Genomic DNA, 57,671 nt, shown 5'->3' on the forward strand with positions numbered 1-57,671 from the left:
TAATGCCAACGACCGGGCCGACAATGCCCGCAGTGCGGCAGTTGCGCTCTGGCTCTACGTCATCTGGCCACAGGCAGCGGTAGCAGCCTTGTTCCCACGGTGGGGTGAGAACCATTAACTGCCCACCAAAACCGACGGCACTGGCGGTAATCAGCGGTGTATTCAGCGCGACACATGCGGCGTTAATCTCCTGGCGCGTTGCCATGTTGTCGGTACAGTCCAGCACCACTTCGGCACGCGCTATCGCATGCCTGAGCGCGTCGCCCTTCAGACGCTGCTGTAACGCCACCAGTTCGATATCCGGGTTGAGTCGTGTCAGTCGTTGACGTGCAACCTGTGATTTGGACCGGGCGATATCGTCGGTAGTGAACAGGATCTGGCGCTGCAGGTTGCTCAGATGTACGTCATCATCATCCACCAGAACCAGCGTTCCAACGCCAGCCCCCGCCAGATACAGCGCAGCAGGAGAACCTAATCCGCCTAAACCAATAATCAGCACATGGCTTTCACTCAGCTTGTGCTGACCCTCGATGGCAATATCACCCAGCAGTATCTGACGGCTGTAGCGCATAAAATCGCGATCATTCATCACCCGCTCCTGCAATCGAAAGCAGCTGCTCCGTGGCGGCATGCCAGTCTGAGGCCTGAGTTATCGCACTGACTACAGCAATGCTGCCGACACCGGTAGCCAGCACTGCAGGTGCGCGTTCAAGGCTTATCCCGCCAATCGCGACGGTGGGGTAGTCGGCCAGCCGTTCGATATGGCTCGCCAACTGCGCCAGCCCTTGTGGGGAAGAGGGCATCTGTTTGGTTTGGGTCGGAAAGACGTGACCCAGCGCGATGTATGACGGACGAGCGGTCAGCGCGATGTCGATTTCCATATCATCATGTGTCGATACGCCAAGGCGTAAACCTGCCGCCTGAATCGCTTTCAGATCGGTGGTTTCGAGGTCTTCCTGACCGAGATGCACGCCGTAAGCGTTGTGTTTTATCGCCAGTCGCCAGTAGTCGTTGATAAATAAACGGGCATCGTAGCGCCTCCCCAGTGCAATGGCGGCCACCACGTCGTCTTCGACCTCTTCATCACGCTTATCTTTGATTCGTAGCTGAATGGTGCGCACGCCGGCCTCCAGCAGACGTTCAATCCACAACACGCTATCGACAACCGGATACAGCCCGAGGCGAAACGGGACGGAAGGAAAATCAGGCTGATACATCAGGCTTCCTCCTTTTTCAGATAAATTTCTCCGCCTTTGGCGCGGAAGCTCTCTGACATATCGGCCATCCCCACTTCGATAGTTTGTGCGGCGGCGTAGTCGCGTACTTCCTGGCTGATTTTCATCGAGCAGAATTTAGGTCCGCACATTGAGCAGAAGTGGGCGACTTTACCGGACTCCTGCGGCAGGGTTTCATCGTGATAGGCGCGAGCGGTGAACGGATCAAGCGCCAGGTTAAACTGGTCTTCCCAGCGGAATTCGAAGCGCGCTTTTGACATGGCGTTGTCGCGGATCTGTGCGCCAGGATGACCTTTCGCCAGATCTGCCGCGTGTGCGGCAATCTTGTAGGTAATCAGCCCCTGTTTGACGTCCTCTTTATTCGGCAGTCCGAGGTGTTCTTTCGGCGTCACGTAGCAGAGCATCGCACAGCCGAACCAGCCAATCATCGCGGCACCAATGCCAGAGGTGAAGTGGTCGTAGCCCGGCGCGATATCAGTGGTCAAGGGACCTAAGGTATAGAATGGCGCCTCGTGGCAGTGCTCCAACTCTTCGGTCATGTTGCGTTGGATCATCTGCATTGGCACGTGGCCGGGGCCTTCAATCATCACCTGCACATCATATTCCCAGGCGATTTTGGTTAATTCGCCCAATGTATGCAGCTCGGAGAATTGTGCCTCGTCATTAGCATCCTGAATGGAACCCGGGCGCAGGCCGTCACCCAATGAGAGCGAAACATCGTAGGCCGCGCAGATTTCACAAATTTCGCGGAAATGTTCGTAGAGGAAGTTTTCCTGGTGATGGGAGAGGCACCATTTCGCCATAATTGACCCCCCGCGCGAGACAATACCGGTCAGGCGTTTGGCGGTCATCGGCACATAACGCAGCAACACACCCGCGTGGATGGTGAAGTAGTCCACTCCCTGTTCTGCCTGCTCCAGCAGCGTATCGCGGAACGCTTCCCAGGTGAGATCTTCAGCGATCCCATTGACCTTCTCCAGCGCCTGGTAGATCGGTACGGTGCCGATCGGAACCGGACTGTTACGCAGGATCCACTCGCGGGTTTCGTGGATATAGCGACCGGTGGAGAGATCCATGACCGTGTCTGCGCCCCAGCGTGTAGACCACACCAGTTTTTCAACCTCTTCCTCGATGGAGGAGGTGACTGCTGAGTTGCCGATATTGGCGTTGACCTTCACCAGGAAGTTACGGCCAATAATCATCGGCTCCGATTCCGGGTGGTTAATGTTGGCAGGAATGATGGCACGCCCGGCAGCTACTTCATCACGTACAAATTCCGGCGTGATATTTTCCGGCAGGCGTGCGCCAAAGCTCATTCCTGGGTGCTGGTGGCGCAGCACTTCACTGCGGATGCGCTCGCGCCCCATGTTTTCACGAATCGCGATAAATTCCATCTCCGGGGTGACGATCCCCTGACGCGCATAGTGCAACTGAGTCACACGACGGCCAGCTTTAGCGCGTTTTGGCGTCAATAATCCCGTAAAGCGCAGTTCATCCAGGCCATCGTCGGCCAGGCGTTCTTTGGTGTACGCCGAACTGAGGTCGTTGAGTTCTTCGCTATCGTTACGCGCGGTAATCCATGGCTGGCGCAGCTTTGCCAGACCCTGCTGGACGTTAATGGCAACATCAGGATCGCCGTACGGACCAGATGTGTCATACACCGGCACCGCTTCGTTATCTTCAAACTGTGGATGGTCTTTTGACCCGCCAGTCAGCGTGGGGCTAAGCTGGATTTCACGCATCGGAATACGGATATCCGGCTGCGAACCTACAATGTAGATGCGTTTTGAGTTAGGAAAGGCAGTGCCTTCCAGCGTATCGATAAAGTGTTGGGCCTGGGCGCGCTGCTCGCGGCGTGATGGTTTAGTAGTGACAGACATAGCTCATTCCAAAAAAGTAAGGATATGGCTTGTCAGACGACGGATGAAGCAAGAGAAACGATCACCCAAGGGCGATGCAGTTGTAGATTGACTCTTGTTCCCTTCGCAGGTTTTAACCTGATCAGGTTCCGCGGATCCCGAATTAACGGTCTCAGCCTTTCCCACGTCATCCTTCGCGCTGCCTCTGTGTTGGCTTCGTCAGCTCATTCCAGTCACTTACTAATGTAAGCTTCTGGAGGTTCACTGACTTGCCGCTTTGATGCATCACGAATGCTATTGTGGAAAATAAGCACTCCGACAAGAAGTAACCTCAAAAAGAGGTAATGAATGTAAACTACGCGTTAATAGTCTGGAACTCAAGCAGGACGTTTGATCATGCTGCTGTCATGCATCGCATCCAGTACCAGCATAATCAGCTTATCTTCCAGCACAAACCGGGCTTCCAGCGCTTCGCCGAGATCTGATAAAACCGTTTGAAATTCAAGGAAATTATCATGATCGATAGCGGTTTCCAGGCTGGAATCATAATAGTCCATGATCAGCTGCGTATTGGCCTCCAGTAATGGCCAAATTTTCGTTGCTTTTAAAAGCTGCCCGTTCCCTTCCAATTTATGGAGAATGCGTTCATAAATACTGAAGTGGCCGGTGGAGAGGTAATCGACCAGGCTTTGACAAAAATCATCCAGCGCTTTTTCATTGAGTCGCATGTACGATTCTTTGCCAGGCTTAATGCCAACCAGATTGTAGTAAGCCACGAGCAGGTGCTTACGTACATGTAGCCAGCGATCAACCAGTTTATTACTTCCTCCGACGTGCTCCGTCAGGCTTTCCAGCTGGTTTAGCATGATTGACTCCGCAAGATGGTGTTTAAAAACTGCTCACGTACAAATGTAAAAATAATGTAAACAACATGCCTGTGAAGCAAAGGTAGCGCAAGAGATATGGATCGTATAATTGAAAAATTAGACAGCGGCTGGTGGATTGTCAGTCATGAACAAAAGATATGGCTACCACATGGAGAGTTGCCCCATGGTGAAGCGACTCGTTTTGATCTGGTAGGGCAGCGCGCACTCCCGATAGGTGAATGGGAAGGGGAAACGGTCTGGCTGGTGCAGCAGCAACGCCGGCATGAAATGGGATCAGTTCGCCAGGTTATCGATCAGGATGTGGGCCTGTTTCAACTGGCTGGTCGCGGTGTACAGCTGGCGGAGTTCTACCGTTCACACAAATACTGCGGCTACTGTGGCCACACGATGTACCCAAGTAAAACCGAATGGGCCATGCTGTGCAGCCACTGTCGCGAACGCTACTACCCGCAAATTGCGCCCTGCATTATCGTTGCCATTCGTCGTGATGACTCTCTTCTTCTTGCTCAACACGTTCGCCATCGCAATGGTGTTCATACCGTACTCGCGGGTTTTGTCGAAGTGGGAGAGACGTTAGAACAGGCGGTTGCACGTGAAGTGATGGAAGAGAGCGGTATCAAGGTGAAGAACCTGCGCTATGTGACCTCCCAGCCGTGGCCGTTCCCGCAGTCGCTGATGACCGCGTTTATGGCGGAGTATGATAGAGGTGAGATTGTTATCGACCCGAAAGAGCTACTGGAAGCGAACTGGTATCGCTATGATGATTTACCGCTTTTACCGCCGCCGGGTACCGTCGCGCGTAGGCTAATTGAAGATACCGTGGCGATGTGTCGGGCTGAGTACGAGTAAAGAACGAGTAGTGATACACTGACGGCCTGACGCTAAAAGGAATGTAAAAATGACCGAACTGAAGAACGATCGTTATCTGCGAGCGCTGCTGCGCCAGCCCGTTGATGTCACTCCGGTATGGATGATGCGCCAGGCAGGCCGCTATCTGCCGGAGTACAAAGCTACCCGCGCTGAAGCGGGCGATTTTATGGCGTTGTGCAAAAATGCTGAGCTGGCCTGTGAAGTGACGCTTCAACCGCTGCGCCGTTATCCGCTTGATGCGGCGATCCTCTTTTCGGACATTTTGACTATCCCGGATGCGATGGGGCTCGGGCTTTACTTTGAAGCCGGAGAAGGCCCACGTTTTTCCTCCCCGATTACCTGTAAAGCCGACGTCGATAAGCTGCCCATTCCCGATCCGGAAGGTGAGCTGGCTTACGTGATGAACGCGGTGCGCACTATTCGCCGCGAATTGAAAGGCGAAGTCCCGCTGATTGGTTTCTCTGGTAGCCCGTGGACGCTGGCGACCTATATGGTGGAAGGTGGTAGCAGTAAAGCCTTCACCGTCATTAAAAAGATGATGTACGCCGATCCTAAAGCGCTGCATCTGTTGCTCGACAAACTGGCGAAAAGCGTCACTTTGTACCTTAACGCGCAGATCAAAGCGGGCGCGCAGTCGGTGATGATCTTCGACACCTGGGGCGGCGTGCTGACCGGGCGTGATTATCAGCAGTTCTCTCTCTACTACATGCACAAGATTGTCGATGGTCTGCTGCGCGAAAACGACGGTCGCCGCGTGCCAGTGACGTTGTTTACCAAAGGGGGTGGACAGTGGCTGGAAGCGATGGCAGAAACCGGCTGCGATGCGCTGGGGCTCGACTGGACGACGGATATCGCAGATGCGCGTCGTCGTGTCGGTCATAAAGTTGCGCTGCAGGGGAATATGGACCCGTCTATGCTCTATGCGCCGCCGGCACGTATCGAAGAAGAAGTGGCGACGATCCTTGCTGGTTTTGGTCAGGGTGAAGGACATGTCTTTAACCTCGGACATGGCATCCATCAGGATGTACCGCCAGAACATGCGGGTGTCTTTGTGGAGGCGGTACATCGTCTGTCCGAGCAATACCACCGCTAAGGAGCCATTATGGATCTCGCGTCGCTGCGTACCCAACAGCGTGAACTGGCCTCTTCAGTGATCCTTGAGGATCGCCTAGATAACGATCCGCCGGATCTGATCGGCGGGGCGGATGTGGGGTTTGAGCAGGGCGGTGAAGTGACGCGAGCCGCGATGGTATTACTGAAGTATCCTACGCTTGAGCTGGTTGAATATCAGGTGGCGCGCATCGCCACCACGATGCCCTATATTCCCGGCTTTCTCTCATTTCGTGAAACCCCCGCGCTGATGGCGGCATGGCGGCAGCTCTCGCAAAAACCGGATTTGCTGTTCGTCGATGGTCACGGTATTTCTCATCCGCGTCGTCTGGGCGTGGCCAGCCATTTTGGCCTGCTGGTGGATGTACCCACTATCGGCGTTGCGAAAAAACGGCTGTGCGGTCAATTTGAGCCCCTGTCTGCGGAGCCTGGCGCATTAGCGCCGTTATTGGATAAAGGCGAGCAACTGGCGTGGGTCTGGCGTAGCAAAGCACGCTGTAATCCGCTATTTATCTCCACCGGCCATCGCGTGGGAATGGATAGCGCACTGGCGTGGGTACAGCGCTGTATGAACGGTTACCGTCTACCGGAACCGACCCGCTGGGCAGATGCGGTGGCATCGGAACGCCCGGCTTTTACGCGGCTTGCAGCAAAATCACCCCATATCGGGTAAACTGCCGCTAATTTCCGTATTTGAGAACTCATCATGTTACAAAACCCGATTCACTTGCGTCTGGAGAAGCTGGAAAGCTGGCAACACGTCACTTTTATGGCTTGTTTGTGTGAACGCATGTACCCGAACTACGCCATGTTCTGCAAGCAAACTGAATTTGGCGATGGGCAGATTTACCGCCGAATTCTGGATCTAGTCTGGGAAACATTGACGGTCAAAGATGCAAAGATCAATTTCGATAGCCAACTGGAAAAGTTTGAAGAGGCCATTCCTGCGGCAGACGATTACGATCTGTACGGCGTATATCCTGCGATTGATGCCTGCGTTGCATTAAGCGAATTGATGCATTCGCGCCTTAGCGGTGAAACACTGGAACATGCCATTGAAGTCAGTAAGGCTTCCATCACGACGGTCGCGATGCTGGAAATGACTCAGGCTGGTCGGGAAATGACCGATGAGGAGCTGAAAGAGAACCCTGCCGTTGAGCAAGAATGGGATATTCAGTGGGAAATATTCCGACTTTTGGCTGACTGCGAAGAACGCGATATTGAGCTGATAAAAGGGCTGCGCGCAGACCTGCGCGAGGCTGGCGAGAGCAATATTGGTATAAATTTTCAGCAATGACACCACAAAACGTGATTTAACGCCTGATTTGTCGTGCCTGAAGGCTTCCCATTCGCCCCCCGTCTGGTCTACATTTGGGGGGCGAAAAAAAGTGGCTATCGGTGCGTGTATGCAGGAGAGTGCTTTTTTGGCATTTCCGTCGCACTCGATGCTTAGCAAGCGATAAACACATTGTAAGGATAACTTATGAACAAGACTCAACTGATTGATGTAATTGCAGACAAAGCAGAACTGTCTAAAACCCAGGCTAAAGCTGCTCTGGAATCCACTCTGGCTGCAATTACTGAGTCTCTGAAAGAAGGTGATGCTGTACAACTGGTTGGTTTCGGTACCTTCAAAGTGAACCACCGCGCTGAGCGTACTGGCCGCAACCCGCAGACCGGTAAAGAAATCAAAATCGCCGCAGCCAACGTACCGGCATTTGTTTCTGGTAAAGCACTGAAAGACGCGGTTAAGTAATTCGCGTGGCAGTGAACAGTTTTAACGAAGGGGCGGTTTCGCCCCTTTTGTCCATCTGGCGTCATACGCTTTGGCTTTCAGGTGTTCTGTTGCTGTCAGCCTGCAGTCGTCATTCCGAACTTCCTCCGTTTACGGCCAGCGGTTATGTTGGCGATCAGGGGGCGGTGCGCGTCTGGCGTAAAGATTCTGGTGACGATGTTCACCTGCTCTCCGTATTCAGTCCGTGGCGTCATGGCACGACCACTACCAGTGAGTACCGCTGGCAGGGTGATTCACTTTCTCTGATAGAACTCAATGTTTACAGCCAGCCGCCGGAGCATATTCGCATACGCTTCGATGACCGGGGCGAACTGAGTTTTATGCAGCGCGACGTTGACGGGCAAAAGCAGCAGCTTTCCAGCGATCAAATTGCGCTTTACCGTTATCGTGCCGACCAAATCCGCCAGACCAGCGATGCGCTGCGTCAGGGGCGTGTTGTGTTGCGTCAGGGACGCTGGCATGGGAATAACACGATCACAACCTGCGAAGGCGAGACACTGAAGCCTGACCTGGAATCGTGGGCGATAAACCATATTGAGCGCCGCCAGAGCCATTCGTCAGTTGAGGTGAGCGTGGCATGGCTGGAAGCGCCCGAAGGATCTCAGCTATTGTTGGTCGCCAATGAGGATTTCTGTCACTGGCAGCCTACCGCGAAGACGTTCTGAAGCGCGGGCCTGTAAGTTGCCATCCGGCAAAAATGCTTACCAGTGGCCCATTCCCATATGACCTCCACCGCGATGGTTACCGCCACCACCGCAACCGCCATAGCCCATTCCTGCTCCACGTGGTACGCCCGCTTGCGCCATCGCGACATCGCGCTTAACACGCTGCTCGTCCAGTGACTGATTCAGCGATGCCATCTCTTTTGCGACTGCGTTAATTTTTGCACTGTCCGGCGAACTGGCCGTTAATAACGCGTTGTATTCATACCGTTTGGAGGTCAGCTGTTGGCGTAACGCGCTGGTCTGTGAATAGTAATCATCATAGATTTTCTGGGCCGCTGCCTGCTGCTCGGTGGTCATTGGCGTCCCGTTACGTTGTTGCATACCATCACCATATCCCCAGTGATGTTGTGCCAGCGCCGGGGTAGAGCCCAGGGCCATTAGCGAGAGTACAACCAGCGCCAGTTTATTATTCCGTTTCATCGTTCGTTCTCCTGTTGGTTAGCTTACTTTCTCTTTTGCATCTTCCGTGCCAAACAGGAAATCCGCATTCTACGGGCTTTGGATGAGCACAATCGTGGAGAAACCGGGTAAAAATGACTCGCCCAAAAAGGAGCGGTGGGTCATTTTTACTCGTTACCTTTAGCGGTTTGTGCCGGAGGGCAGGGTTCTCTGGGGTGAAAAATGGCATGATTCCTGCTGTGTCACTGAAACGATGAAAGGAAACCGTGGGTAAAGGGAAAGCGTATGCATCTGTATAAGGATACGGCGGCAAAGTGGCTCAGCAGACTATTGTTAGCGGCTGTCCTGATTTTGGTTGGCTGGTTTTCTATCATGACCCTTCGGGATTATGGTCGGGAAAGTGACGCCGCCCGGCAAACGTTGCTGGAAAAAGGCAGTGTGCTGATCCGTGCTCTGGAGTCCGGTACGCGGGTAGGCATGGGAATGCGGATGCATCATGCCCAGCAGCAAACACTGTTGGAGGAGATGGCTGTACAGCCGGGTGTTCTTTGGTTTGCCGTTGTGGACGCGCATGGCGTCATTATCACCCACAGCAATGCCGGGATGGTCGGCAAAACGCTCTATTCACCGGATGTGTTGCGACAGTTGCATCCTGGAGAGCAGGAGCGTTGGCGGCGTATGGATACCCCGACAAACGATGGCGAAAAAACGCCGACGCTGGAAATTTATCGCCAGTTTCAGCCAATGTTTGGTCCGGGAAGGCATGGGATGGCGCGTTGTAATAATAACGACGAGCACATGAACACGCCTGCGCAAACCATTTTTATTGCCTTTGATGCCAGCGATCTTGCAGCGACCCAGGCAAGAGAGTGGCGCAATACTCTGATTGTTCTTTTAGCGCTGGCGGCTGTGCTGCTGGCAACCGTGCTCACCTTCTTCTGGTATCAGCGCTATCAGCGTTCATACAGGGAGTTGCAGGAGGCCATGAAGCGCAAAGAAAAGCTGATGGCTCTTGGGCAACTGGCGGCAGGGGTGGCGCATGAAATCCGCAATCCGCTTTCTTCCATTAAAGGGTTAGCAAAGTATTTTGCCGAGCGCACACCGGCGGGCGGAGAAGCCCATGAGCTGGCTCAGGTGATGGCTAAAGAGGCCGATCGCTTAAATCGGGTCGTGAGTGAACTGTTGGAGCTGGTGAAGCCTGCGCATCTGACGTTACAAAAGGTGGATCTCAATGAGGTCATCACCCACTCGCTGCATCTGGTCAGTCAGGATGCTCAGAACCGGGAAATCCAGCTGCGGTTTACGGCAAATACGGCATTACCGGGGATTCAGGCCGATCCAGACCGCCTCACGCAGGTTCTGTTGAATCTCTATCTGAATGCTATCCATGCGATTGGTCGTCAGGGCACGATCACGGTTGAAGCGAGTGAAAGCAGTGCCGATCGGGTTAAAATTGTGGTGACAGATAGCGGAAAGGGGATTGCGCCTGAACAGCTGGAGGCGATTTTTACGCCTTATTTTACGACGAAAGCGGATGGTACGGGTCTGGGGCTGGCGGTAGTGCAAAACATTATCGAGCAGCACGGCGGAACCATTCAGGTGACAAGTGTTGAGGGTAAAGGCACTGTCTTTACGCTTTGGCTATCGGCCAAAGTGAAACAACGGGATTGGCAAGGATGACGCGCAGAAAGATCGATATTTTGGTTGTTGATGATGACATCAGCCACTGCACTATTTTACAGGCGCTGCTTCGTGGTTGGGGTTATGACGTCTCGCTGGCCTATAACGGTCGGGCGGCACTGGAGCGGGTGCGTGAGCATGTCTTTGATCTGGTGCTGTGTGACGTGCGTATGGCCGAGATGGACGGCATCGAAACGCTGAAAGAGATCAAAGCTCTGAATCCGGCGATCCCCATTTTGATTATGACGGCATTTTCCAGTGTTGAGACGGCGGTGGAGGTGCTTAAAGCCGGGGCGCAGGACTATTTAATTAAGCCGCTGGACTTTGATCAACTGCAAGAGACACTGGAAACGTCGCTGGCGCACACAAGGGACTGCACCGTTGATTCACCTTCTGCACCGGCGGTGCAATTTGGCATGATTGGCAAAAGCCCGGCGATGCAACAGTTGCTCAGTGAGATTGCGATGGTGGCGCCTTCGGATGCAACGGTGCTGATTCATGGTGACTCCGGTACCGGAAAAGAGCTGGTGGCGCGTGCGCTCCATGCCAGCAGCCCGCGTCGCGATAAACCACTGGTAACGCTGAATTGTGCAGCGCTCAACGAATCGTTACTGGAGTCAGAGTTGTTTGGCCATGAAAAAGGGGCGTTTACCGGGGCCGACAAACGCCGGGAAGGGCGCTTTGTTGAGGCTGATGGCGGTACGTTATTTCTCGATGAAATTGGTGATATTTCACCGTTGATGCAGGTGCGCCTGCTGCGGGCGATCCAGGAGCGGGAAGTTCAGCGAGTGGGCAGTAATCAGACCCTTGCCGTCGATGTTCGGTTGATAGCCGCAACGCATCGCGATTTGGCAGAGGAAGTTAGCGCCGGGCGTTTTCGCCAGGATCTCTACTACCGCCTGAATGTGGTGACCATTGAAATGCCCGCGCTTTGCCAGCGTCGGGAAGATATTCCGCTACTGGCCGACCACTTTCTACAGTGTTTTGCAAAGCGTAATCGCAAAATGGTGAAAGGCTTTACCCCGCAGGCAATGGATCTGCTCATCCACTACGATTGGCCAGGGAATATCCGCGAATTGGAAAACGCCATTGAGCGAGCCGTGGTTTTGCTGACGGGGGAGTACATTTCTGAACGGGAGTTGCCGATGGCGATTGCCGCGACGCCAGTAAAAGCCGAAAACGGTCTGGCGATCCAACCGCTGGTGGATGTCGAAAAAGAGGTGATTCTTGCGGCGCTGGAGAAAACGGGCGGCAACAAAACCGAAGCCGCCCGTCAATTAGGGATCACGCGTAAAACGCTGTTGGCGAAAATTTCGCGTTAGCGTTGCTCGCGCTCAATGGCGCGCCAGCCGATGTCGTTACGGCTGAAGCTGCCATCCCAGTGGATATCGGTCATTAAGGCGTAAGCGCGTTTCTGCGCTTCGGCCACGGTATCCCCCAGAGCGGTGGCGCACAGGACGCGGCCGCCGTTAGTGAGTACACGATCGTCATCGGCAAGCTTTGTTCCGGCATGGAATACCTTACCGTCAGCGACCTTTTCCAGCGGTAGGCCGTGAATCACATCGCCGGTACGGTAATCACCCGGATAGCCCCCTGCGGCGATAACCACGCCCAGTGAAGCACGTTCGTCCCACTCGGACGTTTGCTCATCCAGCTTACCTTCGCAGGCTGCGAGGCACAGCTCCACCAGATCCGATTTCATGCGCAGCATAATTGGCTGCGTTTCCGGGTCACCAAAACGGCAGTTGAACTCAATAACTTTCGGGTTACCTTGCTTGTCGATCATCAGACCTGCGTACAGGAAGCCGGTGTAAGTGTTACCTTCTGCCGCCATACCTTTTACGGTTGGCCAGATGATCCGTTCCATGGTGCGCTGGTGAACGTCGTCCGTCACCACCGGCGCAGGAGAGTAAGCGCCCATACCGCCGGTGTTCGGTCCCGTATCGCCATTGCCGACACGTTTGTGATCCTGGCTGGTGGCCATCGGCAGTACGTGTTCGCCGTCAACCATTACGATAAAGCTCGCCTCTTCACCATCGAGGAACTCTTCGATAACGATACGATGGCCTGCGTCGCCAAAGGCGTTGCCAGCCAGCATGTCGTGAACGGCGGCTTCGGCTTCTGCCAGCGTCATCGCCACGATAACGCCTTTTCCGGCAGCCAGACCGTCGGCCTTGATCACGATTGGCGCGCCTTTCTCACGCAGATACGCCAGCGCAGGTTCGATTTCGGTGAAGTTCTGGTATTCCGCCGTCGGGATGTTATGACGGGCGAGAAAATCTTTCGTGAAGGCTTTGGAGCCTTCGAGCTGTGCGGCACCTTCGGTTGGGCCAAAGATTGCCAGACCGGCGGCACGGAAAGCATCGACGACACCTATCACCAGCGGTGCTTCCGGTCCGACGATGGTCAGATCAATCTTCTCATTTTGGGCAAAGCTCAGCAGTGCCGGAATATCGGTAACCGCGATCGCCACGTTTTGTAGCGTGGGTTCCAGTGCCGTACCCGCGTTGCCCGGAGCAACAAAAACAGTCTCAACCCGCGGTGACTGTGCGGCTTTCCAGGCCAGCGCGTGTTCGCGCCCGCCGTTGCCAATAATTAATACTTTCATCGTCTGCTCCGTGGATTAATGGCGGAAGTGGCGCATATCGGTAAAGATCATCGCAATACCGTGTTCATCGGCGGCGGCAATCACCTCATCATCACGGATGGAACCGCCTGGCTGGATAACACAGCTCACACCCACAGCAGCAGCGGCATCAATACCATCGCGGAACGGGAAGAAGGCGTCAGAGGCCATGGCAGAACCTTTGACTTCCAGGCCTTCGTCCGCTGCTTTAATCCCGGCAATCTTCGCGGAGTAAACACGGCTCATCTGGCCTGCGCCTATCCCAATGGTCATGTTCTCTTTGGCGTAAACAATGGCGTTGGATTTTACGAACTTCGCGACTTTCCAGCAGAACAGCGCATCACGCAGCTCCTGTTCGGTCGGCTGACGTTTGGAAACCACGCGCAGTTCCCCTTCGGTCACCATACCCAGGTCACGATCCTGAACCAGCAGGCCACCGTTAACGCGTTTGAAATCCAGGCCCGGTACACGCTGTGCCCACTGGCCACAGGTCAGGACGCGAACATTCTGTTTGGCAGCAGTAATTTTCAGTGCGTCTTCAGTGGCGGAGGGGGCGATGATCACTTCAACAAACTGACGGGAGATGATGGCCTGCGCCGTTCCTGCATCCAGCTCGCGGTTGAACGCGATGATGCCGCCGAATGCGGAAGTTGGGTCGGTTTTGTACGCACGGTCATAGGCGTCGAGAATCGAGGTGCTTACTGCCACGCCGCACGGGTTGGCGTGTTTAACGATCACACACGCGGGCTCGTTGAACTCTTTCACGCATTCCAGCGCTGCATCGGTATCGGCGATATTGTTATAGGAGAGCGCTTTGCCCTGTACCTGCTGCGCGGTGGCGACAGAGGCTTCTTTTACATTCTCTTCTATATAGAAGGCAGCCTGCTGGTGGCTGTTCTCGCCGTAGCGCATATCCTGCTTCTTAATGAAGTTCAGGTTAAGCGTACGCGGGAAACGGCCAGCGGCTTCTTTGCTTTCGCCATGATAGGCCGGAACCATGCTGCCGAAGTAGTTGGCAATCATGCTGTCATAAGCGGCAGTATGTTCGAAGGCTTTGATCGCGAGGTCAAAACGGGTGTCGAGGGTCAGAGAACCGTCGTTGGCATCCATCTCTTTAATAATGGCGTCGTAGTCGCTGCTCTTCACCACGATGGCAACGTCTTTGTGATTCTTTGCAGCGGAGCGCACCATGGTCGGGCCGCCGATATCGATATTCTCGACGGCATCTTCCAGCGAGCAGCCTTCACGGGCTACGGTCTGGGCGAACGGGTACAGGTTAACAACCACCATATCGATTGGCGCGATACCGTGCTGTTCCATTATTCCGTCATCCTGGCCGCGACGACCAAGAATGCCGCCGTGTACTTTTGGATGCAGGGTCTTCACACGTCCATCCATCATTTCCGGGAAACCGGTGTAATCGGAAACTTCGGTCACTGGCAGGCCTTTCTCTGCTAACAGGCGAGCGGTACCACCTGTAGACAGCAGCTCCACACCACGTGCGGAAAGTGCCTGAGCGAATTCGATAATACCCGCTTTGTCAGAAACACTGAGCAGAGCGCGGCGGACTGGACGACGTTGTTGCATGGTAAATCCCCTGGATTTGACTATTACAGAGAGCGTTAGCTGAATTCTTGGATAAAAACTCAGCTAACGCCCCTTACGGGGTATCGTTGTTTTGCCGCAGCATTGTAACGAAAACGTTTGCGCAACGCTCGCGAATTTTTATTTTTCAATGTTGACCTTAATTGATGCTGTGGAAGATCGCATCTACAGGGCGAGAATTGCAGAAAGGATCGGGATGTTTGTGGATAACTCTGTGTGTAAATGGGTATAAGGCGGGGTTTTGCTGTGGAATGCAGCAGTCAGTCATTTTTCTGTCATTTAAGGGTTGCGGGCGCCGGAGAACTCCCTATAATGCGCCTCCATCGACACGGCGGATGTGAATCACTTCACACAAACAGCCGGTTCGGTTGAAGAGAAAAATCCTGAAATTCAGGGTTGACTCTGAAAGAGGAAAGCGTAATATACGCCACCTCGCGACAGAGCGCCAAAGCGCGTCGCACCTGCTCTTTAACAATTTATCAGACAATCTGTGTGGGCACTCAATGATACGGATTCTTAACGTCGCAAGACGAAAAATGAATACCAAGTCTCTGAGTGAACACGTAATTCATTACGAAGTTTAATTCACGAGCATCAAACTTAAATTGAAGAGTTTGATCATGGCTCAGATTGAACGCTGGCGGCAGGCCTAACACATGCAAGTCGAACGGTAGCACAGAGGAGCTTGCTCCTTGGGTGACGAGTGGCGGACGGGTGAGTAATGTCTGGGAAACTGCCCGATGGAGGGGGATAACTACTGGAAACGGTAGCTAATACCGCATAACGTCGCAAGACCAAAGAGGGGGACCTTCGGGCCTCTTGCCATCGGATGTGCCCAGATGGGATTAGCTAGTAGGTGGGGTAACGGCTCACCTAGGCGACGATCCCTAGCTGGTCTGAGAGGATGACCAGCCACACTGGAACTGAGACACGGTCCAGACTCCTACGGGAGGCAGCAGTGGGGAATATTGCACAATGGGCGCAAGCCTGATGCAGCCATGCCGCGTGTATGAAGAAGGCCTTCGGGTTGTAAAGTACTTTCAGCGAGGAGGAAGGCATTAAGGTTAATAACCTTAGTGATTGACGTTACTCGCAGAAGAAGCACCGGCTAACTCCGTGCCAGCAGCCGCGGTAATACGGAGGGTGCAAGCGTTAATCGGAATTACTGGGCGTAAAGCGCACGCAGGCGGTCTGTCAAGTCGGATGTGAAATCCCCGGGCTCAACCTGGGAACTGCATTCGAAACTGGCAGGCTAGAGTCTTGTAGAGGGGGGTAGAATTCCAGGTGTAGCGGTGAAATGCGTAGAGATCTGGAGGAATACCGGTGGCGAAGGCGGCCCCCTGGACAGAGACTGACGCTCAGGTGCGAAAGCGTGGGGAGCAAACAGGATTAGATACCCTGGTAGTCCACGCTGTAAACGATGTCTATTTGGAGGTTGTGCCCTTGAGGCGTGGCTTCCGGAGCTAACGCGTTAAATAGACCGCCTGGGGAGTACGGCCGCAAGGTTAAAACTCAAATGAATTGACGGGGGCCCGCACAAGCGGTGGAGCATGTGGTTTAATTCGATGCAACGCGAAGAACCTTACCTACTCTTGACATCCAGAGAACTTAGCAGAGATGCTTTGGTGCCTTCGGGAACTCTGAGACAGGTGCTGCATGGCTGTCGTCAGCTCGTGTTGTGAAATGTTGGGTTAAGTCCCGCAACGAGCGCAACCCTTATCCTTTGTTGCCAGCGATTCGGTCGGGAACTCAAAGGAGACTGCCAGTGATAAACTGGAGGAAGGTGGGGATGACGTCAAGTCATCATGGCCCTTACGAGTAGGGCTACACACGTGCTACAATGGCATATACAAAGAGAAGCGACCTCGCGAGAGCAAGCGGACCTCATAAAGTATGTCGTAGTCCGGATTGGAGTCTGCAACTCGACTCCATGAAGTCGGAATCGCTAGTAATCGTGGATCAGAATGCCACGGTGAATACGTTCCCGGGCCTTGTACACACCGCCCGTCACACCATGGGAGTGGGTTGCAAAAGAAGTAGGTAGCTTAACCTTCGGGAGGGCGCTTACCACTTTGTGATTCATGACTGGGGTGAAGTCGTAACAAGGTAACCGTAGGGGAACCTGCGGTTGGATCACCTCCTTACCTTAAAGAACCGTTCCTTGTAGTGTCCACACAGATTGTCTGATGAATGATGAACTTCTGAATGTACTTCCGAGTGCATTAAGAAGTTTTGCTCTTTAAAAATCTGGATCAAGCTGAAAATTGAAACGACACACTGTGTCTGTTCTCCGTAATAAGAACAGATAAATGGTGTGTTCGAGTCTCTCAAATTTTCGCAGCACGATGATGAATCGAAAGAAACATCTTCGGGTTGTGAGGTTAAGCGACTAAGCGTACACGGTGGATGCCCTGGCAGTCAGAGGCGATGAAGGACGTGCTAATCTGCGATAAGCGTCGGTAAGGTGATATGAACCGTTATAACCGGCGATTTCCGAATGGGGAAACCCAGTGTGATTCGTCACACTATCATTACGTGAATACATAGCGTAATGAAGCGAACCGGGGGAACTGAAACATCTAAGTACCCCGAGGAAAAGAAATCAACCGAGATTCCCCCAGTAGCGGCGAGCGAACGGGGAGCAGCCCAGAGTCTGAATCAGCATGTGTGTTAGTGGAAGCGTCTGGAAAGTCGCACGATACAGGGTGAAAGTCCCGTACACAAAAGTGCATGTGTTGTGAACTCGAAGAGTAGGGCGGGACACGTGGTATCCTGTCTGAATATGGGGGGACCATCCTCCAAGGCTAAATACTCCTGACTGACCGATAGTGAACCAGTACCGTGAGGGAAAGGCGAAAAGAACCCCGGCGAGGGGAGTGAAAAAGAACCTGAAACCGTGTACGTACAAGCAGTGGGAGCCTCTTTATGGGGTGACTGCGTACCTTTTGTATAATGGGTCAGCGACTTATATTCTGTAGCAAGGTTAACCGAATAGGGGAGCCGAAGGGAAACCGAGTCTTAACTGGGCGTTAAGTTGCAGGGTATAGACCCGAAACCCGGTGATCTAGCCATGGGCAGGTTGAAGGTTGGGTAACACTAACTGGAGGACCGAACCGACTAATGTTGAAAAATTAGCGGATGACTTGTGGCTGGGGGTGAAAGGCCAATCAAACCGGGAGATAGCTGGTTCTCCCCGAAAGCTATTTAGGTAGCGCCTCGTGAACTCATCTTCGGGGGTAGAGCACTGTTTCGGCTAGGGGGTCATCCCGACTTACCAACCCGATGCAAACTGCGAATACCGAAGAATGTTATCACGGGAGACACACGGCGGGTGCTAACGTCCGTCGTGAAGAGGGAAACAACCCAGACCGCCAGCTAAGGTCCCAAAGTCATGGTTAAGTGGGAAACGATGTGGGAAGGCACAGACAGCCAGGATGTTGGCTTAGAAGCAGCCATCATTTAAAGAAAGCGTAATAGCTCACTGGTCGAGTCGGCCTGCGCGGAAGATGTAACGGGGCTAAACCATGCACCGAAGCTGCGGCAGCGACACTATGTGTTGTTGGGTAGGGGAGCGTTCTGTAAGCCGTTGAAGGTGGCCTGTGAGGGTTGCTGGAGGTATCAGAAGTGCGAATGCTGACATAAGTAACGATAATGCGGGTGAAAAACCCGCACGCCGGAAGACCAAGGGTTCCTGTCCAACGTTAATCGGGGCAGGGTGAGTCGACCCCTAAGGCGAGGCCGAAAGGCGTAGTCGATGGGAAACAGGTTAATATTCCTGTACTTGGTGTTACTGCGAAGGGGGGACGGAGAAGGCTATGTCGGCCGGGCGACGGTTGTCCCGGTTTAAGCGTGTAGGTGTGTGTTCCAGGTAAATCCGGTTCACTCTAACACTGAGGCGTGATGACGAGGCACTACGGTGCTGAAGTGACAAATGCCCTGCTTCCAGGAAAAGCCTCTAAGCATCAGGTAACACGAAATCGTACCCCAAACCGACACAGGTGGTCAGGTAGAGAATACCAAGGCGCTTGAGAGAACTCGGGTGAAGGAACTAGGCAAAATGGTGCCGTAACTTCGGGAGAAGGCACGCTGATAGGTAGGTGAAGCGACTTGCTCGTGGAGCTGAAATCAGTCGAAGATACCAGCTGGCTGCAACTGTTTATTAAAAACACAGCACTGTGCAAACACGAAAGTGGACGTATACGGTGTGACGCCTGCCCGGTGCCGGAAGGTTAATTGATGGGGTTATCCGTAAGGAGAAGCTCTTGATCGAAGCCCCGGTAAACGGCGGCCGTAACTATAACGGTCCTAAGGTAGCGAAATTCCTTGTCGGGTAAGTTCCGACCTGCACGAATGGCGTAATGATGGCCAGGCTGTCTCCACCCGAGACTCAGTGAAATTGAACTCGCTGTGAAGATGCAGTGTACCCGCGGCAAGACGGAAAGACCCCGTGAACCTTTACTATAGCTTGACACTGAACACTGGTCCTTGATGTGTAGGATAGGTGGGAGGCTTTGAAGTGTGGACGCCAGTCTGCATGGAGCCGACCTTGAAATACCACCCTTTAATGGCTGGTGCTCTTACGAAGATCCGTGATCCGGGTTGCGGACAGTGTCTGGTGGGTAGTTTGACTGGGGCGGTCTCCTCCTAAAGAGTAACGGAGGAGCACGAAGGTTAGCTAATCCTGGTCGGACATCAGGAGGTTAGTGCAAAGGCATAAGCTAGCTTGACTGCGAGAGTGACGGCTCGAGCAGGTGCGAAAGCAGGTCTTAGTGATCCGGTGGTTCTGAATGGAAGGGCCATCGCTCAACGGATAAAAGGTACTCCGGGGATAACAGGCTGATACCGCCCAAGAGTTCATATCGACGGCGGTGTTTGGCACCTCGATGTCGGCTCATCACATCCTGGGGCTGAAGTAGGTCCCAAGGGTATGGCTGTTCGCCATTTAAAGTGGTACGCGAGCTGGGTTTAGAACGTCGTGAGACAGTTCGGTCCCTATCTGCCGTGGGCGCTGGAGAATTGAGGGGGGCTGCTCCTAGTACGAGAGGACCGGAGTGGACGCATCACTGGTGTTCGGGTTGTCATGCCAATGGCACTGCCCGGTAGCTAAATGCGGAAGAGATAAGTGCTGAAAGCATCTAAGCACGAAACTTGCCCCGAGATGAGTTCTCCCTGAGACTTTAAGTCTCCTGAAGGAACGTTGAAGACGACGACGTTGATAGGTCGGGTGTGTAAGTGTAGCGATACATTGAGCTAACCGATACTAATGAACCGTGAGGCTTAACCTTACAACGCCGAAGATGTTTTGGCGAAAGAGAAGACGATTTTCAGCCTGATACAGATAAAATTAACCGGCGGTAAGCGGGTTAATAAACAGAATTTGCCTGGCGGCTGTAGCGCGGTGGTCCCACCTGACCCCATGCCGAACTCAGAAGTGAAACGCCGTAGCGCCGATGGTAGTGTGGGGTCTCCCCATGCGAGAGTAGGGAACTGCCAGGCATCAAATCAAGCAAGAGGCCATCCGTAAGGATGGCCTTTTTGCGTTTGTGCGCATCTGAAAACCCCGGTTCGTGACTGCAGGTCCGGCAGCATGGCGCTACCGGACGGGGTTAACTGAATACTATTCGATTCCATACGCCAGTTTTAGTAACGGATACGGCTTCCCAAGATCGTCCACTTCGCTGCGTCCCGTCACCTGAAATCCCATCCTCTTATAAAACCCTACCGCTTGATCATTTTGCTCATTCACATTGGTCTTCAATTCTGGCGCCAGGGATAGCGCATGATTGACAAGCATTCGTCCAATCCCTGCACCACGCGCATCAGGATCGATAAACAGAGCATCCATATGCTGTTCGCTGAGCAACATAAAACCGACAGGCTTATCCTGTTGATTAACAGCCACCCATAGCGGTGCTTCCGGTAAAAAGGAACGTACCAGCTCTTCAAGCTCAACCCGATACGCTGCTGATAAAAAATGGTGCGTGGCATCGACAGAACGACACCAAATTGCAATCAGTTCGTCGCCTTCGTCCTGCCGTGAACGGCGAATATTAATAACCATAGTGACTCCTTTTATTCTTGCTTATAGTCTACTGTAATTACCTTTGTGAAACTTTCTCACCTTTCACATGCAGACTCGACATTTAACGCATTCCTGGTTATTGTCAGCTATCTGGATGTCTAAACGTTTATACGTATGTTGTGAGGTAACAAGGTTATGCCGATTCGGGTGCAGGACGAGCTACCAGCCGTCAATTTCTTGCGTGATGAAAATGTCTTTGTGATGACCGCATCACGCGCAACAGGCCAGGAAATTCGTCCACTGAAGGTCCTGATTCTTAACCTGATGCCGAAGAAAATCGAAACGGAAAACCAGTTTCTGCGTCTTCTGTCTAACTCGCCGTTGCAGGTGGATATTCAACTGTTGCGCATTGACGCACGTGAATCGCGTAATACACCTGCCGAGCATCTGAACAACTTCTACTGTAATTTTGATGAGATCCGCGATCAGAACTTTGATGGTCTGATTGTGACCGGTGCGCCGCTGGGGCTGGTTGAGTTTAATGATGTCGCTTACTGGCCGCAGATCAAACAGGTGCTGGAATGGGCAAAAGATCACGTCACCTCGACACTCTTTGTCTGTTGGGCGGTACAAGCGGCACTGAATATTTTGTATGGTATTCCAAAACAAACCCGCGCGGACAAACTCTCCGGCGTCTATGAACACCATATTCTGCATCCTCATGCTCTGCTGACGCGCGGCTTTGATGATGCGTTTCTTGCGCCGCATTCGCGCTATGCCGATTTCCCTGCGGCCCTGATCAGAGATTATACCGACCTTGAGATCTTTGCGGAGACAGAAGAGGGAGATGCCTACCTGTTTGCCAGCAAAGATAAGCGCATTGCATTTGTGACAGGTCATCCGGAATACGATGCACATACTCTGGCCAGTGAGTATTTTCGTGATGTTGAAGCGGGTTTAACCCCGGATGTTCCCTACAACTATTTTCCAAAAAATGATCCGCAGAACAAACCGCAGGCCACCTGGCGCAGCCATGGCAATTTGCTGTTTACCAACTGGCTCAACTATTACGTCTACCAGATAACACCATACGATCTGCGTCACATGAATCCCACGCTGGATTAATCTTCTGTAGCAAACGATCCTTAAGCGTTTCAGCATGTTGAAACAGGCACCTTCGGGTGCCTTTTTTATTTCCGAAATGCACCTCACAGTGTAAATAATTTTTATCCTTATTGTTATCAATAAGTTAATTCATAATTAAATTAAAAATGGAAATTGTTTTTGATTTTGAGATTTAATTGAGTAGTCTTAGTTGTGCTGAACGAAAACCACACAACGATCCTTCGTTCGCATTGGGGATGAGCTTGGATCAACGACGAGGAGCTACGCAATGAATCAACAGGCAACAACAACCGATGAACTGGTGTTTACCAGGCCGCATGGCGAGCAGGAACAACAGATTCTGACTGCAGAAGCAGTGGAGTTTCTGACTGAACTGGTGACACGATTTACACCAAAAAGGAATAAACTTCTCGCTGCACGCATTAAGCAGCAGCAGGATATTGACGACGGTAAGTTGCCTGGATTTATTTCGGAAACAGCTTCCATTCGTGAAGGTGACTGGAAAATTCGCGGTATTCCTGATGATTTACAGGATCGCCGTGTAGAGATCACCGGGCCGGTTGAGCGCAAAATGGTGATTAACGCCTTGAACGCAAACGTCAAAGTTTTTATGGCTGACTTTGAAGATTCTCTGGCGCCTGAGTGGAGCAAGGTGATTGATGGGCAAATCAACCTGCGCGATGCGGTAAATGGCACCATCAGCTACACCAACGAAGCGGGCAAGATTTACCAACTGAATCCCGATCCGGCCTTATTGATTTGTCGTGTGCGTGGCCTGCACCTGCCAGAGAAGCACGTGACATGGCGCGATGAAGCCATTCCCGGCAGTCTGTTCGACTTTGCCCTCTATTTCTTCCACAACTATAAGGCGTTGTTGGCAAAAGGCAGCGGTCCTTATTTTTACCTGCCGAAAACGCAGGCTTGGCAAGAGGCTGCCTGGTGGAGTGAAGTTTTCAGCTATGCCGAAGACAGATTTAACCTGCCGCGCGGCACGATCAAAGCCACGCTGTTGATTGAAACATTGCCGGCTGTCTTCCAGATGGACGAGATCCTGCACGCACTGCGTGACCATATTGTGGGCCTCAACTGCGGTCGCTGGGACTACATTTTCAGCTATATCAAAACGCTGAAGAACCACCCGGACCGCGTCCTGCCGGACCGTCAGGTGGTGACGATGGATAAACCTTTCCTCAGCGCCTACTCACGTCTGCTGATTAAAACCTGCCACAAGCGCGGTGCCTTTGCGATGGGCGGTATGGCGGCCTTTATCCCCAGCAAAGACGCTGAACGTAACAACCAGGTGCTGAATAAAGTAAAAGCGGATAAAGCGTTGGAAGCGAATAACGGTCATGACGGTACCTGGGTTGCCCATCCGGGGCTTGCGGATACCGCGATGGCGATTTTCAACGATGTGCTGGGTGAAAACAAAAACCAGCTCTTCGTCACCCGCGATACCGATGCGCCGATCACGGCAGAAGAACTGCTGGCGCCATGCGAGGGCGAGCGCACTGAGGAAGGCATGCGTGCCAATATCCGTGTTGCCGTGCAATACATTGAAGCCTGGATCTCTGGCAACGGCTGCGTACCGATTTACGGTCTGATGGAAGATGCGGCTACCGCCGAAATCTCCCGAACCTCCATCTGGCAGTGGATCCATCACCAGAAAACGCTCAGCAACGGTAAACCGGTTACCAAACCGTTGTTCCGCCAGATGCTGGCCGAAGAGATGTTGGTCATTCAGGACGAGCTCGGCGAACACCGCTACAGCAGCGGGCGTTTTGATGATGCCGCGCGCCTGATGGAGCAAATCACGACATCTGACGAACTGATCGATTTCTTAACCTTGCCTGGCTATCGCTTACTGGCTTGATTCACCCACCGTTTACCCTATGGAGCATCTGCACATGAAAACCCGTACCCAACAAATCGAAGAATTACAGAAAGAATGGACACAACCTCGCTGGGAAGGCATTACCCGCCCTTACAGCGCGGAGGAAGTGGTGAAATTGCGTGGCTCGGTCAACCCGGAATGTACTCTGGCGCAGCTTGGCGCGGCGAAGATGTGGCGTCTGCTGCACGGTGAATCGAAGAAAGGCTATATCAACAGCCTCGGTGCGCTGACCGGTGGTCAGGCGCTGCAGCAGGCGAAAGCCGGTATTGAAGCGGTCTATCTTTCAGGCTGGCAGGTGGCGGCGGATGCCAACCTGGCATCCAGCATGTACCCGGACCAATCGCTGTATCCGGCGAACTCTGTCCCTGCGGTGGTGGATCGGATCAACAACACCTTCCGTCGTGCGGATCAGATCCAATGGTCAACCGGTATTGAGCCGAACGATCCACGCTATGTGGATTACTTCCTGCCGATCGTCGCTGATGCTGAAGCCGGTTTTGGCGGTGTACTGAACGCGTTTGAACTGATGAAATCGATGATTGAGGCTGGTGCAGCGGCCGTTCACTTCGAAGATCAGCTGGCTTCGGTGAAAAAATGTGGTCACATGGGCGGCAAAGTACTGGTGCCGACTCAGGAAGCCATTCAGAAACTGGTAGCAGCCCGTCTGGCAGCAGACGTCATGGGTGTTCCGACGCTGGTGATTGCCCGTACCGATGCTGACGCGGCAGATTTGATCACCTCTGATTGCGATCCGTATGACAGCGAATTCATCACCGGTGAGCGCACCAGTGAAGGTTTCTACCGTACACATGCGGGTATCGAGCAGGCGATCAGCCGTGGTCTGGCCTACGCGCCGTATGCTGATCTGGTGTGGTGCGAAACCTCCACCCCGGACCTCGAACTGGCGAAGCGCTTTGCTGATGCAATTCACGCTAAATTCCCAGGGAAACTGCTGGCCTACAACTGTTCGCCATCGTTTAACTGGCAGAAAAATCTGGACGACAAAACCATCGCCAGCTTCCAGCAGCAACTGTCGGACATGGGCTACAAATACCAGTTCATTACCCTGGCAGGCATTCACAGCATGTGGTTCAACATGTTCGACCTCGCACATTCCTATGCGCAGGGCGAAGGCATGCGCCACTACGTCGAGAAAGTTCAGCAGCCAGAATTTGCGGCGGCCAAAGACGGTTATACCTTCGTGTCTCACCAGCAAGAAGTGGGCACCGGTTACTTCGATAAAGTGACCACCATCATTCAGGGTGGCACGTCATCCGTTACCGCACTGACGGGGTCAACGGAAGAATCCCAGTTCTGATTGTCCTGAGATGCCGGATAGCGCATTTGCCTGTCCGGCCTACTGAGCACTGTAGGTCGGATAAGGTGCTTGCACTGCCATCCGACAATTGTTGAGGGTAAACAATGTCGCGTGGCATGGAATTACTGATTGCTCAAACTATTCTGCAAGGCTTTGACGCGCAGTACGGTCGATTTCTGGAAGTGACGTCCGGCGCGCAGCAACGTTTTGAACAGGCCGACTGGCATGCGGTGCAGCAGGCGATGAAAAGTCGTATCCATCTCTATGATCATCATGTGGGTCTGGTGGTGGAACAGTTGCGCTGTATCACCGATGGCAAGAGCACCGATGCGGCGTTTCTGCTTCGGGTTAAAGAGCATTACACCCGGTTATTGCCGGATTACCCACGCTTCGAAATTGCGGAGAGCTTTTTTAACTCCGTCTACTGCCGGTTATTCGATCACCGCTCACTGACACCCGAACGTTTGTTTATTTTCAGCTCCCAACCGGAGCGCCGGTTTCGCACAATTCCTCGCCCGCTGGCGAAAGATTTTTTCCCGGATGCCGGCTGGGAACCGCTGCTGATGCGCGTACTCAGCGATCTGCCGCTGCGCCTGCCGTGGCAGAATAAAATTCGTGACATCCACTACATCATCGAACACCTGACGGAAACCTTCGGTGCAGCGGTGCTGCAGCGCTGTCATTTACAGGTAGCGAACGAACTGTTCTATCGCAACAAGGCCGCCTGGCTGGTTGGCAAGCTCATCACTCCGACGGGGACGCTGCCATTTTTACTGCCGATACACCGCACTGACGAAGGTGAATTGTTTGTTGATACGTGTCTGACGACCACGGCAGAAGCCAGTATCGTGTTTGGTTTTGCCCGCTCTTACTTCATGGTTTACGCACCATTGCCTGCGGCGCTGGTGGAGTGGCTGCGTGAGATCCTGCCCGGTAAAACTACCGCTGAGTTGTATATGGCGATTGGCTGCCAGAAACATGCGAAAACGGAAAGTTATCGCGAATATTTGCTCTATCTTGCCGGGAGTCACGAACAGTTTATCGAAGCGCCCGGAATACGCGGCATGGTCATGCTGGTATTTACGCTGCCGGGTTTCGATCGGGTATTCAAAATTATCAAAGATAAATTTGCTCCACAGAAAGAGATGTCGGCTGCTCACGTCCGTGCCTGTTATCAACTGGTGAAAGAGCACGATCGTGTTGGGCGCATGGCAGATACTCAGGAGTTCGAGAACTTCGTGCTGGATAAGCGGCAAATCGACCCGGCACTGATGGCGCTGTTGCAACAGGAAGTCCCTGAAAAGATAACCGATCTGGGCGAGCAGATTGTGATTCGCCATCTGTATATCGAACGTCGGATGGTCCCGTTAAATATCTGGCTGGAGCAGGTGGAGGGCCAACAACTGCGGGATGCGATTGAAGAGTATGGCAACGCCATTCGCCAGCTTGCCGCTGCGAATATTTTCCCCGGCGACATGCTGTTTAAAAACTTCGGTGTCACCCGTCACGGGCGCGTGGTGTTCTACGACTACGATGAGATTTGTTATATGACGGAAGTGAATTTCCGCCATATCCCGCCGCCGCGTTACCCGGAAGACGAGATGGCCAGCGAGCCGTGGTACAGCGTGTCGCCGGGGGACGTCTTCCCGGAAGAGTTTCGTCACTGGCTATGTGCTGACCCGCGTATTGGACCGCTGTTTGAAGAAATGCATGCGGATCTGTTCAGTGCCGATTACTGGCGGAGCCTGCAAACGCGCATCCGTGAAGGGCACGTGGAAGATGTTTATGCCTACCGCCGCAAGCAGCGCTTTAGCGTAAGGTTTGCATGAGTTTCTGTCGGCCGGGTAAGGCGTAACCGCCCCCCGGCAAAAAATACCTTAACGAATCCCGCCGTACGCCAGCGTCACCTCTTTCGCGGCTTTGATGGCCAGCGCACCAAACTCAGTAACACGGTCGTCAGTAATACGCGAAATCGGGCCGGAGATCGAGATGGCGGCAAAGGGCTCGCGGTGCTCATCGTAAATGCAGGATGCTATGCAGCGCAGACCAAGCGCGTGTTCTTCATCATCAAAGGAATAGCCGCGTTTACGCGTCTGGGCGAGATCTTCTTTCAGGTGTAGCGGAGAAACCAGCGTGGCGTGGGTATAGGCGTGCAGCCCTTTGCGGTGCAGCAGGCTGGTCACTTTCTCCTCGCTGAGCTGGGCTAAGAATGCTTTCCCTGCGCCGGAGGCGTGCATCGGCAGCTTGCCGCCTATAGGAGCAGACATGCGCATCAACTGCGTACACTGCACCTGGTCGATAATGATCGCCTGATGGTCGCTCTGATCCAGCACGGCCAGATTCACCGTTTCACCGGAGTCCTCCATCAGTTTACGCAGAATCGGGTGGACAATCGCCAGCAGATTACGGCTTTGCAAAAAACTGCTGCCGACGATGAATGCGTGAGCCCCCACAGCCCAGTGTCCCAGTTCGCCAACCTGGCGGACAAAACCCTGCTGCTGCATGGTGGTCAATAAGCGGTGCGTGGTGGAATTGGGTAAGCCAGCCTGTTGCGCCAGCTCGGTCAGCGCGACGCTGCCGTTGGATTCCGCAATCCATTCCAATAGTTTCAGGCCCCGGGTCAGAGACTGAACCTGCCCGGTTGCAGGCGTGGTCGTAGCGGCGGGTTTTCTACCGCGTTTTGCGGGAACAGTGGCAACCATGGCAGACTCCTTTTCTGTATCGTGGAAATCATTTTCGTTTTATTCGATTATAATGCAAGAATTCCTGTACTGATCGGATGAGTGAAGCTGAACATGTCTCATGTTGGCCGTTGTTCTCTTTTCCGCCTCTCAGGTTTGTGCCAGTATGACCTGTTGAGTTTTTTTCGGTCTGGTTGAGCGTTGTCGGGAGCGAGTGTGAGCAGCAAAGTTGAACAATTACGTCAGCAGTTAAAGGAACGTATTCTGGTGCTGGACGGCGGTATGGGGACCATGATCCAGGGATACCGTCTGAGTGAAGCAGATTTCCGCGGCGAACGCTTTGCCGACTGGCCATGCGATCTCAAAGGCAACAACGACTTGTTGGTGCTGAGCAAGCCGGAGGTGATTACCGCAATTCATAACGCCTACTTTGAAGCGGGCGCGGATATCATCGAAACCAACACCTTCAACTCCACGACCATCGCCATGGCGGATTACCAAATGGAATCCCTGTCGGCGGAAATTAACCTTGAAGCGGCAAAACTTGCGCGTGCCTGTGCCGATGAGTGGACGGCGCGTACGCCGCACAAACCGCGCTATGTTGCGGGTGTCCTCGGCCCAACCAACCGTACAGCATCTATTTCACCGGACGTAAATGATCCGGCTTACCGTAACATTACCTTTGATCAGCTGGTGGCCGCTTACCGTGAGTCCACCAAAGCGCTGGTGGAAGGTGGCAGTGACCTGATCCTGATTGAAACCGTTTTTGACACGCTGAATGCGAAAGCGGCTATCTTCGCGGTGAAAACGGAGTTTGAAGCGCTGGGGATTGAACTGCCGATTATGATTTCCGGCACCATCACCGATGCCTCAGGGCGTACGCTCTCCGGCCAGACCACCGAAGCATTCTATAACTCACTGCGCCACGCCGAAGCGCTGACCTTTGGTCTCAACTGCGCCCTTGGGCCGGATGAGCTGCGTCAGTACGTTCAGGAGCTCTCGCGTATTGCGGAATGCTACGTTACCGCACACCCCAACGCCGGCCTGCCGAACGCCTTTGGTGAGTACGACCTTGATGCGGAAACCATGGCGAAGCAGATTCGCGAATGGGCTGAAGCCGGCTTTCTGAACGTGGTTGGCGGCTGCTGCGGGACCACGCCAGAGCATATCGCGGCGATGAGTCGCGCGGTGGATGGCATCGCGCCGCGCCAGCTACCGGAAATTCCGGTTGCCTGCCGTCTTTCTGGCCTGGAGCCGCTGAATATTGGTGACGACAGCCTGTTCGTTAACGTCGGCGAACGTACCAACGTCACGGGTTCGGCCAAATTCAAGCGCCTGATTAAAGAAGAAAAATACAGCGAAGCGCTGGACGTTGCCCGCCAGCAGGTGGAAAGCGGCGCGCAGATTATCGACATCAACATGGATGAGGGGATGCTCGACGCCGAAGCGGCGATGGTGCGCTTCCTCAACCTGATCGCTGGTGAACCGGACATCGCCCGCGTACCGATTATGATCGACTCTTCCAAATGGGAAGTCATCGAAAAAGGGCTGAAGTGCATTCAGGGTAAAGGCATCGTTAACTCCATCTCGATGAAAGAGGGCGTGGAGATCTTCACCCATCATGCCAAATTGCTGCGTCGCTACGGTGCGGCGGTAGTGGTAATGGCCTTTGACGAGCAGGGGCAGGCCGATACCCGCGCGCGTAAAATCGAAATTTGCCGTCGCGCATACAAAATTCTCACCGAAGAGGTGGGCTTCCCGCCGGAAGATATTATCTTCGACCCAAACATTTTTGCGGTCGCGACCGGTATCGAAGAGCACAACAACTATGCGCAGGACTTTATCGGTGCCTGTGAAGACATTAAACGCGAGCTGCCGCATGCGCTGATCTCCGGCGGTGTTTCTAACGTTTCGTTCTCATTCCGTGGCAACGATCCGGTGCGCGAAGCCATTCACGCGGTGTTCCTCTACTACGCTATCCGTAACGGCATGGATATGGGGATCGTCAACGCCGGACAACTGGCGATTTACGACGATCTGCCTGCCGAGCTGCGCGATGCGGTTGAGGACGTGATCCTTAATCGTCGCGACGATGGCACCGAACGTCTGCTGGATTTGGCGGAAAAATACCGTGGCAGCAAAACCGACGACACCGCTAACGCGCAACAGGCGGAGTGGCGTAGTTGGGACGTGAAAAAACGCCTCGAATATTCGCTGGTGAAAGGGATTACCGAGTTTATCGAGCTGGATACCGAAGAAGCACGCCAGCAGGCAGCGCGTCCGATTGAAGTGATCGAAGGGCCGCTGATGGACGGCATGAACGTCGTTGGCGATCTGTTTGGCGAAGGTAAAATGTTCCTGCCGCAGGTGGTGAAATCGGCGCGCGTGATGAAGCAGGCGGTGGCCTACCTTGAACCCTACATTGAAGCCAGCAAAGAAAAAGGCTCCAGCAACGGCAAGATGGTCATCGCGACGGTGAAGGGTGATGTGCACGATATCGGTAAAAATATTGTCGGTGTGGTGCTGCAATGTAATAACTACGAAATCATCGACCTTGGCGTGATGGTGCCTGCAGAGAAAATCCTCCGCACGGCGCGTGAAGTCAATGCTGATCTGATTGGTCTTTCCGGGCTGATTACCCCGTCACTGGACGAAATGGTCAACGTGGCGAAAGAGATGGAACGTCAGGGCTTCACCATTCCGCTGCTGATTGGCGGTGCGACCACCTCGAAAGCGCACACGGCGGTGAAAATTGAGCAGAACTACAGCGGTCCGACGGTCTACGTACAGAACGCCTCGCGTACCGTTGGCGTCGTCGCTGCTTTGCTTTCTGATACGCAACGCGATGATTTTGTCGCGCGTACGCGTAAAGAGTATGAAACGGTACGCATACAACACGGGCGCAAGAAACCACGTACTCCACCGGTAACGCTGGAGGCCGCGCGTGATAACGATCTGGCCTTTGACTGGGAAAGCTACACGCCGCCGGTGGCTCATCGTCTGGGTGTGCAGGAAGTTGAGGCCAGCATTGAAACGCTGCGTAACTATATCGACTGGACGCCGTTCTTTATGACCTGGTCGCTGGCCGGTAAATACCCTCGCATCCTTGAAGATGAAGTGGTGGGGGAAGAGGCGAAACGTCTGTTTAAAGATGCGAACGACATGCTGGATAAACTCAGCGCTGAGAAAACCCTCAACCCGCGTGGCGTTGTTGGGTTATTCCCGGCCAACCGCGTCGGCGATGATATCGAGATTTACCGCGATGAAACGCGCACTCACGTCCTGAATGTGAGCCATCATCTGCGCCAGCAAACTGAGAAGGTGGGTTTTGCCAACTACTGCCTGTCTGACTTTGTGGCGCCGAAGCAGAGCGGTAAGGCCGATTATATTGGCGCCTTCGCGGTTACCGGCGGTCTGGAAGAGGATGCGCTGGCCGATGCTTTTGAAGCGCAGCACGATGACTACAACAAGATCATGGTGAAAGCGATTGCCGACCGCCTGGCAGAGGCCTTTGCGGAGTATCTGCACGAGCGCGTGCGCAAAGTTTACTGGGGTTACGCCGCGAACGAGAATCTCAGCAATGATGAGCTGATCCGTGAGAACTACCAGGGGATTCGCCCGGCACCGGGCTATCCGGCGTGCCCGGAGCATACCGAGAAGGCCACGATCTGGGCGTTGTTAGATGTGGAAACCCACACCGGTATGAAGCTCACGGAATCCTTCGCCATGTGGCCAGGTGCGTCGGTCTCCGGCTGGTACTTCAGCCACCCGGACAGTAAGTACTACGCCGTGGCGCAAATTCAGCGTGACCAGGTCGAAGATTACGCTTTCCGTAAAGGGATGAGCGTGGAAGAAGTTGAACGTTGGTTAGCGCCAAACCTGGGCTATGACGCCGACTGATTCACAAAACTGTCATCTTTCTTTACAACAAACAGGGCGCTCAATGAGTGCCCTGTCTCTTTATTACATTTAAACCCTTATACTGAAAGAACGCTCATGGCACAGATTGCCGGATGACGGCAGCCAACAGGGAATTTTTGTCGGCCTGATCAGCATCTGCCACCAGGCATTATGCTGACGCCATGAGCTTCAGGAACATATAAGTATAAGGAGAACCTGATTCCGTGCTAACTCTGTTACACCTGCTTTCTGCCGTGGCGATGCTGGTTTGGGGCACGCATATTGTGCGTACTGGCGTGATGCGTGTCTTTGGTGCCCGTTTGCGTACTGTACTCAGCCGTAGCGTTGAAAAGAAACCGCTCGCCTTTTGCGCGGGGATTGGCGTGACCGCGCTGGTGCAAAGCAGCAACGCGACCACCATGCTAGTCACCTCGTTTGTTGCGCAGGATCTGGTGGCACTCACGCCTGCGTTGGTGATTGTACTCGGTGCTGACGTGGGGACCGCGCTGATGGCGCGTATCCTGACCTTCGATCTCTCCTGGCTGTCGCCGCTGCTGATTTTTATCGGCGTGATTTTCTTTCTGGGACGCAAGCAGTCCCGGGTCGGACAGTTGGGGCGGGTAGGCATCGGGCTGGGGTTGATTTTACTGGCGCTGGAGCTGATTGTGCAGGCGGTGACGCCGATCACCCAGGCTAACGGCGTACAGGTCATTTTCGCCTCGCTCACGGGCGATATCATGCTTGATGCGCTGATTGGCGCCATGTTTGCGATTATCAGTTACTCCAGCCTGGCGGCGGTTCTGCTGACGGCCACGTTGACAGCCGCTGGCATTATCTCGTTCCCGGTCGCGTTGTGTCTGGTGATTGGCGCTAACCTGGGTTCCGGCCTGTTGGCGATGCTCAACAACAGCGCGGCGAATGCTGCGGCTCGCCGCGTGGCGCTCGGCAGTTTACTGTTTAAGCTGGTGGGTAGCCTGATTATCCTGCCGTTCGTGCATCCGCTGGCGAATCTGATGGATGAATTGCCGCTGCCGAAATCCGAACTGGTCATCTATTTTCACGTCTTTTATAACCTGGTGCGCTGCGTGGCGATGGTGCCGTTTGCCGAGCCGATGGCGCGTTTCTGTAAGCGTATTATCCGCGATGAGCCTGAATTAGATGCCCATCTGAAACCCAAACATCTGGATGTCAGCGCGCTGGACACGCCGACGCTTGCGCTGGCTAATGCGGCCCGTGAAGCACTGCGTATTGGCGATGCCATGGAGCAGATGATGGAAGGGCTGAAGAAGGTAATGCATGGCGAACCGCGCGAGGAAAAAGAGCTGCGCAAGATGGCCGACGACATCAACGTATTGTATACGGCGATCAAGCTCTATCTGGCGCGGATGCCAAAAGATGAGCTGGCGGAAGAGGAGTCGCGCCGCTGGGCGGAAATTATCGAAATGTCGCTCAACCTGGAGCAGGCATCGGATATTGTCGAACGCATGGGAAGCGAAATTGCGGATAAATCGTTGGCCGCGCGTCGGGCATTTTCTCTGGAAGGTCTGAAGGAACTGGATGCGCTTTACGATCAGTTGTTGAGCAACCTGCAACTGGCGATGTCGGTATTCTTCTCCGGTGATGTGACCAGCGCCCGCCGCCTGCGCCGCAGCAAACACCGTTTTCGCATTCTTAATCGTCGTTATTCACACGCGCACGTGGATCGATTGCATCAGCAGAACGTGCAGAGTATCGAGACCAGTTCTCTACACCTTGCGTTACTGGGGGATATGCAGCGTCTGAACTCGCTGTTTTGCTCTGTTGCCTACAGTGTGCTGGAACAGCCAGACGAAGACGACGAACGGGATGAGTTCTAACTAGCGTAATGCGTTCATATCAGGCCTACGTTATCCTGTAGGCCTGATACGCATAGTGCCATCAGGCGCTTAACGTGATGCTAATTAAAAGCAGTGACCTTCTTTAAGCGCAACCGCCTCTTCACCCGCCTTGAACACATAGGTGGTGTTCGGACCGCCAAGAACAGCCTGGCCATTACTTACTTTGATCCAGTTCCCTTCCGGCAGACCAATTACTGTCAGTTCCGGTGCGACAACCAGCAGCTCGCGAATACGCTGCTCGCGCGTTTCGCCTTTATGCCCTTCCGGCAGTGCATTGGTAAAGTGTGGGTTAATCTGCAGTGGGAACAGACCCAGCGCATCAAGACCTTTTGGATCGACAATCGGCATGTCGTTGGTGGTACGAATGGTCTGGCAGGCAAGGTTGGAACCCGCGCTCCAGCCGATGTACAGTGCGCCGCGTTTGACGACGTCAACAATCGGCGCCAGCAATCCGCGTTCACGGCTCTCTTTCAGCAACTGGAAGGTGTTACCGCCACCGACAATGACCACTTCAGCGTTTTCAATGGCTGCAACCGGATCGGCAACAGTATGAATGCCAGTCACATTAACGCCCATTGGCGCAAAGATGGCTGCAGTTTTCGCTGTGTATTCATCCCAGGTTTGCGTCACGCCAGCAAACGGGATAAATACCGCAGAACGGCGACCATTCAACTGCTCAGCAATCAGCGGCAGTGCGTGTTCCATCCAGCCTTTGCCTGGCAGCGTCGAGTTACTCAATAAAAGCAGTTCCATCATTTCTCCATGAAATCAGAAAATTACAAAACGCGGTAATGCTACCACTGTCAGTGTATCACCTTACTGATGTGGCTCACGATGTTGGAGATGAGGTTCTGGAAAGCGCCTCGCAGACTTCTTCTTCGGGGCGTGACAGACCTGTGCAACCACCTTAGTGTGCATGATGATTTATTGGTCGGAGAATAGGAAATGCTCGCTTATTACGCTAACCTTAGGCATGTCATGCGCATTGCTATGGGGGTTATCATGCGCACTGTGTCAAAGGTGAAAAAATCAGTCAATGTCTCGCTGGATCCTGAAATATTGGAAGAGGCACGCAAGCTTAAAATCAATTTGTCAGCGGTTTTAACCGAAGCCTTAATCGAAAAATTTCGCGAGAACAAACGTGAAGAATGGCTACGTGATAATAAAAAATCGATAGAAGCATTAAATCAGTGGGTGGAAGAAAACGGTTCGTTCAGTGATTTTCAAAGGACATTCTGATGGAGCAGTATTGCGCTTATGAGAACACTGGAAGTGGAAAAAGCGTTTATCCGTTTTTAATTAGCTTACAGCATCCGGTGGCCGCTGTTTTGCAGCATGTACTGGTTGCACCCGTTATAGCGCTAAGTCAGTTCGACGGCGAAGTACCGCCAGCTAAAATTTGTCCCATTGTTAGTATTGGTGGGCAAGCTTATGTGGTGATGACGCACATGATGACAGGCATACCTGTGAAGAATCTGGGTAACTGTGTGGGAGACCTGACCGCAAACAGGGCTGAATTTCGAGATGCGATTGATTTCCTGCTTAACGGTTATTAGAGCACCATGACGGGCCTGATTATGTTGAGAGGCGTGACGGATCGCAAATAGTGTCGGGACTGGCGTTCACGATTATTTTTATCGCCCGCAAGGTAGGGTATATTTCGCTTTTAATACACAAAATCATTCAAGTTGTATCAAGGCGGCAAGGGAGCGAATCCCTGGGAGCATAGATTGCTATGTGACCTGGGTGAGTGAGGGTAGCCAACGCAGAGACAGCTTGAAGGATGAAGTGTATACAGGAGAAATTATGCTGTCCGACTCATCCATCCGATTAAACAAATACATCAGTGAAAGCGGAATCTGCTCGCGTCGCGAGGCGGATCGTTTTATCGAACAAGGGAATGTCTTCCTGAATGGCAAACGCGCCACCATTGGCGATCAGGTGATGCCTGGCGACGTCGTAAAAGTGAATGGTCGGTTGATTGAGCCGCGCGAAGCGGAAGATCTGGTTTTTATCGCGCTGAATAAGCCGGTAGGGATCGTGAGCACCACCGAAGACAGCGAGCGCGACAACATTGTTGATTTTGTTAACCACAGTAAACGCGTGTTCCCGATTGGTCGTCTGGATAAAGACTCCCAGGGGCTGATTTTTCTGACCAACCACGGCGATCTGGTGAATAAAATCCTGCGCGCCGGTAACGATCACGAAAAAGAGTATCTGGTGACGGTGGATAAACCCGTCACGGACGAGTTTATTCGTGGTATGGGGGCTGGTGTGCCCATTCTGGGGACCGTCACCAAGAAATGTAAGGTCAAGAAAGAAGCGCCGTTTGTTTTTCGCATCACGCTGATTCAGGGGCTGAACCGTCAGATCCGCCGTATGTGTGAACACTTTGGCTATGAAGTGACGAAGCTTGAGCGTACGCGCATCATGAACGTTGGTTTGTCCGGCTTGCCGCTGGGTGAATGGCGTGATCTGACGGACGATGAACTGATCGAACTGTTCAAGTTGATTGAGAACTCTACATCGGAAGCCAAATCGGAAGCCAAACCGAAGGCGAAAGCGAAGCCAAAAACGGCAGGCATTAAGCGTCCGGTGGTGAAAATCGAAAAATCCGCTGAAAAAGAGAAAGCGCGCCCGGCTGCGAACGGTAAACGCTTTACCTCGCCGGGGCGTAAGAAGAAAGGACGTTAACGTCTGCCGCGCGTCGGCGTATTTGCTGACCAGGAAAACGATGCTTCCGCATCCGGTTTATAAGCCTGCTTTTTCTTCAACTGGCGGGCTTTTTTTGCCTCTGCTTCGCGCAGCGCCATCAGCTTATCGATGTATTCCTTTTTAATACTGTTGGTCTCTGCGTTAGTCAGCAGACGACCGTGTGCAATGCGGGCACGGTCAAGCAGCGTTTTCAGTTCGCGCTGTTCACGCTCGGTCATCTCTTTTTGGGTAATGCGGGGGAGTGCCATAGGGTTGCCCTCAGTCAGCCAGAGATTTCAGTGTACGGGAATCACGCGCTGAGAGATAGCATGCCGGAGAGATTGCCGGATGACGCGCCAGGCGCTGCCATCCGGTAATGACGGTATTATTACTCAAACAGATTATGATGCAGTTTTTGTACAACCTGTTCGGCTTCCGTACCCGGTACCAGGAAGCACAGGTTATGGCTGGAAGCGCCGTAGCAAATCATTCGAATGTTGAAGGGCTCCAGCACGCCGAAGACCTCTTTACCCACGCCGCAGGCTTTGGACAGATCGTTGCCAATCAGCGCCACCAGCGCCAGGCCTTCTTCTACCTCCACCCGACACAGAGCAGACAGCTCCATCAGCAGAGATTGCGTAAGCAGCGTATCGCCGGTGGAGGTTGAACCTGTTGTATCCAGCGTCAACGCTACGCTGACCTCTGAAGTGGTGATCAAATCCACTGAAATATTGTGGCGTGCCAGAATGCCGAAGACTTCCGCTAAAAAGCCGCGAGAGTGCAGCATATTCAGGCTATGCAGCGTGAGCAGCGTTTGTTTACGGCGCAGCGCCAGCGCGCGGAACAGCGGAGGATTCTGGGTTTTATTACACACCAGCGTCCCACCCGCTTTCGGTTCTTTGCTGGAGCCAACAAAAACGGGAATATCGCTACGAACGGCAGGGAGCAGGGTTGCCGGGTGCAACACCTTCGCACCGAAGGTTGCCATCTCTGCAGCCTCTTCGAAGGCGATTTCATCGATACGCTGTGCCGTCGGCACGACACGCGGATCGGTGGTGTAGATGCCGGGAACATCGGTCCAGATATCTACGCGCGTTGCGTGCAGCGCCTCTGCCAGTAAGGCGGCAGTATAATCGCTGCCGCCACGTCCCAGCGTAGTAGTGCGGCCTTTGCTTTCACTGCCGATAAACCCCTGGGTAATGACCAGACCTTCACTCAGGCGCGGGGCTAACTGTAGCGTGGCCAGCTCGGCCAGTGCTGCGATATCCGGCTCTGCGCGACCAAAACGGTCATTGGTACGCATCACTTTGCGCACATCAAACCACTGTGCCTGAACGTTACGCTCACGCAGGATCTCCACAAACAACAAGGTAGACATCAGTTCACCATGGCTGACCAGTTCATCGGTCAGTGCCGTTGACGTCGCCAGTGAAGCCGCTTCCGCCAGCGTGGTGATGTTCTCCATCAGACGTTCGATCTCTTCGCGGATAACGTTCGGGTAGCGCAGACGTTCCAGGATATTGAACTGAATTTGACGAATGGTATCGAGTTTCTCAAAGCGCGCTGTTGGCTCAAGTCCTTCAGCCAATGCAACCAGCAGATTGGTGACGCCAGCGGATGCGGAGAGGACAACAACACGTACGTTGGGGTCGGAAAGTACCACATCAGCGCTACGGTTCATGGCGTCGAAATCCGCGACGCTGGTACCGCCAAACTTGGAGACAACTACATCAGTCATAACTACCTCGTGTCAGGGAGTGAAAAAAAGCGACCATGGCACAAAGGAAGCTGGTGCAGGCGCAAATACCGTATTTATAAATAAAAGGTGTGCGGGTGACTGTCAACGCTGGGATTATGCGGATTTTTCATGCTGTCATGGCCCTGAGTAACAGCGCTTATAACAGCTATACTTTTTGCTGCTTTTCACCTCCGTTTCATACAGGCCAGTGCAATGGCATTAAAACAATCACACTTTTCTGTGACTGGCGTTACAATCGATCTCAGTCACAATTCTCAAAATCAGAAGAGTATTGCTAATGAAAAACATCAATCCAACGCAGACCTCAGCCTGGCAGGCACTACAAAAACACTTTGAAGAGATGAAAGACGTTACTATCGCGGATCTGTTCGCGAAAGATAGCGATCGTTTCACTAAGTTTTCCGCGACGTTTGACGATCTGATGCTGGTGGATTTTTCCAAAAACCGCATCACGGAAGAGACCTTGGCCAAACTGCAGGATCTGGCGAAAGAGACCGATCTGGCGGGTGCGATCAAGTCCATGTTCTCCGGTGAGAAAATCAACCGTACCGAAGACCGTGCTGTGCTGCACGTCGCGCTGCGTAACCGTAGCAATACCCCCATCATCGTGGACGGCAAAGATGTGATGCCGGAAGTGAACGCTGTGCTGGAGAAGATGAAAACCTTCTCTGAAGCAATCATCTCCGGTCACTGGAAAGGTTATACCGGTAAAGCCATCACGGATGTGGTGAACATCGGTATCGGCGGTTCTGATCTCGGTCCATTTATGGTGACCGAAGCGCTGCGTCCGTACAAAAATCACCTGAATATGCACTTCGTCTCTAACGTCGATGGCACCCACATCGCGGAAGTGCTGAAGAAAGTGAACCCGGAAACCACGCTGTTCCTGGTCGCTTCTAAAACGTTCACCACGCAGGAAACCATGACCAACGCCCACAGCGCGCGCGACTGGTTCCTGAAAACGGCTGGCGATGAAAAACACGTTGCGAAACACTTCGCCGCGCTGTCCACCAACGCGAAAGCGGTGGGTGAGTTTGGTATTGATACCGCGAACATGTTCGAGTTCTGGGACTGGGTGGGCGGTCGTTACTCCCTGTGGTCAGCCATTGGTTTGTCCATCATCTTGTCTGTGGGCTTCGATAACTTTGTTGAGCTGCTGTCCGGCGCGCACGCGATGGATAAACACTTCGCCACCACGCCTGCAGAGAAAAATCTGCCGGTGCTGCTGGCGCTGATCGGCATCTGGTACAACAATTTCTTCGGTGCTGAAACCGAAGCGATCCTGCCGTATGACCAGTATATGCACCGTTTTGCGGCCTACTTCCAGCAGGGTAACATGGAGTCCAACGGCAAATACGTTGACCGTAACGGTAATGCCGTGGATTACCAGACTGGCCCAATCATTTGGGGTGAGCCGGGGACTAACGGTCAGCACGCGTTCTATCAGCTGATTCACCAGGGCACCAAAATGGTTCCTTGCGACTTTATCGCGCCGGCTATCACGCACAACCCGCTGTCAGATCACCATCCGAAACTGCTGTCTAACTTCTTCGCCCAGACTGAAGCGCTGGCGTTCGGTAAATCCCGCGAAGTGGTTGAGCAGGAATATCGCGATCAGGGTAAAGATCCGGCAACGCTGGAACACGTGGTACCGTTCAAAGTGTTCGAAGGCAACCGCCCAACCAACTCCATCCTGCTGCGCGAAATTACGCCGTTTAGCCTGGGTGCGCTGATTGCGCTGTATGAGCACAAAATCTTTACTCAGGGCGCTATCCTGAACATCTTCACCTTCGACCAGTGGGGCGTTGAGCTGGGCAAACAGCTGGCAAACCGTATTCTGCCGGAGCTGAACGATGATAAAGCGGTTTCTTCCCATGATGCTTCCACTAATGGGTTGATCAACCGTTACAAAGCCTGGCGTTAATCGGCTTCTTCCTTCGAACTGCAGCCAACACCGCTGCAATTCGAATGGATGTGCTGATTACCTGTGAAAAAAGCCGATATTATTATCGGCTTTTTTGTAAGATAATTCCGCTTGCTGGTCTTCTTTACGATCAATTATTAATTGAGCTTAATCCTAAAATAATAAACAGGATCACCATGGCACGCCGTTATTTTAAGATTATACGGATATTGATCTTTTTGTTTTTATATTTTAACTAACTGATTTATATTGTTTTGTAATTGAGTTTCTAATAATTATAAAACACCCTTTCTCATTATCTTAAATTCCCGCCTCGCGTAATTCGCATACTTCGGTTGTGTATACTCTACCTCGCCCGAAATTCTTTTGGGTAAATCTCCATTCATGCAATGAAGGGAAATTATGATGAAAAAAGTACTGTATGGCCTTTTGGCTATATCTGCGCTTGCGGCGACCTCTGCCTCTGCCGCCCCCGTTCAGGTGGGGGAGGCTGCAGGGTCGGCTGCCGCGTCGGTTTCGGCAGGCAGTTCCTCCGCAACCAGCGTGAGCACCGTAGGTTCTGCAGTGGGCGTCGCCCTGGCGGCAACCGGTGGTGGCGATGGCTCTAATACCGGAACCACAACCACCACGACCACCAGTACCCAGTAATACCGGTACGTTTAATTCTAACCACACTTCGGTGTGGTTATTTTTCCCCTCTGGAGAAGCGTCGTGAAGCGACCCGCGCTCATAGTAATTTGCCTGTTATTACAGGCGTGCTCAGCCACCACCAAAGGGCTGGGTCATTCGCTGTGGGAGAGCATGTTTGGCACTCCCGGCGTACAGATGACGGACGATGATATCCAAAACATGCCTTATGCCAGCCAGTATATGCAGCTTAATGGGGGGCCCCAGCTGTTTGTGGTGCTCGCTTTTGCAGAAAACGGACAGCAGAAATGGGTCACGCAAGATCAGGCCATTCTCGTCACACAGCATGGGCGTCTGGTGAAAACGCTGCTTAGTGGAGACAACCTGATCGAGGTCAGCCATGTGGCAGACGATCCGTTGATCAATCCAAAGCGGATTATCGACGGCGCAACGTGGACCCGGACGATGGGCTGGACCGAGCATAAGCAGGTTCGCTATGCCACTGCGCGCTCCGTCTTCAAATGGGATGGCTCAGACAGCATCAGGGTTGCCAGCGATGAAACTCAGGTTCGCGTGCTGGTTGAAGAGGTCACAACCGATCAGGCTCACTGGCAAAACCGTTACTGGATTGATAGCGACGGACTGATTCGCCAGTCGGAGCAGTACCTGGGCGCCCATTACTTCCCGGTAAAAACCACGCTGATTAAGGCGGCAAAATCATGATTAAACAGACTATCACGGCGCTGATCGTCAGCCTGAGCATGTCTTCTGTTTTTGCCGCCGGAACCGTCAATGTGATGATTGCGGGCAGTACGGAGCCAAAAACGTTGACCGGCGCAGAGCATCTGATCGATCTGGTGGGACAACCGAAACTGGCCGGAAGCTGGTGGCCCGCGGCGGTTATCGGTGAAGAGCAGGCGACCAGGACGGCGCAGCGCCAGCAACAGATGCTGTTGGCGCGTTTATCGGCGCTGGGCGCTGAAGAAGGGGGGGACGATGCCGCAGCAATTAACGCGCTACGTCAGCAAATTCAGTCGTTGAAGGTCACTGGCAGGCAGCTGATTAATCTCGACCCGGATGTTGTACGGGTGCGTGAACGCGGTAACCCGCCCTTGCAGGGCAACTACACGCTATGGGTCGGGCCACAGCCCGCAGACGTCACGTTGTTCGGGTTGATCAGCCGCCCGGGCAAACAACCGTTTATGCCCGGGCGTGATGTTGCCCGTTATCTCGAGGGGCAACAACGGCTTAGCGGCGCGGATCGCAGCTATGCCTGGGTCATCTATCCCGACGGACGCACGCAAAAAGTACCGGTCGCTTACTGGAACAAACGTCACGTTGAGCCAATGCCCGGCAGTATCATTTTTGTCGGACTCTCTGATGCCGTCTGGAGTCCTGTACCGGATGACATCAATGCCGACATCCTTCGTACCCTGACCCAGCGGATACCCGAATAATGAGAAGCACTTATCTGCTCAGCTTACTGGCGCTGGGCGTAAGCATGGCTTGCCATGGCGAAACTTTCCCGGCACCGGTTGGCCCTTCCCAGTCTGACTTTGGCGGGGTGGGATTGCTACAAACCCCAACCGCGCGTATGGCGCGTGAAGGTGAAATGAGCCTGAACTACCGCGATAACGATCAGTACCGCTACTATTCAGCGTCTGTACAGCTATTTCCCTGGCTGGAAACCACGCTGCGTTATACCGATGTGCGCACGAAAAAATACAGTAGCGTCGCGTCGTTTTCTGGCGATCAGACATACAAGGATAAGGCTTTTGATCTCAAACTGCGGTTATGGGAAGAGAGTTACTGGATGCCGCAAGTCGCGGTGGGTGCACGGGATATCGGCGGAACCGGCCTGTTTGATGCGGAGTATATCGTGGCCAGCAAAGCCTGGGGGCCGTTTGATTTCTCGCTCGGCCTTGGTTGGGGATATCTGGGAACCAGCGGCAACGTCAGTAATCCGCTGTGTTCATACAGTGATAAATTCTGTTATCGCGACAACAGCTATAAACAAGCCGGTTCCATCGACGGTAGTCAGATGTTTCACGGTCCGGCATCGCTGTTTGGCGGCGTAGAATACCAGACGCCCTGGCAACCGTTGCGTCTGAAACTGGAGTATGAAGGGAATAACTACCAACAGGATTTTGCGGGCAAGCTGGAACAGAAGAGCAAGTTTAACGTCGGCGCCATTTACCGCGTCACCGATTGGGCCGACGTTAACCTCAGCTACGAACGTGGCAACACCTTTATGTTTGGGGTCACGCTGCGGACGAATTTTAACGATCTGCGACCAACGTATAACGACAACGCGCGTCCGAAATATCAGCCACAGCCGCAGGATGCCATCCTGCAACACTCGGTGGTGGCGAATCAGTTGACGCTGCTGAAGTACAACGCCGGACTGGCCGATCCGAAAATTCAGGTGAAGGGCGATACGCTGTACGTCACCGGCGAGCAAGTGAAGTACCGTGATTCTCGTGAAGGGATCGCGCGCGCGAACCGGATCGTTATGAACGATCTTCCTGAAGGGATCCGCACGATCCGGGTGACAGAAAATCGCCTGAATATGCCGCAGGTCACCACTGAAACTGAAGTCTCAAGTCTGAAGCGTCATCTGGAAGGCGAGCCGCTCGGCCATGAAACACCGCTGGCGCAAAAACGCGTTGAACCTGTGGTGCCGGAGAGTACCGAGCAGGGGTGGTACATCGACAAATCCCGTTTCGATTTCCATATTGATCCGGTGCTGAACCAGTCCGTGGGCGGGCCGGAAAACTTCTATATGTATCAGTTGGGTGTGATGGGAACAGCCGATCTGTGGGTGACGGATCACCTGCTCACCACCGGTAGTCTTTTTGCCAACCTCGCCAACAACTACGACAAGTTTAACTACACCAATCCGCCAAACGATTCACATTTGCCGCGAGTACGTACCCATGTACGTGACTATGTGCAGAACGATGTGTATGTGAATAACCTGCAGGCCAATTATTTCCAGTATTTCGGTAAGGGATTCTATGGTCAGGTTTATGGCGGCTATCTCGAAACCATGTACGGCGGGGCGGGGGCTGAAGTGCTGTACCGTCCGGTAGACAGTAACTGGGCGTTTGGCATTGATGCCAACTATGTGAAGCAGCGCGACTGGCGTAGTGCGCAGGATATGATGAAATTCACGGATTACAGCGTGAAGACCGGGCATTTGACCGCCTACTGGACACCGTCTTTCGCCCAGGATGTTCTGGTGAAAGCCAGTGTGGGTCAGTACCTGGCGGGGGATAAGGGCGGAACGCTGGAAATCGCGAAACGCTTCGACAGCGGCGTGGTCGTGGGCGGTTATGCGACCATTACCGATGCCTCACCGGATGAGTACGGAGAAGGGGATTTTACCAAAGGGGTGTATGTGTCAGTACCGCTGGATCTCTTCTCTTCAGGCCCAACCCGCAGCCGTGCGGCGATCGGCTGGACGCCGTTGACGCGCGACGGGGGTCAGCAGCTTGGACGTAAGTTCGGTCTGTACGATATGACCAGCGATCGCAGTGTGAATTTCCGTTGAGGTGAATGTTGATTGCCCGGTGGCGCTAAGTTTACCGGGCCTACAACCTGCGCAGGAGCCTGGCTGGATTTCCGGCGTACACACCTTTCTCAGTAATTGATTTTGTCACTACGCTGCCTGCGCCTATCACAGTGCCATCACAGATGCTGACCGCGAGGATGGTTGCACCGCTACCGATAGAAACATCATTGCCGAGGGTAATTCGCCCCCAACTGCTGCGATCAGCATTGGGTTTTCCATCCCGAAACAGATCGTTAGCGAACATCACGCCATGCCCGATAAAACATCGACTTCCGACAGTGACATATTCGCAAATGAACGTATGCGACTGAATCTTTGTTTCCGCGCCAATATGCGTATTCCCCTGGATTTCAACAAAGGGTCCAACAAATACGTTGTCGTCGAGTTGGCAGTCATAGAGATTGGCAGGCTCATAAATCACGACGTTTTCACCACACGTGACGTTACGGACAGTGGACTGGCGAATCGTTGTCATTTTGGTCTCTCAAAGTTGTTTTTCCATGATGTGCAGTGTGCTTGTCTGGGAAGCCGTCGTAAAAGTCATGTCCTTCACAAATGTCATCCCTTGCTGCTCATAGAACCGTCGCGCACGGGGATTATCAGCCAGTACGTCCAGCCAAAGACGTTTCTCATTTTGCGCTCTGGCTTGCCGGATAACTTCGGTAAAGAGTTGCTCGCCGTATTGCTTGCCGGTTTCACCGGGCATCAGGTAGATCTTATGCAGCAATGTCCCGGACTGGCCGCCTGCTTCCATCGATTGCCGTAGGCTGTATTTCGCAAACCCAACGGGTGTGTCGGCAAAGGCGATCAGCCAAAAGGTCTCCGGCTGGGCTAAGCTTCTGGCGATCGCTGACAGGGAATATTCTTGCTCAAGATAAGTGTCGAGCTCATCCATGTTATTCCACAGAGATGAAAAATGATGTCTGTAGCTGGTATTTCCCATTGAGCTTAGCAAGCTGGCATCATCGGGAGTTGCCATTTGAATCGTAAGCATTTTTCAGTCCGTTCAAGAGGTTAGAGGCACCGTTATTGTTGCATCATTATTGAGCTGCACAAAACATAAACAAAAAATGTAGATCTCTGTCACATTTTTGCGTTATACAGAAACCTCGCCACTGAGTAAGAGGTGCTGTTATGACGTCGCTATCTCGTCCGCGTGTTGAGTTTATCTCCACGGTTTTACAGACAGTCTTAAACCTTGGGCTGTTGAGTCTGGGCCTGATCCTGGTCGTATTCCTCGGTAAAGAAACGCTGCATCTGGCAGATGTGCTATTTGCACCGGAACAAACCAGCAAGTATGAGCTGGTGGAAGGGCTGGTGGTTTACTTTCTCTACTTTGAGTTTATCGCGCTGATTGTGAAGTACTTTCAGTCAGGATTTCACTTTCCGCTACGCTATTTTGTCTATATCGGGATCACGGCGATTGTGCGGCTGATCATCGTCGATCATAAAGCGCCCATGGATGTGCTGATCTATTCTGCGGCGATCCTGCTGCTGGTGATCACATTGTGGCTGTGTAATTCCAAACGGCTGAAGCGAGAGTAAAAAAAAGGGCGCTCCGTAGAGCGCCAAATAACAGTCACAGGTTGGGATAACATAAGTTGAGGGTTGCAGTGGCATTGCATTGCCCGTTGCCGGGCAAGGTACTTCGATGAAACTTAACCTTTCACCCCGCCAGCCGTCAGGCCATTGACCAGCCAGCGCTGTGCCAGCAGGAACACCAGAGTGATCGGAATAGCGGACAGTACGGCCGCAGCGGCAAAGTCGCCCCACAAGTAGTTCTGCGGATTGAGATACTGCTGCATGCCTACCGCCAGGGTGTAGCTGTTCACATCCCGCAGAAGCAGGGATGCGACCGGGACTTCCGTAATTGCGGCGATAAACGACAGAATAAACACCACCGCCAGAATCGGTACAGAAAGCGGCAGCAGCACCAGACGAAATGCTTGCCACGGCGTGGCGCCATCCAGCGCGGCGGCTTCTTCCAGTGAACCATCGATGGTTTCGAAATAGCCTTTAATCGTCCACACATGCAGTGCGATACCGCCGAGGTAAGCGAAGATCACGCCGCCGTGGGTATTCAGGCCGATAAACGGAATGTACTGACCCAGGCGGTCGAACAAGGCATATAACGCCACCAGAGACAGTACAGCCGGGAACATCTGAAAAATCAGCATCCCTTTCAGCAGGGTCGCTTTACCCGGAAAACGCATGCGTGCAAAGGCGTAAGCGCAGGTGGTGGAGAGCGCCACGATGCCAATGGCCGTAATACCAGCGATTTTCACCGAGTTCCACAGCCACAACAGCACTGGGAAGGGGGGCGGCGTAACACGGCCATCGGCATGTTCAACGCTGAAGCCGAGTGCCAGCCGCCAGTGCTCCCAGGAGATGTTTTCCGGGATCAAACTCCCGGTGGCAAAGTTACCTTCACGCAGCGAGATAGCGATAACCATCAGCAGCGGGAACATGATGGCGGCGATAAAAATCAGCAGACCTAAGTGCGTCACAAAGAGGCGCATTTTTTGAGATTTGGGTTGGACCATAGCCATGTTCAATGCCCTCCTTAGTCGAATTTCATGCGTGTGGCTTTCAGGTTCACAATCGCCAGGGCGCCGACCAACAGGAAAATCAGCGTGGCAATCGCTGCCGCCAGACCAAAGTCCTGACCACCGCCGCCTTCAAAAGCGATGCGGTAGGTGTAGCTCACGAGCAGGTCGGTATACCCCGCTGGCGTGGTGGTGCCAAGCCTGTCCGGGCCGCCATTGGTCAACAGTTGAATCAGCACGAAGTTGTTAAAGTTAAAAGCAAAGCTGGCGATCATCAGCGGCGTCAGCGGCTTAATCAGCAGCGGAAGCGTAATCTTAAAGAAGTTCTGGAACGGGCCTGCACCGTCCATCGCCGAGGCTTCATACAGGTCGTCAGGAATCGCTTTCAACAGACCCATGCACAGGATCATCATGTACGGATAGCCCAGCCAGGTGTTGACGATAATAATCATCGAACGTGCGGTGGTCGGGTCGCTGAACCAGGCCGGTTTGATGCCAAACAGCGCGCTCAGCATCATGTTGATTTCACCAAAACTTTGGTTGAACAACCCTTTGAAAATCAGAATCGAGATAAATGACGGTACGGCATAAGGCAAAATCAGCAGCACGCGGTAAATCGCTTTGCCTTTCAACGCTTCCCATTGCACCAGGCAGGCCAGAATCATCCCGACGGCAACGGTCAGGATCACCGTTAGCACCGAGAATATGACGGTCCAGACAAAGATTGCGAAGAACGGTTTCTGGATGCCTTCATCGGTGAAGACGCGGGTAAAGTTTTCCCAGCCGATGGCAACGGTATAGCCCGGGCTGAGTTTTTCCGTGCCCCAGTTACCGTCAGCAGCGACAGATTGATAGTAACCAATGTCGTTGTTTGCCCGGTATTTTACGCCGCTCTGATTATTGGTCAGCGTCCCGTCATCGGCCAGAACGTAGAGTGGCTGCGTACCGGAGAACTGGCGCAACGAGCTCATGGTAACCTTACTTTCATCTGGCAGAACGGCAGTCAGTTGCGTCATTGCCTGGCGATTCTGCGTGATGATACGCAGCGTCGCACGTTCACCTGCTGGTAGTGCATCCGCCTCTTTCAGTTGCAGTTTTTGCTCGCCGCCAAATTTAAAGGCATCGGAGACATAGTTCTTGCCCGTTTCGCCGTCGGTGAGGGCCAGTTGCCACTCATCACCCGCCGGATACAGGCCGAAGTTATAGGTTTTGCCCGCCTGATATGAACGATCCATCAGAACTTGCTGGGCGCGTTCAAAGGTCAGTTGGTTGGTACTGCTGTAGTTGGTAAAGGCAATCGCGATAGTACAAATAAGCGGAAACAGTACAAACAGCCCCATGCCAGCAACGCCAGGATAGACATAGCGCCATGCATAGGTTTTACGGTTAGCGAAAATATACAGGCCAGCAGAGCTTAAAATCAGCGTCATGATGGCAAACAGGTACTCCCCCTGGGCGTACATCAAAACAACAAGGTAACCCACCAGCAGGCCGAGCAGACCCATCACTGACCATTTCAGCGTGTCGCTTTGCCACCAGTGCTTCTTTTTAATGACATCCATGGGGATCTTCCTCTTTACACTTTATCCTTCACGCGACCTCTTTGTTGGCTTCGGAAGCGCACCCCAGTCACTTACTTATGTAAGCGCCTGGGGATTTGCCTCCTTGCCGCCTCGATGTCGCGCGAATGACTTCGTGTAACAACGTATTCAATAAACCTGATTCACTCAGAAATAAGGGAAACCGTATTACTTAGTGATACGACCTTGTGCGTCTTTCAGTGCAGCATCAACAGTCTGACGACCGCTGGCTGCGTTGATCACTGCGGTACGAACGGCGTACCAGAATGCGGCCATTTGTGGGATGTTCGGCATGATTTCGCCTTTCTCGGCGTTACCCATGGTGGCTGCGATACGGGGATCTTTCGCTAACTGATCCTGGAAGGATTTCAGTGCTACGGCACCCAGCGGTTTGTCCTTGTTCACTTCATCCAGACCCTGGTCGGTTAGCAGATAGTTTTCGAGGAACTCTTTTGCCAGCTCTTTGTTCGGGCTGGCGGCGTTAATACCGGCACTCAGTACCCCAACAAACGGTTTAGAAGCTTTGCCTTTGAAGGTTGGCAGCAGCGTTACGCCGTAGTTGATTTTGCTCTTGTCGATGTTCGACCAGGCCCACGGACCGTTAATCGTCATTGCCGTTTCGCCCTTGTTAAAGGCGGCTTCAGCGATCGAGTAGTCGGTATCTGCGTTCATGTGTTTGTTCTTAATCAGATCCACCAGGAAGGTCAGACCCGCTTTCGCGCCAGCGTTATCCACACCCACGTCTTTCACATCGTATTTGCCGTTTTCAAACTTGAACGCGTAACCGCCGTCGGCAGCAATCAGCGGCCAGGTGAAGTACGGTTCTTGCAGGTTGAACATCAGTGCGCTCTTACCTTTCGCCTTCAGCTCTTTATCCAGCGCAGGAATTTCTTCCCAGGTTTTCGGCGGGTTAGGGACCAGGTCTTTGTTGTAAATCAGAGAGAGCGCTTCGACGGCAATCGGATAAGCAATCAGTTTGCCGTTATAGCGAACGGCGTCCCAGGTGAACGGATAGAGCTTGTCCTGGAACGCTTTATCAGGGGTGATCTCAGCCAGCAGACCAGATTGTGCGTAGCCACCAAAGCGGTCATGCGCCCAGAAGATAATGTCCGGGCCGTCGCCCGTTGCGGCAACCTGCGGGAATTTCTCTTCCAGTTTGTCTGGGTGTTCAATAGTGACTTTGATACCCGTGTCTTTCTCGAATTTTTTGCCCACTTCAGCGAGGCCGTTATAGCCTTTATCGCCGTTGATCCAAATGACCAGCTTGCCTTCTTCAATCTTGGCGAGAGCCGAGGCGGAAAACATCATCGTCGTCAGTGCGGACAATGCGAGGATGCGTGCGCCAGTTTTGATTTTCATATTCCCCATCCTTTTTGGTGATGTGCGCGTGGATACACAGAGGTGGCTTAACAATCACAGTGTCGTGATTTAGCAACCTCTTTCCATCCTCCTTTGCTCTACGCCCTGGAGGTATCTGGCGTGATCCACTTCGCATAAACGGAAATGCGCTGTTCTGACGCACAGTGCGTACCCGGTTTTTGCCATTTATATGATGAAAGTGTGGTGAGGTAATACGCAGGAAAATGTGGAGATGTCAGGCTGACATCTCCACGAACATTAAAAAGAAATAAAAAGAGGGGCTCTCTAGGGGAGAGATGAATTAAGAAAAAAAATTACAAATGCGTAACGGTTGGCTCCTGAGTCATTGCCTTTTTATTCGCTTTTACCAACACATCATTGAGATTATATTCTTTCTTCTGCCACTGTTTTTGGGCTTGCTCCCCGGAGGCATCCAAATGCCAGTTCAGGATTGTTTCCAGTGCCGCTTTGCCGGTCGCAAATTTTGAATCATTGGTTGTTGCGTTAGCCAAATCTTGTTTTAATTCTTTGCATTCTTGATCAAACATTGGACGCCGTGCTTCGTCCAGCGTTTTACGTTGTTCATTAATGATGAAATCCAGTTCGTGTTTCAACTGTCCCTCTCCGTTGGCAGTTTTGTGCATCAGTTTCACGACATTTTCTCTGTCCTGGAGAACATCATTCCATAATTGTTCCCCGCCTTTTTCCAGTCTATCCCGGCAGTAGCCATAACGCAGAAGCAGGTAATTCAAGGTGTTAGTACCGATATGCTCGGAAACCACGGTTGTGTCAGATTTCTCCAGATACAGGCCAAGATTCACATTGACGGGGGAAGCCAATACGGTGCCTGTACCGAGCGATATATCATCGGAAAGCGTTACCTGATTTTTAACGCGAGTGACCTGATGCGTAAATTCAGGTTTCTTATCTTCTTTCCGCGACCAGTCCGGAGAGAAAAAGCGAAGTAACAGCGTGGTACCGGCCTCGAGTTTCATCGTTGAGGTACCCAGACCGGCCAGTACAGAGGACTGTAAGGCTTCAACGGAGACGCCAACCTGCGTTGCAACCGTGGAGGTGATCTTCGTCAGCAGGTCGGCCACACTGATTGAACCTTTTGCCTTTAATTCAACATCAATATGATCGCCAGCCCTTACGCGGTAAGGGTTATCAACCCGTTTATGTGTAACGGCAAGGCCCAATTCCGCGCCGAGGTTAATGTTTTTGACGCCCGCACTGGCATGGATATTCGCGTCAAAGCTGGTGACTTCATGATCAATCGGAATGATGCGACTAAAAGAGACCAGCGGTTGTAATGTATCTGACTTGTACACCATATTAGGGGTGATAATTTTTTGGTTTACATCTGCAATTGACTGCAAGAGTCTGTCTGCCTCAGGCAAATTATTTTTGTTTTCATAGATATGTGATGTCAGGGTCGCCAGCATAATCTCTGCGGACTGTAAGATACCATTTCGGCCTTTACCCTGTACGCCCCATGATTTTTCGATCTGGTGTTTTGTCTGACGCGCTTCGCGATCGCCGTTATCACTGAGGCGGACGACTCGGGCATATTCATCAATGTGTTGATTAATCATAGACGTTGCGTTTTCAAGCGCCTGAGCCGTTATTTTCTGGCCCAGCATGTTCTTGTTTCCGAACAACGATGCCACATCGGTATACTGCTCTCCCAGCGCAATTTGGGCGGTCTGATTGTATAAGGGAGCCAGTTTTTGAATTTCTGTCTGATAAAACTCACGTAATTCATTATCGCTAAGCGTGGTAACCATATCGCTTTGGATATTTACATCAATATGTCGTTTCGTTCGGGTTGCGCCTGCGCTGGCGCCAAGATTAATCACGCCGCCAATATTAAGATCCGCTGTTTGCTTCAGGTTACCTTCAATAGTGTTTACCTCTACGGAGGTTTTTTTCAGCTGGAATGGCGCGCTGTTATCGACAGAAATATCTTTACCCGTCAGATCATGCAATTTTGTTTGCAAGACATCTTGCTGATTAAAAGCATTGACCTGGTGATGGCGCAATGAATGCACAGAAATGAGTGCCTGGCTAATTTTCTGTGCCAGATAAGTACGTACACCTTTATTGTTACTGTCAAAACCCTGGTGTTTTTTGTAGCTATCCGTTTTTTGTGAATATTTTTCATCAAGATAGTCATACATACTCGGATAGTTTTTTGATTTTGACTGAATGGTTTTGCTGCCTGAGAGTTCAAGAGTTAAATCCAGAGCTGTGTTATTCTTACCCACAATATGGAGCTTCTCCAGCAGTTCGGTCATGCTTATTTTTGAGGTCAGCGAACCTGTTGTTTTATTCTTGATTTCCCGGCCAACGCCAACGATACCTTCATCGTCAACGCTACGCGAAAATGCCACACTGGTTTCATTTTTTACTTTTGCGCCAATGGTCGCACCCATTGTTTCGTTATCGATCAATCCGGCGCTAAGGGAAATATTGGTAGCGACTGTTTTTGAATGTGTTGTATCCGGGCGGGAATCTACCAGATATTTATGCGAATCTTTATCCCTTTTATCCGTAATATTCTGGCTTATAAAACAACTATAGAAATGCTTTTCAAGCATCCTGACAATTTGCGCGATTTCTGATTTCGGTGCTAAATGGTTATCGCGAATTTGGAATAACGCACTGGCGAGTTTTTGTAAGTCATGGGCAGGGATAGCATTCTGGTCATTTGTGGCTAAATTCAGTAGCGTTTCTTTTAACGCGCTCAGTTTGTTTGCGGCAGAATCATTGGGGGCATTTTTCCCCAGTTCCGTAAGAATATCAATGACGGTGTCACGATAAACCTCATTTTTCTGACTCAATACTAAAGAACCGTGATTGCTATTTGACAGGGTTTTATCGACAGGCGCCTGGCTGACACGATGCAATGAGGCCGCGAGAGTGTTTTTCTGGCTATGATTCTGATTGTCATCAATACGATTATAAGCAGAAAGGACAGGGCTATTAGCTGAAGTGGAACGTGTTAAATGCGTTAAATTTGGCATAAATAAATCCTTATATTTATCCGCCGAATACTGAATTACTTTTGGACGAATGTTATTCTTCCTTATGTAATGCCACTGGCAGCCTTTATTTGTGAGGGGGTAACCTGGTAAATGTTATGTTGCGAATTCTATAACCCATCAGTCATCTGTTAAATAAATATTGTTTTAAATTAAAAATCTGCACCATGAACAAAAAAGAGGTGTGTAAAAGGTATTTTCCCCTAAACCTCCCACTGCACGCCCTTTCTATCCTCCTTACACCTACGCCCTGGTATTCTTTAATGTGATATTCATCCCAGAATTGTATGAATTGAGTGATAGAGCACAGAGAAATATGCCGAATTTTGCTGCCTGTATCACAAATTTCATTTTCACCACCGACGTCCTGGCGCAAATGCCGCGCGCTCATCCTCCCGCCTCCTCCCCCATAAAAAAGCCGGGGGGTGGAGGATTCCCGCCATTAATGAATAACGCATAGTCAATCCATCATGAATGTTGCTGTCGATGACAGGTTGTAACGAAGGGAGAAGGGCATGGCGAGCGTACAGCTGCGAAATGTAACGAAAGCCTGGGGTGACGTGGTGGTATCGAAAGATATCAATCTCGACATTCACGAAGGAGAATTCGTGGTGTTTGTCGGACCGTCAGGCTGCGGTAAATCGACTTTGCTACGTATGATCGCCGGGCTTGAGACCATCACCAGTGGAGACCTGTTTATCGGGGAAAACCGAATGAACGATATTCCACCCGCTGAACGCGGCGTGGGCATGGTCTTCCAGTCTTATGCGCTATATCCCCATTTGTCCGTCGCCGAAAACATGTCGTTTGGTCTCAAACTGGCGGGGGCCAAAAAAGAGGTAATGAACCAGCGCGTGAATCAGGTCGCCGAAGTCCTGCAATTGGCGCATTTGCTGGATCGTAAACCTAAAGCGCTTTCTGGCGGACAGCGTCAGCGTGTGGCGATTGGCCGTACGCTGGTGGCAGAGCCTCGCGTGTTCCTGCTTGATGAGCCGCTTTCCAACCTGGATGCCGCATTGCGTGTGCAAATGCGCATCGAAATCTCCCGCCTGCATAAACGTCTTGGCCGCACGATGATCTACGTCACTCACGATCAGGTCGAAGCCATGACGCTGGCGGACAAAATTGTGGTGCTGGATGCCGGACGCGTTGCCCAGGTCGGTAAACCACTGGAGCTGTACCACTATCCGGCTGACCGTTTTGTCGCAGGTTTTATTGGTTCGCCGAAGATGAATTTCCTGCCGGTGAAAGTCACCGCAACGGCTATCGATCAGGTGCAGGTTGAGCTGCCGAATCGTCAGCAAATCTGGTTACCAGTGGACAGCGCCCACGTTCAGGTTGGCGCCAACATGTCTTTAGGTATTCGCCCGGAACATCTGCTGCCCAGCGAGATTGCTGATGTGACTCTCGAAGGTGAAGTGCAGGTGGTCGAGCAGCTTGGTCACGAAACACAAATCCATATCCAGATCCCCGCCATCCGTCAAAACCTGGTCTACCGCCAGAATGACGTGGTGTTGGTAGAAGAGGGTGCCACATTCGCTATCGGCCTGCCGCCAGAGCGTTGTCATCTGTTCCGTGAGGATGGCACTGCATGTCGTCGGTTGCATCAAGAGCCGGGCGTTTAAGCATTCCATAAAAAAACGAAGCGCAAAGCCATTCGAGGCAGCATCGAGGCGGCAGAAAGAACGCCGCCAACAAAGAGGCCGTCCGAAGGGGGAAGCGTTTAAAGAAAAGCAATGATCTCAGGAGATAGAACGATGATTACTCTGCGCAAACTCCCTCTGGCGGTTGCTGTAGCAGCAGGCATTATGTCTGTTCAGGCAATGGCTGTAGATTTTCATGGTTATGCTCGTTCCGGTATCGGCTGGACGGGTAGTGGCGGTGAACAACAGTGTTTCCAGGCAACCGGCGCTCAAAGTAAATACCGTCTTGGTAACGAATGTGAAACCTATGCGGAAATTAAACTGGGTCAGGAAGTGTGGAAAGAAGGCGATAAAAGCTTCTACTTCGATACCAACGTTGCCTACTCCGTAGCACAGCAGAATGACTGGGAAGCGACCGATCCAGCATTCCGTGAGGCCAACGTGCAAGGTAAAAACCTGATTGAATGGCTGCCGGGCTCCACTATCTGGGCCGGTAAGCGCTTCTACCAGCGTCATGATGTTCACATGATCGACTTCTACTACTGGGATATTTCAGGTCCTGGCGCCGGTATCGAAAACATCGATCTGGGCTTCGGTAAACTGTCTCTGGCCGCGACCCGTTCCCAGGAAGCCGGCGGCTCTTACACCTTCAGCAGCCAGAATATTTATGACACCTCCAAGGATACCGCCAACGACGTATTCGACGTACGTTTAGCGGGTCTGGAAACCAACCCGGATGGCGTACTGGAACTGGGTGTGGATTACGGTAGTGCGAATAAGTCTGACGGCTACAGCTATGCAGATAATGCCTCGAAAGATGGCTGGATGTTCACCGCTGAACATACCCAGAGCATGCTGAAAGGCTACAACAAGTTTGTTGTGCAATATGCGACAGACGCGATGACGACTCAGGGTAAAGGGGGATCACAAGGGACGTACGGTTCAACCTTTGATACCCAGCTTTCCCCAACTGATCCTGTCATCCATAACATCGACAGCAACATCAATAACAACGGTAGCCTGGTACGTGTGCTTGATCACGGTGCAATCTCCCTGGGCGACAAATGGGACCTGATGTACGTCGGTATGTACCAGAATATCGACCTGGATAACGATCTGGGTACCGAATGGTACACCGTCGGTATTCGTCCGATGTACAAATGGACGCCGATCATGAGCACCTTGATGGAAATCGGGTACGACAACGTCAAATCTCAGCAGACTGGCGATCGCAACAGCCAGTACAAAATCACCCTCGCGCAACAGTGGCAGGCTGGCGACAGCATCTGGTCTCGCCCGGCAATCCGTGTCTTCGCAACCTATGCAAAATGGGATGAAGAGTGGGGCTACATTAAAAACGGCAACAATGTTTCTAAATACGCCGCAGCAACCAATTCTGGTATCAACACCACCAGCCGTGGCGATAGCGACGAGTTTTCCTTCGGTGCCCAGATGGAAATCTGGTGGTAAGACGACAATAGCCTGACGTAATGACCGAAAGAGGGGCGCAAGCCCCTCTTCATTAAGGTTTAGCGCGCTATTGCCTGGCTACCGCTGAACCATGCTATCTGAGGTGATAACAATGAAAATGAAGAAAAGTCTCGTTGCCCTTTGTTTATCTGCAGGTTTACTTGCAAGCGTACCGGGCATCAGCCTGGCCGATGTGAATATTGTTCCGCAGAACACCACGGCGGCGCCTGCTATCCCCACTGCCGCACTGCAACAATTAACCTGGACGCCGGTTGATCAATCGAATACGCAGTCCACTCAGCTTTCTACTGGCGGCCAGCGTCTGGATGTCGCCGGGGTGACCGGTCCGGTTGCTGCGTATAGCGTACCGGCGAATATTGGCGAGTTAACGCTGACACTGACCAGTGAAGTGAACAAACAAACCAGCGTATTTGCGCCAAACGTCTTAATTCTTGATCAGAACATGACGCCATCTGCATTTTTCCCCAGCAGCTATTTTACCTACCAGGAGCCCGGTGTGATGAGTGCCGATCGTCTGGAAGGCGTAATGCGACTGACGCCAGCACTGGGCCAGCAAAAACTCTATGTTCTGGTCTTTACGACCGAGAAAGACCTCCAGCAGACCACGACCCTGCTTGATCCGGCGAAAGCCTATGCCAAAGGGGTGGGTAACTCTGTGCCGGATATCCCGGACCCGGTAGCCCGTCATACCACTGACGGCCTGCTGAAACTGAAAGTGAAAACCAGCACCTCCTCCAGCGTACTGGTCGGGCCGTTGTTTGGCTCCTCTGGTCCAGGACCGGTAACCGTCGGTAATACCGCAGCGCCTGCGGTGACCTATGCGGCTCCGGCGGCGGCCGTTGCCGCTCCGGCACCTGCCCCAGCGCCTGCGAAGAAAAGCGAGCCGATGCTGAATGACACCGAAAGCTACTTTAATAAAGCGATTAAGGATGCAGTCGCGAAAGGCGATGTCGATAAAGCGCTGAAGCTGCTTGATGAAGCCGAACGTCTGGGGTCCACATCTGCTCGTTCCACTTTTATCAGCAGTGTAAAAGGCAAGGGGTAACCGTTTCCCCGCAGTGCTGATTTGCAACAACTGGTGCGTCTCCTGGCGCACCTTTTTTTATCGTGCAATGCTATTTGTTACGCTTATGTTGCCTTACCGATCACTTAATCGTGTTTGCTCACCCCGTTATGCCTTTTCTGCGATACAATGCCCTCAGGTTATCAATCGGAGAGTAAGGCATGCCACACCCTGCGTTAACGCAACTGCGTGCGCTGCGTTATTTTGATGCGATCCCTGCGCTTGACCCTCAACTGCTTGACTGGCTGTTGCTGGAAGATTCCATGACCAAACGTTTTGAGCAGCAGGGAAAACAGGTCACCGTAACATTGATACGAGAAGGATTTGTTGGGCAAAATGAGGTGGCTGAAGAACTGACGCTGCTGCCGAAAGAATCCCGCTACTGGCTGCGTGAAATCCTGTTATGCGCGGATGGCGAACCCTGGCTTGCCGGGCGAACCGTGGTGCCTGAATCAACACTGTGCGGCCCTGAGCTGGCCTTGCAAAATCTGGGGAAAACCCCGCTCGGGCGCTACCTGTTTACATCATCGACATTGACCCGCGATTTTATTGAGATTGGTCGCGATGCAGCGCTGTGGGGGCGTCGTTCCCGCTTGCGTCTGAGCGGTAAGCCGCTGATGCTTACCGAGCTTTTTTTACCTGCATCGCCGTTGTATTGAGAGGAAATAAAGATGGAGTGGAGTCTGACGCAGAATAAGCTGCTGGCGTTTCACCGCTTGATGCGTACGGATAAGCCAATCGGCGCCTTACTGCTGCTCTGGC

Annotated in this window: 46 protein-coding genes, 3 rRNA genes and 1 riboswitch (2 of these 50 running past the window's edge); of the genes, 31 read left to right on the forward strand and 18 right to left on the reverse strand. The window is 52.6% G+C overall.

The features are described 5' to 3' along the window. The 4 genes from N7268_RS06605 to rsd all read right to left on the reverse strand — a co-directional run. Positions 1 to 589 carry the 5' portion of a HesA/MoeB/ThiF family protein gene (locus N7268_RS06605; protein WP_260862186.1) on the reverse strand. The gene continues 170 nt to the left of window position 1, outside the view, so the window shows 589 of its 759 coding nt (coding positions 1-589); the start codon lies at positions 587 to 589; the stop codon falls past the left edge of the window. Continuing rightward, positions 582 to 1,217 (reverse strand): thiamine phosphate synthase, encoded by a 636-nt coding sequence (thiE, locus tag N7268_RS06610; RefSeq protein WP_260862187.1) that lies wholly within the window; start codon positions 1,215 to 1,217, stop codon positions 582 to 584. Before thiE ends, N7268_RS06605 begins: the two co-directional genes overlap by 8 nt. Then, positions 1,217 to 3,115, reverse strand: coding sequence for a phosphomethylpyrimidine synthase ThiC (thiC, locus tag N7268_RS06615; protein ID WP_260862188.1), 1,899 nt, complete (start codon positions 3,113 to 3,115; stop codon positions 1,217 to 1,219). Before thiC ends, thiE begins: the two co-directional genes overlap by 1 nt. An 81-nt stretch (positions 3,116 to 3,196) precedes the next feature. Next, positions 3,197 to 3,422, reverse strand: a riboswitch (TPP riboswitch). A gap of 49 nt (positions 3,423 to 3,471) precedes the next feature. Further along, a complete protein-coding gene (rsd, locus tag N7268_RS06620; RefSeq protein ID WP_260862189.1) occupies positions 3,472 to 3,960 on the reverse strand; it encodes a sigma D regulator in 489 nt (162 codons plus the stop codon). A gap of 96 nt (positions 3,961 to 4,056) precedes the next feature. Between rsd and nudC the strand changes: the two genes are divergently transcribed. The 6 genes from nudC (at position 4,057) to N7268_RS06650 (ending at position 8,421) form a co-directional block, all read left to right on the forward strand. Next, on the forward strand, positions 4,057 to 4,830 hold the full coding sequence (gene nudC / locus N7268_RS06625; protein ID WP_260862190.1) for an NAD(+) diphosphatase: 774 nt from the start codon (positions 4,057 to 4,059) through the stop codon (positions 4,828 to 4,830). A 49-nt stretch (positions 4,831 to 4,879) separates the two neighbouring features. Next, positions 4,880 to 5,944, forward strand: coding sequence for a uroporphyrinogen decarboxylase (gene hemE, locus N7268_RS06630; protein ID WP_198907444.1), 1,065 nt, complete (start codon positions 4,880 to 4,882; stop codon positions 5,942 to 5,944). A 9-nt stretch (positions 5,945 to 5,953) separates the two neighbouring features. Beyond that, complete coding sequence (gene nfi / locus N7268_RS06635; protein ID WP_260862191.1) at positions 5,954 to 6,634, forward strand: deoxyribonuclease V; 681 nt, start codon at positions 5,954 to 5,956, stop codon at positions 6,632 to 6,634. 33 nt (positions 6,635 to 6,667) lie between these two features. After that, positions 6,668 to 7,258 (forward strand): YjaG family protein, encoded by a 591-nt coding sequence (locus N7268_RS06640; protein ID WP_198907446.1) that lies wholly within the window; start codon positions 6,668 to 6,670, stop codon positions 7,256 to 7,258. A gap of 186 nt (positions 7,259 to 7,444) precedes the next feature. Beyond that, positions 7,445 to 7,717 carry a nucleoid-associated protein HU-alpha gene (hupA, locus tag N7268_RS06645; protein ID WP_001044509.1) on the forward strand — a complete coding sequence of 91 codons (273 nt, stop codon included), beginning with the start codon at positions 7,445 to 7,447 and terminating at the stop codon, positions 7,715 to 7,717. Between the two features lie 11 nt (positions 7,718 to 7,728). Then, positions 7,729 to 8,421, forward strand: coding sequence for a DUF1481 domain-containing protein (locus tag N7268_RS06650; protein WP_260863529.1), 693 nt, complete (start codon positions 7,729 to 7,731; stop codon positions 8,419 to 8,421). A 36-nt stretch (positions 8,422 to 8,457) separates the two neighbouring features. Here N7268_RS06650 and zraP read toward each other — a convergent pair whose 3' ends face one another. Beyond that, the gene (gene zraP / locus N7268_RS06655; RefSeq protein ID WP_260862192.1) at positions 8,458 to 8,901 is read right to left on the reverse strand and encodes a zinc resistance sensor/chaperone ZraP; all 444 of its coding nucleotides are present in this window, start codon (positions 8,899 to 8,901) and stop codon (positions 8,458 to 8,460) included. A gap of 264 nt (positions 8,902 to 9,165) precedes the next feature. Between zraP and zraS the strand changes: the two genes are divergently transcribed. Together zraS and zraR are read left to right on the forward strand one after the other, a co-directional pair. Continuing rightward, on the forward strand, positions 9,166 to 10,560 hold the full coding sequence (gene zraS / locus N7268_RS06660) for a two-component system sensor histidine kinase ZraS (RefSeq protein ID WP_260862193.1): 1,395 nt from the start codon (positions 9,166 to 9,168) through the stop codon (positions 10,558 to 10,560). Continuing rightward, a complete protein-coding gene (gene zraR, locus N7268_RS06665) occupies positions 10,557 to 11,882 on the forward strand; it encodes a sigma-54-dependent response regulator transcription factor ZraR (RefSeq protein WP_260862194.1) in 1,326 nt (441 codons plus the stop codon). Before zraS ends, zraR begins: the two co-directional genes overlap by 4 nt. Here zraR and purD read toward each other — a convergent pair. Both purD and purH read right to left on the reverse strand, forming a co-directional pair. After that, positions 11,879 to 13,168: a phosphoribosylamine--glycine ligase gene (gene purD, locus N7268_RS06670; RefSeq protein ID WP_260862195.1), complete on the reverse strand. Its 1,290-nt coding sequence runs from the start codon at positions 13,166 to 13,168 to the stop codon at positions 11,879 to 11,881. The genes zraR and purD overlap by 4 nt on opposite strands. A gap of 15 nt (positions 13,169 to 13,183) precedes the next feature. Continuing rightward, positions 13,184 to 14,773, reverse strand: coding sequence for a bifunctional phosphoribosylaminoimidazolecarboxamide formyltransferase/IMP cyclohydrolase (gene purH, locus N7268_RS06675; protein WP_260862196.1), 1,590 nt, complete (start codon positions 14,771 to 14,773; stop codon positions 13,184 to 13,186). Positions 14,774 to 15,393: 620 nt separating this feature from the next. Between purH and N7268_RS06680 the strand changes: the two genes are divergently transcribed. The 3 genes from N7268_RS06680 (at position 15,394) to rrf (ending at position 20,287) form a co-directional block, all read left to right on the forward strand. Continuing rightward, positions 15,394 to 16,935, forward strand: a 16S ribosomal RNA gene (locus N7268_RS06680). Between the two features lie 235 nt (positions 16,936 to 17,170). Further along, positions 17,171 to 20,076, forward strand: a 23S ribosomal RNA gene (locus tag N7268_RS06685). 95 nt (positions 20,077 to 20,171) lie between these two features. Continuing rightward, positions 20,172 to 20,287, forward strand: a 5S ribosomal RNA gene (gene rrf, locus N7268_RS06690). The 16S, 23S and 5S rRNA genes sit together here, the layout of an rRNA operon. Before the next feature lie 121 nt (positions 20,288 to 20,408). Here rrf and N7268_RS06695 read toward each other — a convergent pair. Then, on the reverse strand, positions 20,409 to 20,852 hold the full coding sequence (locus tag N7268_RS06695) for an acetyltransferase (protein ID WP_260862198.1): 444 nt from the start codon (positions 20,850 to 20,852) through the stop codon (positions 20,409 to 20,411). A gap of 156 nt (positions 20,853 to 21,008) precedes the next feature. Here N7268_RS06695 and metA point away from each other — a divergent pair, with 156 nt between their 5' ends. The 4 genes from metA (at position 21,009) to aceK (ending at position 26,976) form a co-directional block, all read left to right on the forward strand. Further along, complete coding sequence (metA, locus tag N7268_RS06700) at positions 21,009 to 21,938, forward strand: homoserine O-succinyltransferase (protein ID WP_198907148.1); 930 nt, start codon at positions 21,009 to 21,011, stop codon at positions 21,936 to 21,938. Positions 21,939 to 22,206: 268 nt separating this feature from the next. Next, entirely contained in the window at positions 22,207 to 23,808 is a 1,602-nt protein-coding gene (gene aceB / locus N7268_RS06705; protein ID WP_260862199.1) for a malate synthase A, read from the forward strand. Between the two features lie 34 nt (positions 23,809 to 23,842). Further along, on the forward strand, positions 23,843 to 25,147 hold the full coding sequence (gene aceA, locus N7268_RS06710) for an isocitrate lyase (protein WP_016155323.1): 1,305 nt from the start codon (positions 23,843 to 23,845) through the stop codon (positions 25,145 to 25,147). A gap of 104 nt (positions 25,148 to 25,251) precedes the next feature. Next, the gene (gene aceK / locus N7268_RS06715) at positions 25,252 to 26,976 is read left to right on the forward strand and encodes a bifunctional isocitrate dehydrogenase kinase/phosphatase (protein WP_260862200.1); all 1,725 of its coding nucleotides are present in this window, start codon (positions 25,252 to 25,254) and stop codon (positions 26,974 to 26,976) included. Between the two features lie 48 nt (positions 26,977 to 27,024). Here aceK and iclR read toward each other — a convergent pair whose 3' ends face one another. Beyond that, entirely contained in the window at positions 27,025 to 27,849 is an 825-nt protein-coding gene (iclR, locus tag N7268_RS06720; protein ID WP_198907151.1) for a glyoxylate bypass operon transcriptional repressor IclR, read from the reverse strand. 195 nt (positions 27,850 to 28,044) lie between these two features. Between iclR and metH the strand changes: the two genes are divergently transcribed. Continuing rightward, complete coding sequence (gene metH / locus N7268_RS06725; RefSeq protein ID WP_260862201.1) at positions 28,045 to 31,728, forward strand: methionine synthase; 3,684 nt, start codon at positions 28,045 to 28,047, stop codon at positions 31,726 to 31,728. 224 nt (positions 31,729 to 31,952) lie between these two features. Then, entirely contained in the window at positions 31,953 to 33,584 is a 1,632-nt protein-coding gene (locus N7268_RS06730; protein WP_260862202.1) for a Na/Pi cotransporter family protein, read from the forward strand. An 84-nt stretch (positions 33,585 to 33,668) separates the two neighbouring features. Here N7268_RS06730 and pepE read toward each other — a convergent pair whose 3' ends face one another. Beyond that, complete coding sequence (gene pepE / locus N7268_RS06735; RefSeq protein ID WP_260862203.1) at positions 33,669 to 34,358, reverse strand: dipeptidase PepE; 690 nt, start codon at positions 34,356 to 34,358, stop codon at positions 33,669 to 33,671. 192 nt (positions 34,359 to 34,550) lie between these two features. Between pepE and N7268_RS06740 the strand changes: the two genes are divergently transcribed. The 3 genes from N7268_RS06740 to rluF all read left to right on the forward strand — a co-directional run bounded on the left by N7268_RS06740 (position 34,551) and on the right by rluF (position 36,299). After that, on the forward strand, positions 34,551 to 34,844 hold the full coding sequence (locus N7268_RS06740) for a type II toxin-antitoxin system CcdA family antitoxin (RefSeq protein WP_198907154.1): 294 nt from the start codon (positions 34,551 to 34,553) through the stop codon (positions 34,842 to 34,844). Continuing rightward, positions 34,844 to 35,161 carry a CcdB family protein gene (locus tag N7268_RS06745; RefSeq protein ID WP_260862204.1) on the forward strand — a complete coding sequence of 106 codons (318 nt, stop codon included), beginning with the start codon at positions 34,844 to 34,846 and terminating at the stop codon, positions 35,159 to 35,161. Before N7268_RS06740 ends, N7268_RS06745 begins: the two co-directional genes overlap by 1 nt. Positions 35,162 to 35,411: 250 nt before the next feature. Continuing rightward, complete coding sequence (rluF, locus tag N7268_RS06750) at positions 35,412 to 36,299, forward strand: 23S rRNA pseudouridine(2604) synthase RluF (RefSeq protein WP_260862205.1); 888 nt, start codon at positions 35,412 to 35,414, stop codon at positions 36,297 to 36,299. Here rluF and N7268_RS06755 read toward each other — a convergent pair. Both N7268_RS06755 and lysC read right to left on the reverse strand, forming a co-directional pair. Continuing rightward, positions 36,296 to 36,568: a DUF3811 domain-containing protein gene (locus N7268_RS06755; RefSeq protein ID WP_003826541.1), complete on the reverse strand. Its 273-nt coding sequence runs from the start codon at positions 36,566 to 36,568 to the stop codon at positions 36,296 to 36,298. The genes rluF and N7268_RS06755 overlap by 4 nt on opposite strands. Positions 36,569 to 36,687: 119 nt before the next feature. Then, complete coding sequence (lysC, locus tag N7268_RS06760) at positions 36,688 to 38,037, reverse strand: lysine-sensitive aspartokinase 3 (RefSeq protein ID WP_260862208.1); 1,350 nt, start codon at positions 38,035 to 38,037, stop codon at positions 36,688 to 36,690. A 298-nt stretch (positions 38,038 to 38,335) separates the two neighbouring features. Here lysC and pgi point away from each other — a divergent pair, with 298 nt between their 5' ends. From pgi to N7268_RS06785, 5 genes are all read left to right on the forward strand, one after another. Next, complete coding sequence (gene pgi / locus N7268_RS06765) at positions 38,336 to 39,982, forward strand: glucose-6-phosphate isomerase (RefSeq protein ID WP_260862210.1); 1,647 nt, start codon at positions 38,336 to 38,338, stop codon at positions 39,980 to 39,982. Positions 39,983 to 40,387: 405 nt separating this feature from the next. Then, the gene (gene yjbE / locus N7268_RS06770) at positions 40,388 to 40,630 is read left to right on the forward strand and encodes an exopolysaccharide production protein YjbE (protein WP_198907256.1); all 243 of its coding nucleotides are present in this window, start codon (positions 40,388 to 40,390) and stop codon (positions 40,628 to 40,630) included. A gap of 63 nt (positions 40,631 to 40,693) precedes the next feature. Next, positions 40,694 to 41,332: a YjbF family lipoprotein gene (locus tag N7268_RS06775; protein WP_260862213.1), complete on the forward strand. Its 639-nt coding sequence runs from the start codon at positions 40,694 to 40,696 to the stop codon at positions 41,330 to 41,332. Then, positions 41,329 to 42,066, forward strand: a complete 738-nt coding sequence (locus tag N7268_RS06780; RefSeq protein ID WP_260862214.1) for a capsule biosynthesis GfcC family protein — start codon at positions 41,329 to 41,331, stop codon at positions 42,064 to 42,066. Before N7268_RS06775 ends, N7268_RS06780 begins: the two co-directional genes overlap by 4 nt. Further along, a complete protein-coding gene (locus N7268_RS06785) occupies positions 42,066 to 44,162 on the forward strand; it encodes a YjbH domain-containing protein (RefSeq protein WP_260862216.1) in 2,097 nt (698 codons plus the stop codon). Before N7268_RS06780 ends, N7268_RS06785 begins: the two co-directional genes overlap by 1 nt. 40 nt (positions 44,163 to 44,202) lie before the next feature. Here the strand turns inward: N7268_RS06785 and N7268_RS06790 are convergent, their stop codons facing one another. Together N7268_RS06790 and N7268_RS06795 are read right to left on the reverse strand one after the other, a co-directional pair. After that, positions 44,203 to 44,658 (reverse strand): acyltransferase, encoded by a 456-nt coding sequence (locus N7268_RS06790; RefSeq protein WP_260862217.1) that lies wholly within the window; start codon positions 44,656 to 44,658, stop codon positions 44,203 to 44,205. A 9-nt stretch (positions 44,659 to 44,667) separates the two neighbouring features. Beyond that, a complete protein-coding gene (locus N7268_RS06795) occupies positions 44,668 to 45,177 on the reverse strand; it encodes a GNAT family N-acetyltransferase (protein WP_260862218.1) in 510 nt (169 codons plus the stop codon). Between the two features lie 140 nt (positions 45,178 to 45,317). Between N7268_RS06795 and psiE the strand changes: the two genes are divergently transcribed. Then, positions 45,318 to 45,728 carry a phosphate-starvation-inducible protein PsiE gene (gene psiE, locus N7268_RS06800; RefSeq protein ID WP_198907164.1) on the forward strand — a complete coding sequence of 137 codons (411 nt, stop codon included), beginning with the start codon at positions 45,318 to 45,320 and terminating at the stop codon, positions 45,726 to 45,728. A 113-nt stretch (positions 45,729 to 45,841) separates the two neighbouring features. Here psiE and malG read toward each other — a convergent pair whose 3' ends face one another. The 4 genes from malG to N7268_RS06820 all read right to left on the reverse strand — a co-directional run bounded on the left by malG (position 45,842) and on the right by N7268_RS06820 (position 52,694). Then, complete coding sequence (gene malG, locus N7268_RS06805) at positions 45,842 to 46,732, reverse strand: maltose ABC transporter permease MalG (protein WP_198907165.1); 891 nt, start codon at positions 46,730 to 46,732, stop codon at positions 45,842 to 45,844. A gap of 14 nt (positions 46,733 to 46,746) precedes the next feature. Continuing rightward, positions 46,747 to 48,291, reverse strand: a complete 1,545-nt coding sequence (malF, locus tag N7268_RS06810) for a maltose ABC transporter permease MalF (RefSeq protein WP_260862220.1) — start codon at positions 48,289 to 48,291, stop codon at positions 46,747 to 46,749. A 186-nt stretch (positions 48,292 to 48,477) separates the two neighbouring features. Beyond that, positions 48,478 to 49,668: a maltose/maltodextrin ABC transporter substrate-binding protein MalE gene (malE, locus tag N7268_RS06815; RefSeq protein ID WP_260862222.1), complete on the reverse strand. Its 1,191-nt coding sequence runs from the start codon at positions 49,666 to 49,668 to the stop codon at positions 48,478 to 48,480. 314 nt (positions 49,669 to 49,982) lie between these two features. Beyond that, positions 49,983 to 52,694 carry a hypothetical protein gene (locus tag N7268_RS06820; protein ID WP_260862223.1) on the reverse strand — a complete coding sequence of 904 codons (2,712 nt, stop codon included), beginning with the start codon at positions 52,692 to 52,694 and terminating at the stop codon, positions 49,983 to 49,985. A gap of 533 nt (positions 52,695 to 53,227) precedes the next feature. On the opposite strand from N7268_RS06820, the gene malK reads away from it, so the two are divergent. The 5 genes from malK to ubiA form a co-directional block, all read left to right on the forward strand. Beyond that, the gene (gene malK, locus N7268_RS06825) at positions 53,228 to 54,337 is read left to right on the forward strand and encodes a maltose/maltodextrin ABC transporter ATP-binding protein MalK (protein WP_260862224.1); all 1,110 of its coding nucleotides are present in this window, start codon (positions 53,228 to 53,230) and stop codon (positions 54,335 to 54,337) included. Positions 54,338 to 54,469: 132 nt separating this feature from the next. Then, positions 54,470 to 55,825, forward strand: coding sequence for a maltoporin (locus tag N7268_RS06830; protein ID WP_260862226.1), 1,356 nt, complete (start codon positions 54,470 to 54,472; stop codon positions 55,823 to 55,825). A 112-nt stretch (positions 55,826 to 55,937) separates the two neighbouring features. Beyond that, entirely contained in the window at positions 55,938 to 56,891 is a 954-nt protein-coding gene (malM, locus tag N7268_RS06835; RefSeq protein WP_260862227.1) for a maltose operon protein MalM, read from the forward strand. 179 nt (positions 56,892 to 57,070) lie between these two features. After that, positions 57,071 to 57,568: a chorismate lyase gene (gene ubiC / locus N7268_RS06840; protein WP_260862229.1), complete on the forward strand. Its 498-nt coding sequence runs from the start codon at positions 57,071 to 57,073 to the stop codon at positions 57,566 to 57,568. Positions 57,569 to 57,580: 12 nt separating this feature from the next. Next, positions 57,581 to 57,671: the beginning of a 4-hydroxybenzoate octaprenyltransferase gene (gene ubiA, locus N7268_RS06845; RefSeq protein ID WP_198907173.1), read on the forward strand. Its footprint extends 782 nt past the window's final position; only the first 91 of its 873 coding nucleotides appear in the window; its start codon is at positions 57,581 to 57,583; its stop codon lies beyond the right edge, outside the window.

The sequence above is a fragment of the Citrobacter sp. Marseille-Q6884 genome (assembly GCF_945906775.1).
GTDB lineage: Bacteria > Pseudomonadota > Gammaproteobacteria > Enterobacterales > Enterobacteriaceae > Citrobacter.

Bases quoted from the DNA above. Each gene is read 5' to 3' on its own strand.
- thiE (WP_260862187.1), bottom strand. From the start codon at position 1,217: ATGTATCAGCCTGATTTTCCTTCCGTCCCGTTTCGCCTCGGGCTGTAT.
- thiC (WP_260862188.1), bottom strand. From the start codon at position 3,115: ATGTCTGTCACTACTAAACCATCACGCCGCGAGCAGCGCGCCCAGGCC.
- rsd (WP_260862189.1), bottom strand. From the start codon at position 3,960: ATGCTAAACCAGCTGGAAAGCCTGACGGAGCACGTCGGAGGAAGTAAT.
- nudC (WP_260862190.1), top strand. From the start codon at position 4,057: ATGGATCGTATAATTGAAAAATTAGACAGCGGCTGGTGGATTGTCAGT.
- hemE (WP_198907444.1), top strand. From the start codon at position 4,880: ATGACCGAACTGAAGAACGATCGTTATCTGCGAGCGCTGCTGCGCCAG.
- nfi (WP_260862191.1), top strand. From the start codon at position 5,954: ATGGATCTCGCGTCGCTGCGTACCCAACAGCGTGAACTGGCCTCTTCA.
- N7268_RS06640 (WP_198907446.1), top strand. From the start codon at position 6,668: ATGTTACAAAACCCGATTCACTTGCGTCTGGAGAAGCTGGAAAGCTGG.
- hupA (WP_001044509.1), top strand. From the start codon at position 7,445: ATGAACAAGACTCAACTGATTGATGTAATTGCAGACAAAGCAGAACTG.
- zraP (WP_260862192.1), bottom strand. From the start codon at position 8,901: ATGAAACGGAATAATAAACTGGCGCTGGTTGTACTCTCGCTAATGGCC.
- zraS (WP_260862193.1), top strand. From the start codon at position 9,166: ATGCATCTGTATAAGGATACGGCGGCAAAGTGGCTCAGCAGACTATTG.
- zraR (WP_260862194.1), top strand. From the start codon at position 10,557: ATGACGCGCAGAAAGATCGATATTTTGGTTGTTGATGATGACATCAGC.
- purD (WP_260862195.1), bottom strand. From the start codon at position 13,168: ATGAAAGTATTAATTATTGGCAACGGCGGGCGCGAACACGCGCTGGCC.
- purH (WP_260862196.1), bottom strand. From the start codon at position 14,773: ATGCAACAACGTCGTCCAGTCCGCCGCGCTCTGCTCAGTGTTTCTGAC.
- N7268_RS06695 (WP_260862198.1), bottom strand. From the start codon at position 20,852: ATGGTTATTAATATTCGCCGTTCACGGCAGGACGAAGGCGACGAACTG.
- metA (WP_198907148.1), top strand. From the start codon at position 21,009: ATGCCGATTCGGGTGCAGGACGAGCTACCAGCCGTCAATTTCTTGCGT.
- aceB (WP_260862199.1), top strand. From the start codon at position 22,207: ATGAATCAACAGGCAACAACAACCGATGAACTGGTGTTTACCAGGCCG.
- aceA (WP_016155323.1), top strand. From the start codon at position 23,843: ATGAAAACCCGTACCCAACAAATCGAAGAATTACAGAAAGAATGGACA.
- aceK (WP_260862200.1), top strand. From the start codon at position 25,252: ATGTCGCGTGGCATGGAATTACTGATTGCTCAAACTATTCTGCAAGGC.
- iclR (WP_198907151.1), bottom strand. From the start codon at position 27,849: ATGGTTGCCACTGTTCCCGCAAAACGCGGTAGAAAACCCGCCGCTACG.
- pepE (WP_260862203.1), bottom strand. From the start codon at position 34,358: ATGGAACTGCTTTTATTGAGTAACTCGACGCTGCCAGGCAAAGGCTGG.
- N7268_RS06740 (WP_198907154.1), top strand. From the start codon at position 34,551: ATGCTCGCTTATTACGCTAACCTTAGGCATGTCATGCGCATTGCTATG.
- N7268_RS06745 (WP_260862204.1), top strand. From the start codon at position 34,844: ATGGAGCAGTATTGCGCTTATGAGAACACTGGAAGTGGAAAAAGCGTT.
- rluF (WP_260862205.1), top strand. From the start codon at position 35,412: ATGCTGTCCGACTCATCCATCCGATTAAACAAATACATCAGTGAAAGC.
- N7268_RS06755 (WP_003826541.1), bottom strand. From the start codon at position 36,568: ATGGCACTCCCCCGCATTACCCAAAAAGAGATGACCGAGCGTGAACAG.
- lysC (WP_260862208.1), bottom strand. From the start codon at position 38,037: ATGACTGATGTAGTTGTCTCCAAGTTTGGCGGTACCAGCGTCGCGGAT.
- pgi (WP_260862210.1), top strand. From the start codon at position 38,336: ATGAAAAACATCAATCCAACGCAGACCTCAGCCTGGCAGGCACTACAA.
- yjbE (WP_198907256.1), top strand. From the start codon at position 40,388: ATGAAAAAAGTACTGTATGGCCTTTTGGCTATATCTGCGCTTGCGGCG.
- N7268_RS06780 (WP_260862214.1), top strand. From the start codon at position 41,329: ATGATTAAACAGACTATCACGGCGCTGATCGTCAGCCTGAGCATGTCT.
- N7268_RS06785 (WP_260862216.1), top strand. From the start codon at position 42,066: ATGAGAAGCACTTATCTGCTCAGCTTACTGGCGCTGGGCGTAAGCATG.
- N7268_RS06790 (WP_260862217.1), bottom strand. From the start codon at position 44,658: ATGACAACGATTCGCCAGTCCACTGTCCGTAACGTCACGTGTGGTGAA.
- N7268_RS06795 (WP_260862218.1), bottom strand. From the start codon at position 45,177: ATGCTTACGATTCAAATGGCAACTCCCGATGATGCCAGCTTGCTAAGC.
- psiE (WP_198907164.1), top strand. From the start codon at position 45,318: ATGACGTCGCTATCTCGTCCGCGTGTTGAGTTTATCTCCACGGTTTTA.
- malG (WP_198907165.1), bottom strand. From the start codon at position 46,732: ATGGCTATGGTCCAACCCAAATCTCAAAAAATGCGCCTCTTTGTGACG.
- malF (WP_260862220.1), bottom strand. From the start codon at position 48,291: ATGGATGTCATTAAAAAGAAGCACTGGTGGCAAAGCGACACGCTGAAA.
- malE (WP_260862222.1), bottom strand. From the start codon at position 49,668: ATGAAAATCAAAACTGGCGCACGCATCCTCGCATTGTCCGCACTGACG.
- N7268_RS06820 (WP_260862223.1), bottom strand. From the start codon at position 52,694: ATGCCAAATTTAACGCATTTAACACGTTCCACTTCAGCTAATAGCCCT.
- malK (WP_260862224.1), top strand. From the start codon at position 53,228: ATGGCGAGCGTACAGCTGCGAAATGTAACGAAAGCCTGGGGTGACGTG.
- N7268_RS06830 (WP_260862226.1), top strand. From the start codon at position 54,470: ATGATTACTCTGCGCAAACTCCCTCTGGCGGTTGCTGTAGCAGCAGGC.
- malM (WP_260862227.1), top strand. From the start codon at position 55,938: ATGAAAATGAAGAAAAGTCTCGTTGCCCTTTGTTTATCTGCAGGTTTA.
- ubiC (WP_260862229.1), top strand. From the start codon at position 57,071: ATGCCACACCCTGCGTTAACGCAACTGCGTGCGCTGCGTTATTTTGAT.